At 67.5% G+C, this 57,671-nt stretch carries 50 protein-coding genes and 4 pseudogenes (1 of these 54 running past the window's edge); 33 read left to right on the top strand and 21 right to left on the bottom strand.

What is annotated here, in order from left to right:
* Together polA and QGN32_RS00445 are read left to right on the top strand one after the other, a co-directional pair.
* On the top strand, positions 1–287 hold the 3' portion of the coding sequence (polA, locus tag QGN32_RS00450) for a DNA polymerase I (RefSeq protein ID WP_326548861.1). It extends 2,374 nt beyond the left edge of the window; only the last 287 of its 2,661 coding nucleotides appear in the window; its start codon lies off the left edge, out of view; it ends in the stop codon at positions 285–287.
* 40 nt (positions 288–327) lie between these two features.
* Complete coding sequence (locus QGN32_RS00445) at positions 328–1,548, top strand: threonine/serine exporter family protein (RefSeq protein ID WP_326546742.1); 1,221 nt, start codon at positions 328–330, stop codon at positions 1,546–1,548.
* Positions 1,549–1,568: 20 nt separating this feature from the next.
* On the opposite strand, the gene QGN32_RS00440 is transcribed toward QGN32_RS00445, so the two are convergent.
* The gene (locus QGN32_RS00440; protein WP_326546741.1) at positions 1,569–2,732 is read right to left on the bottom strand and encodes a PrsW family intramembrane metalloprotease; all 1,164 of its coding nucleotides are present in this window, start codon (positions 2,730–2,732) and stop codon (positions 1,569–1,571) included.
* A 195-nt stretch (positions 2,733–2,927) separates the two neighbouring features.
* Between QGN32_RS00440 and rpsA the strand changes: the two genes are divergently transcribed.
* Together rpsA and coaE are read left to right on the top strand one after the other, a co-directional pair.
* Complete coding sequence (gene rpsA, locus QGN32_RS00435) at positions 2,928–4,373, top strand: 30S ribosomal protein S1 (protein WP_326546740.1); 1,446 nt, start codon at positions 2,928–2,930, stop codon at positions 4,371–4,373.
* Positions 4,374–4,427: 54 nt separating this feature from the next.
* Positions 4,428–5,648, top strand: coding sequence for a dephospho-CoA kinase (gene coaE / locus QGN32_RS00430; protein WP_326546739.1), 1,221 nt, complete (start codon positions 4,428–4,430; stop codon positions 5,646–5,648).
* 4 nt (positions 5,649–5,652) lie between these two features.
* Here the strand turns inward: coaE and QGN32_RS00425 are convergent, their stop codons facing one another.
* From QGN32_RS00425 to QGN32_RS00415, 3 genes and pseudogenes are all read right to left on the bottom strand, one after another.
* Positions 5,653–6,135: a hypothetical protein gene (locus QGN32_RS00425; RefSeq protein WP_326546738.1), complete on the bottom strand. Its 483-nt coding sequence runs from the start codon at positions 6,133–6,135 to the stop codon at positions 5,653–5,655.
* 59 nt (positions 6,136–6,194) lie between these two features.
* Positions 6,195–6,461: pseudogene (locus tag QGN32_RS00420) on the bottom strand (zinc finger domain-containing protein); the annotation flags it as partial.
* A 76-nt stretch (positions 6,462–6,537) separates the two neighbouring features.
* Positions 6,538–7,044, bottom strand: a complete 507-nt coding sequence (locus tag QGN32_RS00415; protein ID WP_326548860.1) for a ribonuclease FAU-1 family protein — start codon at positions 7,042–7,044, stop codon at positions 6,538–6,540.
* Between the two features lie 64 nt (positions 7,045–7,108).
* Between QGN32_RS00415 and uvrB the strand changes: the two genes are divergently transcribed.
* The 4 genes from uvrB to QGN32_RS00395 all read left to right on the top strand — a co-directional run bounded on the left by uvrB (position 7,109) and on the right by QGN32_RS00395 (position 12,270).
* Positions 7,109–9,259 (top strand): excinuclease ABC subunit UvrB, encoded by a 2,151-nt coding sequence (gene uvrB, locus QGN32_RS00410; protein WP_326546737.1) that lies wholly within the window; start codon positions 7,109–7,111, stop codon positions 9,257–9,259.
* A 91-nt stretch (positions 9,260–9,350) separates the two neighbouring features.
* Positions 9,351–9,827, top strand: coding sequence for a hypothetical protein (locus QGN32_RS00405; RefSeq protein WP_326546736.1), 477 nt, complete (start codon positions 9,351–9,353; stop codon positions 9,825–9,827).
* A gap of 96 nt (positions 9,828–9,923) precedes the next feature.
* Positions 9,924–10,703 (top strand): sigma 54 modulation/S30EA ribosomal C-terminal domain-containing protein, encoded by a 780-nt coding sequence (locus QGN32_RS00400; protein ID WP_326548859.1) that lies wholly within the window; start codon positions 9,924–9,926, stop codon positions 10,701–10,703.
* A 52-nt stretch (positions 10,704–10,755) separates the two neighbouring features.
* The gene (locus QGN32_RS00395; RefSeq protein WP_326546735.1) at positions 10,756–12,270 is read left to right on the top strand and encodes an MFS transporter; all 1,515 of its coding nucleotides are present in this window, start codon (positions 10,756–10,758) and stop codon (positions 12,268–12,270) included.
* On the opposite strand, the gene QGN32_RS00390 is transcribed toward QGN32_RS00395, so the two are convergent.
* A complete protein-coding gene (locus QGN32_RS00390; RefSeq protein ID WP_326546734.1) occupies positions 12,155–12,817 on the bottom strand; it encodes a UdgX family uracil-DNA binding protein in 663 nt (220 codons plus the stop codon). The two genes, QGN32_RS00395 and QGN32_RS00390, sit on opposite strands and share 116 nt — an antisense overlap.
* Positions 12,818–12,853: 36 nt before the next feature.
* Entirely contained in the window at positions 12,854–14,398 is a 1,545-nt protein-coding gene (locus QGN32_RS00385; protein WP_326546733.1) for a glycosyltransferase family 39 protein, read from the bottom strand.
* Between the two features lie 224 nt (positions 14,399–14,622).
* Here QGN32_RS00385 and QGN32_RS00380 point away from each other — a divergent pair, with 224 nt between their 5' ends.
* Positions 14,623–15,066 carry a universal stress protein gene (locus QGN32_RS00380; RefSeq protein WP_326546732.1) on the top strand — a complete coding sequence of 148 codons (444 nt, stop codon included), beginning with the start codon at positions 14,623–14,625 and terminating at the stop codon, positions 15,064–15,066.
* Here the strand turns inward: QGN32_RS00380 and lnt are convergent.
* Both lnt and QGN32_RS00370 read right to left on the bottom strand, forming a co-directional pair.
* Positions 15,032–16,474, bottom strand: a pseudogene (gene lnt / locus QGN32_RS00375) (apolipoprotein N-acyltransferase); the annotation flags it as partial. The gene QGN32_RS00380 and the pseudogene lnt overlap by 35 nt on opposite strands.
* 5 nt (positions 16,475–16,479) lie before the next feature.
* The gene (locus QGN32_RS00370) at positions 16,480–17,361 is read right to left on the bottom strand and encodes a fructose bisphosphate aldolase (protein WP_326546731.1); all 882 of its coding nucleotides are present in this window, start codon (positions 17,359–17,361) and stop codon (positions 16,480–16,482) included.
* A gap of 18 nt (positions 17,362–17,379) precedes the next feature.
* Here QGN32_RS00370 and QGN32_RS00365 point away from each other — a divergent pair.
* From QGN32_RS00365 to QGN32_RS00355, 3 genes and pseudogenes are all read left to right on the top strand, one after another.
* Positions 17,380–18,205 (top strand): annotated as a pseudogene (locus QGN32_RS00365) (cytochrome P450).
* A gap of 163 nt (positions 18,206–18,368) precedes the next feature.
* Positions 18,369–18,500 (top strand): annotated as a pseudogene (locus QGN32_RS24225) (AbrB/MazE/SpoVT family DNA-binding domain-containing protein); the annotation flags it as partial.
* Positions 18,501–18,571: 71 nt separating this feature from the next.
* Positions 18,572–18,979, top strand: coding sequence for a PIN domain-containing protein (locus QGN32_RS00355; RefSeq protein ID WP_326546729.1), 408 nt, complete (start codon positions 18,572–18,574; stop codon positions 18,977–18,979).
* Between the two features lie 10 nt (positions 18,980–18,989).
* Here QGN32_RS00355 and QGN32_RS00350 read toward each other — a convergent pair whose 3' ends face one another.
* A complete protein-coding gene (locus tag QGN32_RS00350; protein WP_326546728.1) occupies positions 18,990–19,661 on the bottom strand; it encodes an MBL fold metallo-hydrolase in 672 nt (223 codons plus the stop codon).
* Positions 19,662–19,745: 84 nt separating this feature from the next.
* Here QGN32_RS00350 and uvrA point away from each other — a divergent pair, with 84 nt between their 5' ends.
* Entirely contained in the window at positions 19,746–22,655 is a 2,910-nt protein-coding gene (uvrA, locus tag QGN32_RS00345; RefSeq protein ID WP_326546727.1) for an excinuclease ABC subunit UvrA, read from the top strand.
* 38 nt (positions 22,656–22,693) lie between these two features.
* Here uvrA and QGN32_RS00340 read toward each other — a convergent pair whose 3' ends face one another.
* From QGN32_RS00340 to QGN32_RS00320, 5 genes are all read right to left on the bottom strand, one after another.
* Positions 22,694–23,011: a hypothetical protein gene (locus tag QGN32_RS00340; protein ID WP_326546726.1), complete on the bottom strand. Its 318-nt coding sequence runs from the start codon at positions 23,009–23,011 to the stop codon at positions 22,694–22,696.
* 17 nt (positions 23,012–23,028) lie between these two features.
* Entirely contained in the window at positions 23,029–24,399 is a 1,371-nt protein-coding gene (locus tag QGN32_RS00335; protein ID WP_442791808.1) for an alpha/beta hydrolase, read from the bottom strand.
* Between the two features lie 53 nt (positions 24,400–24,452).
* On the bottom strand, positions 24,453–24,797 hold the full coding sequence (locus tag QGN32_RS00330; RefSeq protein ID WP_326548858.1) for a hypothetical protein: 345 nt from the start codon (positions 24,795–24,797) through the stop codon (positions 24,453–24,455).
* Between the two features lie 79 nt (positions 24,798–24,876).
* On the bottom strand, positions 24,877–28,203 hold the full coding sequence (gene lysX / locus QGN32_RS00325; protein ID WP_326546724.1) for a bifunctional lysylphosphatidylglycerol synthetase/lysine--tRNA ligase LysX: 3,327 nt from the start codon (positions 28,201–28,203) through the stop codon (positions 24,877–24,879).
* Between the two features lie 43 nt (positions 28,204–28,246).
* Complete coding sequence (locus QGN32_RS00320; RefSeq protein ID WP_326546723.1) at positions 28,247–28,609, bottom strand: DUF1844 domain-containing protein; 363 nt, start codon at positions 28,607–28,609, stop codon at positions 28,247–28,249.
* 216 nt (positions 28,610–28,825) lie between these two features.
* Here QGN32_RS00320 and infC point away from each other — a divergent pair, with 216 nt between their 5' ends.
* The 4 genes from infC to QGN32_RS00300 are packed head-to-tail and all read left to right on the top strand — an operon-like array spanning position 28,826 to position 30,838.
* Positions 28,826–29,425: a translation initiation factor IF-3 gene (gene infC, locus QGN32_RS00315; RefSeq protein ID WP_326548857.1), complete on the top strand. Its 600-nt coding sequence runs from the start codon at positions 28,826–28,828 to the stop codon at positions 29,423–29,425.
* A gap of 20 nt (positions 29,426–29,445) precedes the next feature.
* Entirely contained in the window at positions 29,446–29,640 is a 195-nt protein-coding gene (gene rpmI / locus QGN32_RS00310) for a 50S ribosomal protein L35 (RefSeq protein WP_326546722.1), read from the top strand.
* A 38-nt stretch (positions 29,641–29,678) separates the two neighbouring features.
* Positions 29,679–30,068 (top strand): 50S ribosomal protein L20, encoded by a 390-nt coding sequence (gene rplT, locus QGN32_RS00305; RefSeq protein ID WP_064395676.1) that lies wholly within the window; start codon positions 29,679–29,681, stop codon positions 30,066–30,068.
* A gap of 23 nt (positions 30,069–30,091) precedes the next feature.
* Entirely contained in the window at positions 30,092–30,838 is a 747-nt protein-coding gene (locus QGN32_RS00300; protein WP_326546721.1) for a TrmH family RNA methyltransferase, read from the top strand.
* A gap of 433 nt (positions 30,839–31,271) precedes the next feature.
* Here QGN32_RS00300 and QGN32_RS00290 read toward each other — a convergent pair whose 3' ends face one another.
* Together QGN32_RS00290 and QGN32_RS00285 are read right to left on the bottom strand one after the other, a co-directional pair.
* The gene (locus tag QGN32_RS00290; protein WP_326546720.1) at positions 31,272–32,516 is read right to left on the bottom strand and encodes an acyl-CoA dehydrogenase family protein; all 1,245 of its coding nucleotides are present in this window, start codon (positions 32,514–32,516) and stop codon (positions 31,272–31,274) included.
* Between the two features lie 4 nt (positions 32,517–32,520).
* A complete protein-coding gene (locus QGN32_RS00285) occupies positions 32,521–33,570 on the bottom strand; it encodes an oxygenase MpaB family protein (protein WP_326546719.1) in 1,050 nt (349 codons plus the stop codon).
* Positions 33,571–33,788: 218 nt separating this feature from the next.
* Here QGN32_RS00285 and QGN32_RS00280 point away from each other — a divergent pair, with 218 nt between their 5' ends.
* The 11 genes from QGN32_RS00280 (at position 33,789) to argH (ending at position 46,791) form a co-directional block, all read left to right on the top strand.
* A complete protein-coding gene (locus QGN32_RS00280) occupies positions 33,789–34,625 on the top strand; it encodes an adenylate/guanylate cyclase domain-containing protein (RefSeq protein ID WP_326546718.1) in 837 nt (278 codons plus the stop codon).
* A gap of 109 nt (positions 34,626–34,734) precedes the next feature.
* Entirely contained in the window at positions 34,735–35,790 is a 1,056-nt protein-coding gene (gene pheS, locus QGN32_RS00275) for a phenylalanine--tRNA ligase subunit alpha (RefSeq protein WP_326546717.1), read from the top strand.
* The gene (gene pheT, locus QGN32_RS00270) at positions 35,790–38,288 is read left to right on the top strand and encodes a phenylalanine--tRNA ligase subunit beta (protein ID WP_326546716.1); all 2,499 of its coding nucleotides are present in this window, start codon (positions 35,790–35,792) and stop codon (positions 38,286–38,288) included. The genes pheS and pheT overlap by 1 nt, the downstream gene beginning before the upstream one ends.
* Before the next feature lie 102 nt (positions 38,289–38,390).
* Positions 38,391–39,425 (top strand): N-acetyl-gamma-glutamyl-phosphate reductase, encoded by a 1,035-nt coding sequence (gene argC / locus QGN32_RS00265; RefSeq protein WP_326546715.1) that lies wholly within the window; start codon positions 38,391–38,393, stop codon positions 39,423–39,425.
* The gene (gene argJ / locus QGN32_RS00260) at positions 39,422–40,630 is read left to right on the top strand and encodes a bifunctional glutamate N-acetyltransferase/amino-acid acetyltransferase ArgJ (RefSeq protein WP_326546714.1); all 1,209 of its coding nucleotides are present in this window, start codon (positions 39,422–39,424) and stop codon (positions 40,628–40,630) included. The genes argC and argJ overlap by 4 nt, the downstream gene beginning before the upstream one ends.
* Positions 40,627–41,499 (top strand): acetylglutamate kinase, encoded by an 873-nt coding sequence (argB, locus tag QGN32_RS00255; protein WP_326546713.1) that lies wholly within the window; start codon positions 40,627–40,629, stop codon positions 41,497–41,499. Before argJ ends, argB begins: the two co-directional genes overlap by 4 nt.
* A complete protein-coding gene (locus QGN32_RS00250; protein WP_442791762.1) occupies positions 41,496–42,668 on the top strand; it encodes an acetylornithine transaminase in 1,173 nt (390 codons plus the stop codon). The genes argB and QGN32_RS00250 overlap by 4 nt, the downstream gene beginning before the upstream one ends.
* A complete protein-coding gene (gene argF / locus QGN32_RS00245) occupies positions 42,665–43,594 on the top strand; it encodes an ornithine carbamoyltransferase (protein WP_326546712.1) in 930 nt (309 codons plus the stop codon). Before QGN32_RS00250 ends, argF begins: the two co-directional genes overlap by 4 nt.
* Positions 43,591–44,085 (top strand): arginine repressor, encoded by a 495-nt coding sequence (locus tag QGN32_RS00240; RefSeq protein ID WP_326546711.1) that lies wholly within the window; start codon positions 43,591–43,593, stop codon positions 44,083–44,085. Before argF ends, QGN32_RS00240 begins: the two co-directional genes overlap by 4 nt.
* Entirely contained in the window at positions 44,085–45,284 is a 1,200-nt protein-coding gene (locus QGN32_RS00235; RefSeq protein ID WP_326546710.1) for an argininosuccinate synthase, read from the top strand. The genes QGN32_RS00240 and QGN32_RS00235 overlap by 1 nt, the downstream gene beginning before the upstream one ends.
* 94 nt (positions 45,285–45,378) lie before the next feature.
* Positions 45,379–46,791 (top strand): argininosuccinate lyase, encoded by a 1,413-nt coding sequence (gene argH / locus QGN32_RS00230; RefSeq protein WP_326546709.1) that lies wholly within the window; start codon positions 45,379–45,381, stop codon positions 46,789–46,791.
* Positions 46,792–46,809: 18 nt separating this feature from the next.
* Here the strand turns inward: argH and QGN32_RS00225 are convergent, their stop codons facing one another.
* Entirely contained in the window at positions 46,810–47,283 is a 474-nt protein-coding gene (locus QGN32_RS00225; protein WP_326546708.1) for a hypothetical protein, read from the bottom strand.
* Positions 47,284–47,304: 21 nt separating this feature from the next.
* The gene (locus tag QGN32_RS00220) at positions 47,305–49,062 is read right to left on the bottom strand and encodes an ABC-F family ATP-binding cassette domain-containing protein (protein WP_326546707.1); all 1,758 of its coding nucleotides are present in this window, start codon (positions 49,060–49,062) and stop codon (positions 47,305–47,307) included.
* Between the two features lie 100 nt (positions 49,063–49,162).
* Here QGN32_RS00220 and QGN32_RS00215 point away from each other — a divergent pair, with 100 nt between their 5' ends.
* From QGN32_RS00215 to QGN32_RS00205, 3 genes are all read left to right on the top strand, one after another.
* Positions 49,163–52,132: an acyl-CoA synthetase gene (locus QGN32_RS00215; protein ID WP_326546706.1), complete on the top strand. Its 2,970-nt coding sequence runs from the start codon at positions 49,163–49,165 to the stop codon at positions 52,130–52,132.
* An 89-nt stretch (positions 52,133–52,221) separates the two neighbouring features.
* The gene (locus QGN32_RS00210; RefSeq protein WP_326546705.1) at positions 52,222–52,782 is read left to right on the top strand and encodes a hypothetical protein; all 561 of its coding nucleotides are present in this window, start codon (positions 52,222–52,224) and stop codon (positions 52,780–52,782) included.
* A 6-nt stretch (positions 52,783–52,788) separates the two neighbouring features.
* Positions 52,789–53,007, top strand: a complete 219-nt coding sequence (locus QGN32_RS00205) for a Trm112 family protein (RefSeq protein ID WP_326546704.1) — start codon at positions 52,789–52,791, stop codon at positions 53,005–53,007.
* Here QGN32_RS00205 and QGN32_RS00200 read toward each other — a convergent pair.
* The 3 genes from QGN32_RS00200 to QGN32_RS00190 are packed head-to-tail and all read right to left on the bottom strand — an operon-like array spanning position 52,990 to position 55,135.
* On the bottom strand, positions 52,990–53,604 hold the full coding sequence (locus tag QGN32_RS00200) for a TetR/AcrR family transcriptional regulator (protein WP_326546703.1): 615 nt from the start codon (positions 53,602–53,604) through the stop codon (positions 52,990–52,992). The genes QGN32_RS00205 and QGN32_RS00200 overlap by 18 nt on opposite strands.
* Before the next feature lie 5 nt (positions 53,605–53,609).
* Positions 53,610–54,437, bottom strand: a complete 828-nt coding sequence (locus QGN32_RS00195; RefSeq protein ID WP_326546702.1) for an ABC transporter permease — start codon at positions 54,435–54,437, stop codon at positions 53,610–53,612.
* Complete coding sequence (locus QGN32_RS00190) at positions 54,362–55,135, bottom strand: ABC transporter ATP-binding protein (RefSeq protein ID WP_326546701.1); 774 nt, start codon at positions 55,133–55,135, stop codon at positions 54,362–54,364. The genes QGN32_RS00195 and QGN32_RS00190 overlap by 76 nt, the downstream gene beginning before the upstream one ends.
* A 49-nt stretch (positions 55,136–55,184) precedes the next feature.
* On the opposite strand from QGN32_RS00190, the gene QGN32_RS00185 reads away from it, so the two are divergent.
* Together QGN32_RS00185 and tyrS are read left to right on the top strand one after the other, a co-directional pair.
* Positions 55,185–55,832: a DNA-3-methyladenine glycosylase gene (locus QGN32_RS00185; protein WP_326546700.1), complete on the top strand. Its 648-nt coding sequence runs from the start codon at positions 55,185–55,187 to the stop codon at positions 55,830–55,832.
* Positions 55,833–56,015: 183 nt separating this feature from the next.
* On the top strand, positions 56,016–57,299 hold the full coding sequence (gene tyrS / locus QGN32_RS00180; protein WP_326548855.1) for a tyrosine--tRNA ligase: 1,284 nt from the start codon (positions 56,016–56,018) through the stop codon (positions 57,297–57,299).
* The last annotated feature ends 372 nt before the right edge of the window (positions 57,300–57,671 follow it).

Genomic DNA, 57,671 nt, shown 5'->3' with positions numbered 1-57,671 from the left:
TGCGCGAGGCCGCCGAGCGCGCCGCGCTCAACGCGCCGATCCAGGGCAGCGCCGCCGACATCATCAAGGTCGCGATGATCAACGTCGACAAGGCGCTGAAGGAGGCGGGGCTGAAGTCACGGATGCTGCTGCAGGTGCACGACGAGTTGCTGTTCGAAATCGCCGACGACGAGCGTGACACGGTCGAGAAACTAGTCCGCGACGAGATGGGCAGCGCCTACCCGCTCGACGTGCCGCTGGAGGTCAGCGTCGGTTACGGCCGTAGTTGGGACGCCGCCGCGCATTAGCGAGCCGGCACTCGGGTACGGTCCGACACGGGTGCTTGTGATGGACGACTTGACCACCGACCACGAGATCCGGTTCCTGGCCCGACTGGGTGCGGCCATGGCCGCGGCCAACTACCCCGTGACCTTGATCCGGCAGATGCTGGGCCGTGCCTCCGCGGCGTACGGCGTTCCCAACGAAGTCATCGCGTTACCCAACACCGTGCAGGTGGTGGGCCCGGCGGCCGGCTCGGGCACGACCGTGAAGTCGGCGCACCTGGACCGCGACGTGCGCTTCGACCAGGCGTTTCCGTTGGCGCGATTGGTTTCCAAAGCGATGCGCGGGGCGGTCGACCCCAAAGACGGCGACGCCGAACTGGACCGCATCCTGGCCTCGCCGCCGCGGTTCGCGCCGTGGTTGACCGTGCTCGGATACGGAGTGTGGAGCGCCGGTCTGGGTCTGGTGCTCGAACCCACACCGCTCAATCTGCTCGGCGCCACTGTGCTCGGGCTGATGGTCGGGGTTTTCGCCATGGTGGGGCGGCGGTTCGGCGTGCTGGCCCAACTGCTGCCCGTTGTCAGCGCTTTCGCCGTGGCTGCGGTGAGTATCGCGGTCGCCGAGTACCTCGGGCTCGACCACATCGGGTTGCGGGCGCTGATCCCGCCGCTGGCGATGTTCTTGCCCGGCGCCGCGATCACCCTCGCGGTCATCGAAGTCACCTCCCGCGACACCATCTCGGGTTCCAGTCGGCTGGTGGCCGGTTTCGCGCAGTTGGCGCAGTTGGCGTTCGGCATTCTCATCGCCGCCCAGCTGCTCGGCGAGGACGTGTCGCGTCTCAGCGCCGAGCCGCTGAACAAGCTGGGGCCATGGGCGCCCTGGCTCGGTGTCGCGGTCTACGCCGTCGGCGTCATGCTGTTTCTCGGGCCACCGACTTCATTTCTGCCGTGGCTGCTCCTTGTCGCCTACGCCGCCTTCACCGCCCAGTACCTCGGCGACCTGGTGCTGGGCAGCTACGCCAGCGGCTTCTGCGGCGGCGTCGTGCTCACCGTGGGTGCGCTGCTGATGTCCCGTCGCCGCGCCGCGCCGCCGGCGATCACCATGATCCTGCCCGGCTTCTGGCTCTTGGTCCCGGGCTCGATGGGGTTGATCGGAATCGCCGAGCTGTTCGGCGCCGACGGCGACTCCGCGCTCGGCGTCACCTTCATCTCGATGATTTCGGTCGCGCTTGGGCTGCAGGCCGGCCTGGTGCTGTGGCAGTTGTTCCGGCGCCCCGGCGGCGGGTAGCAACCTAGGCATTGAGCTGGTCACGGCCCGCCGCGATGACCGGCCAGGGCCCGAAGTACCGGAGCGGCGGCGCGGGCGGCGTGCACGGCGTAGGCCTCCTCGATCAGCAGTGCCTGCACCCGCGGGTCGCCGAAACCGCGGTCGATGCGGTCTCGGACGAACGCCAACTCGACGACCTGGGCGGCGAACCGCTTGACCGCCTTGCCCGCGGGTCGTCCCCCGTAGCGGGTGGCCTGCGAGATCGCCTGCTTGCGATGCCGCAGAGAGCCCAGCCAGGTGGCCTCGTTCGGCGTCACCAAACCCGCGTGCACCATTCCGGGCAGCTTGGCGGCGACGGTGCTCTGCTCGCGGCGTCGGCTCTGCACGCCGAGCACGATCGCCAATCCGAAAAGCGGCATCATCCAGTACAGGTAGATCCCGAAGTACCACCCGGTGCCCAGCAGCGACGAGTCGTTCCACAGCGCGTGCGTGACAACCGCCGCGAGGTAGCCCAAGAGGAGGGGCCCCGCTTTGGCCGACGCGCCGCGGCGATGCAGCGCGAAATACACGCCGATACCGAAGAACGTAGTGAACAGCGAATGCGCGAACGGTGCCATGACGAGGCGCAACGCAGCAGTCAACAGCGAACCGCCGAGGGATTCGCCGCTGGCGATGTAGAGGATGTCCTCCAGCCAGGCGAAGCCGGCACCGACCAGGCCGGCGTAGACCAGGCAGTCGGTCAGCGAGTTCACCTCGTTGCGTCGCCGGCCGGTCATCATGAACAGCAGGAACGTGCCCTTGGCCGCTTCCTCGACGACCGGCGCAATGACGACGACCGACACCCAGCTGACCCCGTCGGATTCGCCCGTCACGATCAATGACTCCAGGTAGAGAGCCAAGAGCACGGAGAGCACCACCGCGATCGACGCGCCCCACAGGAACGCGAAGATCAACAACCGCGGCGGCTCGGGCTCGAAACGGTCCAGCCAGATGTAGGCGAGCACCACGACCACCATGGCCAGGCTCGACAGGACCAGCCCGATCCCGGCGCCCACCGGGTTGAGCGCGGTCAGCCCCACGATGATCAGGCCCGCGACGGTGGCGAGCAGGATGAGCACCACCAGCGGTGCCCCGACTCTGCGGATTTTTCGCTGAAGCGGCGGTACAGGCAGCCAGGCCTGTTGCGGGGCGCCGGGATGTGCCACGGGGGCAGCCTATCCGCCCCGGGGGCACCGGTTTGTCCAGCATGTGCCCGGTCGAGTAACCTCTACGGGTACCTGTCTGTGGTTTTCGCGATCTTCTGCGGCGGGTACAGAACACGATGTCGGCGCTCGCGCCGAAGCCGATAACTCGAATGTCCTCAGTCCCTACGATCAAACCTGTCCGGAGCAACCCACCACATGCCAAGTCCCTCCGTCACCTCGCCCCAAGTAGCCGTCAACGACATCGGCTCGAGCGAGGACTTTCTCGCCGCCATCGACAAGACCATCAAATACTTCAACGATGGCGACATCGTCGAAGGGACCATCGTCAAGGTTGACCGGGACGAGGTCCTGCTCGACATCGGTTACAAGACCGAAGGCGTCATCCCCTCCCGCGAGCTCTCCATCAAGCACGACGTCGACCCCAACGAGGTGGTGTCCGTCGGTGATGAGGTCGAAGCTCTGGTCCTCACCAAGGAGGACAAGGAAGGCCGGCTGATCCTGTCCAAGAAGCGCGCTCAGTACGAGCGTGCCTGGGGCACCATCGAAGGGCTCAAGGAGAAGGACGAGGCCGTCAAGGGCACCGTCATCGAGGTCGTCAAGGGCGGCCTGATCCTCGACATCGGCCTGCGCGGCTTCCTGCCCGCGTCGCTGGTCGAGATGCGCCGCGTCCGTGATCTGCAGCCGTACATCGGCAAGGAGATCGAGGCCAAGATCATCGAGCTCGACAAGAACCGCAACAACGTGGTGCTGAGCCGTCGCGCCTGGCTGGAGCAGACCCAGTCCGAGGTGCGCAGCGAGTTCCTCAACCAGCTCACCAAGGGCGCCATCCGCAAGGGTGTGGTGTCCTCGATCGTCAACTTCGGCGCGTTCGTCGATCTCGGCGGCGTCGACGGCCTGGTGCACGTCTCCGAGTTGTCCTGGAAGCACATCGACCACCCGTCCGAGGTGGTTGCGGTGGGCGACGAGGTCACCGTCGAGGTGCTCGACGTCGACATGGACCGCGAGCGGGTGTCCCTGTCGCTCAAGGCAACTCAAGAAGATCCGTGGCGCCACTTCGCCCGCACCCATGCGATCGGCCAGATCGTGCCCGGCAAGGTCACCAAGCTGGTGCCGTTCGGTGCGTTCGTCCGCGTCGAGGAGGGTATCGAGGGTCTGGTGCACATCTCCGAGCTGTCCGAGCGTCACGTAGAGGTTCCGGATCAGGTGGTGCAGGTCGGCGACGACGCGATGGTCAAGGTCATCGATATCGACCTGGAGCGTCGCCGCATCTCGCTCAGCCTCAAGCAGGCCAACGAGGACTACACCGAAGAGTTCGATCCGAGCAAGTACGGCATGGCCGACAGCTACGACGAGCAGGGCAACTACATCTTTCCGGAGGGCTTCGACTCCGAGACCAACGAGTGGCTCGAGGGTTACGAGAAGCAGCGTGAGGAGTGGGAGTCCCGCTACGCCGAGGCCGAGCGCCGGCACAAGATGCACACCGCGCAGATGGAGAAGTTCGCCGCTGCCGAAGCAGACGCCGCCGAAGCGTCCGCATCGGCCAACGGCGCTTCCCGCGGTGAGGAGCAGTCCACCGGCGGCTCGCTGGCCAGCGACGCCCAGTTGGCGGCGCTGCGCGAGAAGCTCGCAGGCAACGCCTAACTCGTCAGCTTTCCCGTTTCACAGTCCGCTGCGCCCTCCTGACACACTGGTGCGGTGTTGCGCATTGGCCTGTCCGGCGGTATCGGCGCCGGGAAATCAACCGTGTCCGCGACGTTCGGTGAACTCGGCGGGATCGTCGTCGACGGCGACGTGATCGCCCGGGAGGTCGTCGAGCCGGGAACGGAAGGGCTGGCCAAGCTCGTCGATGCGTTCGGGGAACAGATCCTGCGCGATGACGGCGCGCTGAACCGCCCGGCGCTCGCCGCGATCGCGTTCAGTGACGAGGAGAAGCGTCAGACCCTCAACGGGATCGTGCACCCTCTGGTGGCGCACCGTCGGTCGGAGTTGATCGCGAAGGCCCTCGAGTCCGCGAAAACCCCAGTGATCATCGAGGACATCCCGTTGCTCGTCGAATCCGGTATGGCGCCGATGTTCCCATTGGTGGTGATCGTCCACGCCGACGAGGATCTGCGGGTGAAACGCCTCATCGAGTACCGCGGCTTCACCGAACACGACGCTCGGGCCCGAATCGCCGCGCAGGCCACCGAGGAGCAGCGCCGAGCCGTCGCCGACGTCTGGCTGGACAACTCCGGTACCGCGGGTCAACTGGTCTCCAAAGCCCGCGCCTTGTGGCACGAGCGCATCCTGCCGTTCGCGCAGAACTTGCGCGAGAACCAGCCCGCTCCCGCAGCACCCCTGCTGGTCCCTTACGACCCCACATGGCCCGACCAGGCGCGGCGCGTCGTGGCGCGGCTCGACACCGCCTGTGGGCACCGCGCCACCCGTATCGACCACATCGGTTCCACGGCGGTGCCCGGGATGGAGGCCAAGGACGTGATCGACGTCCAGGTGACGGTCGCGTCGCTCGACGTCGCCGACGAGCTGAGCGACGCCCTCACGGCCGTCGGCTTTGTGCGCACGTCGATCACGGCCGACGTGGACAAGCCCGACGCCCGAAGCACGGTCGCCGAGTTCGACCATGCCACCGAAGAGACGCTGTGGCACAAGCGAATTCACTGCTCCGCGGACCCCGGTCGACCGACCAACGTCCATCTCCGCGTGGACGGCTGGCCGGGCCAGCAATTCGCACTGCTGTTCGTGGACTGGGTGCGTGCCAACCCGGCTGTCCAGGCCGACTACCTCACGCTGAAGCGACGGGTCGCCCGCGAGCGGCATACCGCGACAGGTGCCTACGCCGACGCGAAGGAGCCCTGGTTCCTCGACGCCTACCGGCGCGCATGGGAGTGGGCCGACACCACCGGGTGGCGGCCCTGAGCCGTTAGACCGGCGGTGTGCTGGGGTCGACGGTCGAAGCGGTAACCCCGTCGAGCGGCAGGTTCAGCGGAGCGCCGCATTGCAGCACCCCGTACATCGGATCATCCTTCGGCCGGAACAGTCGCGGCGCGATGAACTGATCGGCCTTGACCACGACCTGGTCGTCGACGAGGATCTCGCAGTGCAGGTTGGATCCGTAGGGGTACTCGATGGAAATCTCCATGCCCGCCAGCTCCGGGTGGGCCAACACCGCGTTGACCTCGAATGTCTGGCCGGGCAGCAGTGTGGGCTGCGCGCTGTTGATGTTCTGGTCGTCCATCCGGTAGGCGACCACCGCGCCCCGGGAGGTGCCGTCCGCCCGCGCCCGGTAGATGACGTTGTGCAGGACTTCGGGCTGCGCCGACGCGACCCCGGGTACCAGCACCGAGCCCACCAGCACGGCTGCTGCAGCCGCGCCGGCGGTCCGATTGCGCTTGGCGGGGATCATGGGACGAGACAGTACCGGCCGTCCCTGCACGGACCAATTCATGGTCATCGCCATCACAATCAAGATCGGCGTGCGGCGGCCGATCGTGGCCCGCGGTCCTGCTGGCAGTGCGGGCACCGCACCGATGTCCTTCCGGCGATGCGGCCGCGGGCGAGTCGGGTGCCGCAGCGAGGACATACCGGGTCGGGCCCGTCGCGGCTGCCGGTCAACCAGCGAGGCAGGTCGGGCACCCGCCCATGCCGGACCGCGGTGCGCAGCACGCGCCGCATTGCGTCGTGGAGACGCTTGACCTCGTCGTCGTCCAAGGCGGCCACTGGCAGCGACGGCGGCAGGGGTGGCTCGCGGGCCAAATCCCGGCGAAACCCCTCGACATCGGGCAGCTAGGCATGCCGACCCTGCCGCCTACTCGTCACGCCAGGTCAGCGGCATACCGTGGGAAGCCGACCACCGGTTCAGGTCGTAGCCGTGCCGGGACAGGCCGTCGATCGCGGCCACCGCGGTCTGCACCGCCTGTTCGCCGGCCTCCGGGGTCAGCAAGTTGTGCCGCACCGCGGTGAGTAGCTCGTCCACATCGTGAAGTTGGGCCCCGTCGCCGGTGCGGACCACCAGGTCGAGGTAGTGGTCCTCGGAGTACCACACCGCCGGCCCCGGCGTGTACTGGCCGACGTCGAGGTAGTAGTCCTGGTCGCGCTCGTAACCGGGGCTGAAGTGGAACACCGTCGCTCGCAGCCGAAGCGACGGCAGCAACCAGGACTCCAGGTAGTGGAACTGCGCCCGGCCCGGGGCCGGGCGGGCCATGTAGAGACCCCAGGGTTCGACGGTGTAGGTGTCGACCGCCCGCACGATGCCCTTCGGATCGGTGTTGGTGCGGGCGACGAGGTCGAACGTCTCGTGTTTGGGAGCGTGGATGAGACCAGGATAGGCGCCGCGGCGGGAATGAACTTGTCGGAGCAGGCGCTTAACCTGGTTGATTATGGCCTTCGCAACCGAACATCCCGTGCTGGCGCACTCGGAGTACCGCCCCGTCGATGCGATCGTGCGCAGCGGGAACCGCTTCGAGGTGGTCAGCCCGTACGCGCCGGCGGGGGACCAGCCGACCGCAATCGACGAGCTGGAGCGCCGGATCAAGGCGGGGGAGCACGATGTGGTCCTTCTGGGCGCCACCGGCACCGGTAAGTCGGCGACGACGGCGTGGCTCATCGAGCGGGTGCAGCGGCCGACGCTCGTGATGGAACCGAACAAGACACTCGCCGCCCAGATGGCGAATGAACTGCGAGAGATGTTGCCGCACAACGCAGTCGAATACTTCGTTTCGTACTACGACTACTACCAGCCAGAGGCGTACATCGCTCAGACCGACACCTACATCGAGAAGGACAGCTCGATCAACGACGACGTCGAGCGACTGCGGCACTCGGCTACCTCGAGCCTGCTGTCCCGCCGGGACGTGGTGGTGGTCGCCTCGGTGTCCTGCATTTACGGTCTGGGCACCCCGCAGTCGTACCTGGACCGCAGCGTCGAGCTCAAGATCGGTGACGAGGTTCCGCGCGACTCGCTGCTGCGGCTGCTCGTCGACGTTCAGTACACCCGAAATGACACGGCGTTCACCCGGGGCTCCTTCCGGGTGCGCGGTGACACGGTGGAGATCATCCCGTCGTACGAGGAGTTGGCCGTCCGCATCGAATTCTTCGGCGACGAGATCGAGGAGCTGTACTACCTGCACCCGTTGACCGGGGATGTCGTGCGCAAGGTCGATTCGCTGCGGATCTTTCCGGCCACCCACTACGTGGCGGGTCCGGAGCGGATGGCACACGCGATCTCGACCATCGAGCGCGAACTCGAAGAGCGGCTGGCCGAACTTGAGGGACAGGGCAAACTTCTGGAGGCACAGCGGCTGCGGATGCGCACGAACTACGACATCGAGATGATGCGTCAGGTCGGCTTCTGCTCGGGCATCGAGAACTACTCGCGGCACATCGACGCCAGACCCGCCGGTTCGGCACCCGCGACGCTGCTGGACTACTTCCCCGACGACTTCATGCTGGTCATCGACGAGTCCCACGTGACGGTGCCGCAGATCGGCGGCATGTACGAGGGCGACATGTCGCGCAAACGCAACCTCGTCGACTTCGGGTTCCGGCTGCCCTCGGCCGTCGACAACCGCCCACTGACCTGGGAGGAGTTCGCCGAGCGGATCGGGCAGACGGTCTACCTGTCGGCGACGCCCGGGCCGTACGAGTTGAGCCAGTCCGGCGGTGAGTTCGTCGAGCAGGTCATCCGCCCGACTGGTCTGGTGGACCCGCAGGTGGTGGTGAAGCCGACGAAGGGGCAGATCGACGACCTGATCGGCGAGATCCGCAAGCGGACCGAACGCGACGAGCGCGTGCTGGTCACCACCCTGACCAAGAAGATGGCCGAGGATCTCACCGACTACCTGCTCGAGATGGGCATCCGGGTACGTTACCTGCACTCCGAGGTGGACACGTTGCGCCGCGTCGAGCTGCTGCGGCAGCTGCGTCTCGGCGACTACGACGTGCTGGTCGGCATCAACCTGCTCCGCGAGGGCCTCGACCTGCCGGAGGTGTCGCTGGTCGCGATCCTCGACGCCGACAAGGAGGGGTTCTTGCGGTCCACCCGCAGCCTGATCCAGACGATCGGCCGTGCGGCCCGCAACGTGTCGGGTGAGGTGCACATGTACGCCGACAACATCACCGAGTCGATGCGTGAGGCCATCGACGAGACCGAGCGGCGACGCGCCAAGCAGATCGCCTACAACGAGGCCAACGGCATCGACCCGAAACCGTTGCGCAAGAAGATCGCCGACATTCTCGATCAGGTGTACCGCGAGGCCGACGACATCGAGGTGGGGGGTTCGGGCCGGAACGCGTCGCGCGGACGGCGTGCCCAGGGCGAACCCGGTCGCGCGGTCAGCGCCGGCATCATCGAGGGCCGTGATACGTCGAACATGCCGCGCGCCGAGTTGGCCGACCTCATCAGGGATCTGACCGAACAGATGATGGCCGCGGCACGCGATCTGCAGTTCGAGTTGGCCGCCCGCATCCGCGATGAGGTCGCCGACCTGAAGAAGGAATTGCGCGGAATGGACGCCGCGGGCCTGAAATGAGGCACCCGTTCGGAAGCAGAAGGACCTAGTCCGGGTCCGATGTGACCTTCGGCTCTGGGGGCTGGGAGCGATGGTGTGATCGCATGACTACATGGGGTCGACAGAGAATCCGAAGCAGTCTCAACATCGCACCCGGATGTTCGCCCGCGTCCTCGGACCGTTCCTGGTGATCCTCTCGGTGGTGGTGGTCGTCCGGGCTGACGACATGCCCGCGATAATGTCAGAGTTCACGGCGAGCGGGGTGTGGCCCTTGGTGATCGGAGCTTTCGGGCTGATGGGTGGCATCGCCATCGTCGCGTTCCATCAGTTCTGGCGGGGAGCCGCAGCGATCATCGTCTCGGCGCTTGGCTGGGTCCTCGTGGCACGTGGTCTCTACCTGCTTGCTTTCCCCGATAGCTTCGCTTCGGTAGCCGACAAGATGATCGGGGCGGTCGGGATTTGGCGGGCCGCCTATGTCGTGTTGGGCTTGATCGGGCTCCACCTGGCTTATGTGGGCTGGGTGCCCGAACGAAAAGCCCTGTCGGGTAGCGAATCACAAGACCGCGCCGAACCTTCGCCGGCAGCCTGAGGGCGTCGTCGGGGTGCACTCATACCCTCGGGACCTTCGGCCCTAGCGCCGGACAATCAAGTCGCGTACAACGAAAGTGTGAGTGACAGAACCGATATGGCGTCTCCAGTCAATGTCGACGTGACGACACGCGGTAACCTTCCGGGCGCCGACGAGTACGCGCGGACCAAGATCGAGGACCTGCGTCGACTCCTGCATCGACCGTTGTTGCATGCCCACGTCAAGCTGACCAGACACGGCGATCCAGCCCTGGAACGTCCGGTGATCGCACAAGCCAATCTCGACATGGACGGCCGGCTGGTGCGGGCCGAGGCCGAGGGCGAGACGGCGCGTGACGCGATCGACCGGCTGGTGGAACGATTGCGGCGTAGGCTGCGGCGCGCCGCCGACCATTGGGAGGCACGACGCGACGGGCGATCGATACGTGTTACGCAGGACGCCGACACCGAGTCGACTGACCGGCCGGCCCGCCTGACCGTGGCGCCCGAAGATCGCCGAATCGTGCGGCACAAGTCGTTCACTCTCGCGCCGTGCACCGTGGACGAGGCCGCGGTCGAGATGGAGTTGCTCGACTACGAATTCCACCTCTTCACCGAGGAACGCACCGGCATGGCGAGCGTCCTCTACAAGGGCGGTCCGACCGATTACCGGCTGGCACAAGTTCAACCGACCTCGGACGAAGAGTTGGCGCCCTTCGAGTTGCCGCTGACCATCAGCCCCCACCCGCCACCGTGCATCACCGTCGAGGAGGCCGCAGACCGGATGGGTCTGCTCGGGCTGCCGTTCATGTTCTTCATCGAAGCTGCGGAAGGTCGTGCTGCTGTGCTCTATCACCGCTACGACGGCAATTACGGGATGATCACGCCCGCCGGCTAGCCAGACCGGTTCGCTTGACCTCAACAGTGGTTGAGCTCGTAACGTGTCCGACGTGACCGACGCCGCGACGACCACCACCGTCGGCCGCTGGCGCGAACTGCTGGGACCGAAATATCTGGGCGTGAGCACTGTTCTCGCTGGCGGAGTCGCGCTGTACGCCACCAACGAGTTCCTCACCATCAGCCTGATGCCCAGCGCGGTGGCCGACATCGGCGGTCACCGGTGGTACGCCTGGGTGACCACGGTGTACCTGGTGGCTTCGGTGATGGCGGCGACCACGGTGCACTCGACATTGATGCGCTTCGGCCCGCGGCTGTCGTATCTGTTGGCGCTCAGTGTGTTCGGCGTGGGAAGCGTGGCCTGCGCGGTGTCGCCTACCATGGAGGCCCTGCTTGTCGGGCGCACGGTGCAGGGGCTCGCCGGTGGACTGTTGGCCGGGCTCGGCTACGCGGTGATCAATGCGGCGTTGCCCGAGTGGTTGTGGACCAAGGCCTCGGCGCTGGTGTCGGCGATGTGGGGTGTCGGAACGCTGCTCGGTCCGGCTGCCGGCGGCCTGTTCTCCCAATATGCTTCATGGCGCTGGGCATTCGGCGCACTGGCAATCCTGACGGCGGCGATCGGCATGCTGGTGCCCGTGGCCATGCCCGCGCGGCGCAGCGCCGGCATCGATGTCCCACGGACGCCGGTCCCCCTGTGGTCGTTGATGCTGTTGGGTGTCGCGGCGCTGGCGGTCAGCGCGGCGGGCGTGCCGCGTGATGCGCGAGCCACCGTCGCGCTGCTCGGCCTCGGCGCCCTACTGGTGGCGACGTTTCTGGTCGTCGACAGGCGCCAACCCGCGGCAGTATTGCCGCCCAGCATCTTTGGGCGCGGCCCGGTGAAGTGGATCTACCTGACGCTCGGCGTGCTGATGGCGGCGACAATGGCGGATATGTACGTACCGCTGTTCGGCCAGCGGTTGGCGCAGCTCACGCCTGTGGCGGCAGGCTTTCTGGGTGCGGGTCTGGCGCTCGGCTGGACGGTCGGTGAGATCGGCAGCGCCTCGATGGGCAACCCGCGGGCGATCAGTCGGACGGTCGCGATCGCTCCGGCGGTGATGGCCACGGGTCTCGCGCTGGCGGCGGCCACCATGCGTGACGATGCGCCGCCTGTCCTGATCGCCGTCTGGGCGGTGGCGCTGATCACGACCGGCGCCGGGGTCGGGATTGCCTGGCCGCACCTGTCGGCGTGGGCGATGAGCCGCGTGGACGACCCGGCCGAAGGGCCCACCGCGGCCGCCGCGATCAACACCGTGCAACTGATCTCCGGTGCGTTCGGCGCCGGCCTGGCCGGCGTTGTGGTGAACATGACCGACACCGGCGGTGCCACGCCTGCGCGGTGGCTGCTGGCGTCGTTCGCCGTGCTGGCCGCGTTCGGTCTTCTGGCGTCGACCCGAAGCGGTCGGCGCCGGGCGATCATCTCGGATACGCACGCAGGCCGGCGGCGAACCGCAGATCCGATACCAGTGCGTCAAAGGCCTGCTGGCGATCCTCCGGCGGGCCGCGCAGCACCGACGACGGATGGACCGTGACCGCCACGCCCGGCGCGATGTCGATTCCTTCCAGCGGCGGCAGTCGCAGCGCCTCGCCGCGGTGCGCCGTCAGCCGAAATGTGCTGCCCAGCAACGACTGTGCTGCGGTTGCGCCCATCAGGACCAGCACATCGGGTCTGACCGCGTCCAATTCCGCGAGCAGCCAGGGCCGGCATGCCACCACCTCGGTGCGACCGGGCGTCTTGTGGATGCGGCGCTTACCGCGCTCGGGCAATGTGAACTTGAAATGCTTGACCGCGTTGGTCACATAGACCTGCTCGCGTTCGATGCCGGCCTGCACCAATGCCTTGTCCAGCAGCTTGCCCGCGGGCCCGACGAACGGCGCGCCCGCCTTGTCCTCCTGGTCGCCGGGCTGTTCGCCGACCAGCATCATCTCCGCACCCGCCGAGCCGCTGCCGAACACCGTCTGTGTCGCGTCGAGGTAGAGATCGCAACCCTTGCAACCGGAGGCGGCGTCGGCAAGGCCGTCGAGGTCGCGGGTGTCGGGAAGAAACTCCGCGGCGGTCCGAGCCGACCGTGAGGGCATACACCGCGGTTACCCCGATCCTGGCACGATCACGCGCTACCGCGTCGACTTGACCACTTGGGCGAAGCTGAACTGCCAACGCTCGACGATACGGAAGCCCATCGCCTGCGGCACCCGATAGGCAGGCGCGCGGCGAAGACGCGGCCCCGGATCCAGCGCTGATCCGCTCTCTCGGTCCGCGACAGTGGTGTCGCGTTGCGAAACCGTCCACAGCACCGTGCAGCGCCGCAGCCCGTCGGCCACACCCCAGATGCCAAGATGCGCGTCCCACAAGCGATTTCGGTCCGCAGCGCGTTGGCCGCGACCGGGATCTACGAGCTTGGCGTACGCGTCCGGACGCGCGGCGGTCAGCGGACGGATCGGCCCGGGCGCCCAGTTGGTGGTGTTGTCGAGCACCAGGCAGTCGCCGGGTGAAGCATGCGCGGTGAGAACGTCGGCTACCTGACTGAAGTCCATGCCCTCCTTGGCGTACGGACCCCGCTGTTCAAGTAGGTAGTTCGGGGTCGCAGCCACCGCCAACACGGTGAGCACCGCCGCGGCGGCTCCCCGCGTCCTGGCGACAGCCGTGACAGCGACCGCCAGCAGCAGCGCCATCGCAGGGCAGGTGAAGCTGAGGTAGCGCGGGTAGTACACGGGCTCGAGCCATGCCGAGTAGAGCAGCAGCGCCGCCGTCGGGAGCACGATCCACGCACCGCTGATCAGCACCAGGGACCGCACGCCGGCATCCGCCGGCCGGAAGCGTCGCACCGCAAGGGGCACAGCCAGCAGCAACCCCGCCGCGACGGCGAATGCCACGCTGTGGTCGAAATACTGCTCCAGCACCACCTCCGCGACGGTGTGCCAGCCCAACGGCGAGATCCACCGGACCTGGGCGATCTGCGTCCTGCTGAACGCCAGGAACGGCGTCACGGCGGCGATCGACACCGCGACCGTGACGATCCACCGGTGCACCGCCGCACGGCGGGCCGCAACTGCCGTCAGTGCCACGGCGTGCCCGAGCACCAGCAGCACGACGAAGACATTCAGCAGCGACGACCCCACCAGGGCCAGGCCGTAGCACACCCACAGCCACCTCGAGTTGCGCCGGACGGTGACGATCAGCAGCAGCGTCACCCAGACGGCGGCAGCGGCGGTCAGCGCATAGGACCGGGTCTCGATACCGGCCCATGTGATGCGAGGCAGGATCGCGAACACGATGCCGGCGGATATGGCGGTCGTTCGGCCCGTGAAGCGACGTGCCAGGACGACGACACCGGTCGCGGCCGCGCCGACCGCCAGGCAACTCGACAGCCGAGAGTAGAACTCGCTGACTCCGAACACCATGTACCACCCGTGCATGAGCAGGTAGTACAGGCCGTGTACCGCGTCGATGTTGTGCAGCAGGCCCCACAGTTGGGGGACCGACCGTGTCGAGGCGGAGATGGTAGCGGCTTCGTCGAACCACAGCGACGGCCGTGCGGCGCCGGCCGCGGACACCGCGATCGCGAATACGGCGACCGCTGCGGCGTCGAACCGGCCCGCCCGAACCGATCCCGAGCGGTCGAGTCGCGTGAGCTGTTGCGGTTCCAGCGAGAGATCCACGCCTGCCACCCCGTCTTTCCCCGAACGGCAAAACGTTAGCGTGTGCGGACCCGATGCGCTCACCGGTCGTCGCCGAACACCGCTCCAGAGAGGTCGGTGTAGGCGGCGTCACTTGGGATGGTCAAGGGTGACGTTGCAGGCGAAGTAGGACGAAATCGCAGGCGAATGCCACTCGAGCGGCTACTGTTCCGGGTGGCAACGGAATTGACACTGGGAGGACATGGATGAGCGCCTATCAGACCGTCTTGGTTGGCACGGACGGATCGGACTCGTCGCTGCGCGCGGTGGAGAAGGCCGGCCATATCGCCGGAGGCGATGCCAAGCTGATCGTCGCTACGGCGTACTTCCCCCAGTCCGAAGATTCGCGGGCCGCCGACGTGCTCAAGGACGAGGGCTACAAGATGGCCGGCAATGCGCCCATCTACGCGATCCTGCGTGAGGCGAAGGAGCGTGCGCAGCAGGCGGGTGCCACGAACGTGGAGGAGAAGGCCATCGTCGGCGCACCCGTCGACGCGCTGGTCGAACTGGCCGAGGAGGTCAAGGCCGACCTTCTGGTCGTCGGTAACGTCGGGCTGTCCACCATCGCCGGCAGGCTGCTCGGGTCCGTGCCGGCCAACGTCGCGCGCCGGGCCAAGACCGACGTGCTGATCGTGCACACCACGCCGTAACCACCACCAGCGCCGCCACGATCGTCCAATCGCCCCAGCGCTGATAGGCGGTCGTTCGCCCGTGCAGCGGGACATCCACCACGGCGACTCCGCGCTCAGCGGCGGGCAACCACGCCAGCCGGCGTCCGCTCGCGTCGAACGCCGAGGTGACGCCGGACAGCGCGGCGTGCACGGCCGGGCGGCCCACCTCGACCGCGTGCACCGCCGGCATGGCCGCCAGCTGCGGTTGCGCCCAACTGCCCTGGTATGACGACGTCGAACTCTGGTACGCCAGCAGCTGGGCCCCGAGGCGTGCCTGCTCTCGCGCCAGGTCGGAGAACAGCGCTTCGAAGCTGATCAGTGGGCCGACTGCGACCGTGTCGGTGTGCAGGACGACGGGCCCGTCGCCGCGATGACGATCCTCGTCCGCGGCCTCCGTCGTCGCGGTCGCCCAACCGAGCAGGGAACGCAGCGGCACATACTCCCCGAACGGCACCAGACGCGTCTTGGCGTACGAACCCCGAATCCCGTCCGCGTCGATGAGCACCGACGATTTGTAGATGCCGCCCGTCCCGGTGCGGGCGTCGGCGTTGACCAGCAGGTCCGCGCCCACGCGGTGGGACAGCGCGGCCAACCGGGCCGTGACCTCGGGATGGGTCGCCAGGTCGACGCCGACGCTGCTCTCGCCCCATACAACCAAATCGAGCCGCCGGCCGGCCAATTGCCCGGTCAGGACCTCGCTCTCGGCCTGTCGCGCGGTCGCCTCGGCGATGTCGCCCGGTTGGACGAGCGCGACCCGGACGGTCGGGCCGGTGTCGCTGCCGTGACTGGGCGCCGGGCCGAACCAGAACCACCCCGGGCCTGCCGCGAGCAGGAACACAGCCGATGCGGCCAGCGGCGTCGAGTGCAGGAGCAGAACTCCGACGAGCGCGGTGTTGACGGCCACGATCAGGAAGCCGACCAGCCAGACCCCACCCAGCGATGCGGGCGCCAGCGTGGCCGGCTGGTTCCACTGCGATGCGCCCAGAGCGGCCCATGGTCCACCGAGCCGGTCCCACGATCGAACCGCCTCAGCGAGCAGCCACAAGCTGGGCAGCACTGCCATGGCGGTGAGCACCCCGCCGGAGCCGACGTCACCGGCGAGCAGGCGGTGCGCCGCCCAACCGAAGGGCAGCCACAGCGCGCCGAGTCCGGCCGCGAGAACCAGGAGCAGTGGTCCGGTGATCGGCCAAAGCCAGTACTGGGTGACGCCGACGAACGCCGCCATCCCGAGCCAGGCGCGCACAGCGCCCTGGCGGGCCGACGGGGCGACACGCAGCAGCAGCAGCAGCGGGACGAGCCCGATCCACGCCAGCCACCACAGGGCGGGCGCAGGAAACGCGAGCGCGGGGAACGCGCCGGCGACGAGCGCCGACGCGTAACCCCGCAATGAGATCAGGTGCTCGACGCTTTGGCGATGCTCGCGATCGCCTGATCGAGGGTCGAGTTGAACTCCTCATCGCTCTGCTGGGCGGTGAGGCCCTCGGTCAGCGCGCGCGAGAAGCTCGCGATGACACCGGTGTTGCGCGACAGCTTCTCGTTGGCGACGTCCCGGCTGTAGCCGCCCGACAGCGCCACCACCCGAAGCACATTCGGATGGTCGACCAGGTCCTTGTACAGGTTGTCGGTGTCGGGCAGCGTCAGCTTCAGCATGACCTTGTGATCACCCAGGTTGTTGACGCCGTCGAGAAGGGCGGCCTTGAGCTGGTCCTCGGCCTCGGCCTTCTTCGGGCTGTTGATGTCGACCTCGGGTTCGATGATCGGCACCAGGCCCTTCGCCAGCACCTGTCGCGCCACTTCGAACTGCTGCGCCACGACGGCGTCCAGGCCGGCGCCCGGCAGCTTGATGACCGAACGCTCCTTGGTGCCGAAGATGCCCTTGGCGACGGCGCGGTCGAGCAGGTCGTCGAGACCCGGCATCGGCTTCATCGTCTGGGCGCCGTCCTTCTCCTCGGCGAGACCCTTGTCGATCTTGAGAAACGGCACGATGTTCTTGACGTTCCACAGGTAGTCGGCGGTCGGACGCCCCTCGATGTCGCGGTCCATCGTCATCTCGAACAAAATCGCGCCCACGATGCGGTCGCCGTCGAACGCGGGGCTGGTGATGATGCGGGTGCGCATCTCGTGCACCAGGTCGAACATCTGCTCGTCACCGGAGTAGCTGTCCTCGGAAATGCCGTACAGCTTCAGCGCCTTGGGCGTGCTGCCGCCGCTCTGATCGAGTGCCGCGATGAACCCGGCGCCGCTCTGCGCCTTCTTCAACTGATCGGTGTTCATGAGTGCCCTTTCTTCCTCATCAGGCAATCTATCGAAGTTCGCATCGCCGATGGTCAGCTGGCTGCCGAAGTTCCCGTCGTGCCGCTTGCCGACGTCGACCTCGGCTCACTCGAGTTCTGGAAACTGGACGACGACCTGCGCGACGGAACGTTCGCGACGCTGCGCCGCGAGTCGCCGATCACCTTCTTCGACGTGCCCGAGATCGCCGGGTTGGCGCCGGGGCGGGCCATTGGGCACTGACAACTCATGACGACGTCCATTTCGCGAGCCGTCATCGCGAGATCTTCTCCTCGGTTCCAACCAGCACGGCGCTGAACGATGTGCCGGGACGAACGTGATCCTGGGCGTCGGTGATGACGAGGTGTCCGGACAGTTCGACGAGGTCGTCAAGACCGTCACCGAGATCGCCGAGTACGGTGTCGCGCTGGCCGAGGAATGACGCGTCCGGCCCCCGCACCGCGGTCGAGGAGATCGTCAGGTGGGCATCACCGGTTATCTTTAATGCGGCGCAATCTGACTCGTGACATCGAGATGCGGGGAATTCCGATGAAGGCCGGAGCGAAGATCTCGATGTGGTACAACTCCCAACCGCGACGAATCAACATTCGCCAATCCGTGGTTGTTCGACCTCACCCGCGATCCCAATCCACATTTCGGCTATGGCGGCGGTGGCGCGCACTTCTGCCTCGGCGCCAACCTGGCCCGTCGAGAGATCCGGGTGCTGTTCGAGGAGTTGTACCGGCAGGTGCCCGACGTGGTCGCGGTCGAAGAGCCGGCAATTCTGCACTCCGCGTTCATCTACGGCATCAAACGGCTACCGGTCGCCTGGACGGCTCCGGCGTAGTCACGGATCCCTTCCCGCCCACTTCTGGTGGCCGTCGAAGCCGCGCTCTGCCGCCATTTTGCGGTAGTGGTCTCTGAGCTGGCGATACGCACGGCGAAACCAGCGGCGATGGTATCGTCAAACCATGTTCGCAACCATTGACGCCGGCGGTCGAATCGTCGTCCCGAAGGAAGTCCGTGAGCGTCTCGGATTGCGGCCTGGCAGCCGGATCGTGTTGAGGGAGGTTGAGGGACGGCTCGAAATTTCGCCGGCGACCACGCCTGTGCGGCTGGTGGATCGCGAAGGCGCTCTAGTGGCGGTTGCCGACGCCGATCTTCCCGCCCTCACCGCCGAGCAGGTCCGGGATGCGGTGGAAGCCGCCCGTCGGTGACCGCGCTCGATACGAGCGTCGTCATCGCAGCGTTCGCGCCCTGGCATGAGGCGCATGCGGCGGCTCGCCGTGCTGTCACTCCCGATGCGCTCGTTCCGGCACATGTGGTGTCGGAAACCTACGCAGTGCTCACGCGCATGCCCGAGCCGTTCCGGCTGGACGCCGCGATAGTGGCTGAGTACCTCGCCCGGCAGTGGGGCGGACGCGTTATCGCCCCGGCGGCCGAACTGTATGAATCACTCACGGCGACTGCCGCGACGGCCGGCGTGATGGGGGGCGCCACCTATGACGCCCTCGTCGGCCTCACGGCCCACAGCTACGGCCAGGAGTTGTTGTCGCTCGACCTGCGGGCCGAACGCACTTATAGATCCTTGGGAATCGCTTACCGGCTGCTCGCCCAGTAGCCCGGTGGCTCTACCAGCCGCGCTCGCGCCACTCCCCGAGGTGCGGGCGCTCGGTCCCGAGGGTGGTGTCGTCGCCGTGGCCCGGATAGACCACCGTGGAATCGCCGTAGACGTCGAACACCCGCCGGGTCACGTCGCCGAGCAACTGGTCGAAGGCGCCGTCCTCCCAAGTCTTTCCGACGCCGCCGGGAAACAGACAGTCCCCGGTGAACAGGTGGGTCGCGTCGTCGGCGCCGACGAGCGCCAGCGCCACCGAGCCAGGGGTGTGGCCCTGCAGATGGATGACGTCGAACTTCAAGTCGCCGATCTCGACGGTGTCGCCGTGAGCCAGGATCCGGGCCGGCTTGACGGGCAACGCTTCGGCATCGAGCCGGTGGGCGGCCGTCGGCGCCCCGGTGGCCTTGGCCACCTGCTCGAGCGCCTGCACGTGATCCCAGTGTTGGTGACTGGTGACGATCAGCGACAGCTTCGGCGCATACCGCTCGATCAGCTCAAGCAGGATCTCCGCATCGTTGGCGGCGTCGATGAGCAGCGTCTCGCCCGTCCGGGAACATGTGATCAGGTAGGCGTTGTTGTCCATCTGGCCCACAGAGACCTTGACGATCGAGGCGCCCGGAAGCGTGCGCCGAGCCGCTGTCTGGGGCTCCACATGGCCGGTGTAGTTGTCGTCGACGACGGTCATAGCCTCACGGTATCCGGCTCGTCTGGGGCTTGTCGGTGGGTCCACATAGAGTGGCTTTGAACTATCTCTTCGGGAGGGAACCGGGTGGCTGACCGCCTTGTCGTCAAGGGTGCGCGCGAGCACAACCTGCGCAGCGTCGATCTTGATCTACCGCGCGACGCGCTGATCGTGTTCACCGGGCTGTCGGGTTCGGGGAAGTCGTCGCTGGCCTTCGACACGATCTTCGCCGAAGGTCAGCGCCGCTACGTCGAGTCGCTGTCGGCCTATGCGCGCCAGTTCCTCGGCCAGATGGACAAACCCGACGTCGACTTCATCGAGGGCCTGTCGCCGGCGGTGTCCATCGACCAGAAGTCGACCAACCGCAACCCCCGGTCGACGGTCGGCACCATCACCGAGGTCTACGACTACCTGCGCCTGCTGTACGCCCGGGCCGGCACGCCGCACTGCCCGGTGTGCGGTGAGCGCATCGCCCGCCAGACCCCACAGCAGATCGTCGACCAGGTGCTCGCCATGGACGAGGGCCTGCGCTTCCAGGTGCTCGCTCCGGTGGTCCGCACGCGTAAGGGCGAGTTCGTCGACCTGTTCGACAAGCTGAACACGCAGGGTTACAGCCGCGTGCGAGTCGACGGCGTGGTGTATCCGCTCACCGATCCGCCGAAGCTCAAGAAACAGGAGAAGCACGACATCGAGGTGGTCGTCGACCGGCTCACCGTGAAGGCCACCGCCAAGCAGCGGCTGACCGACTCGGTGGAGACCGCGCTCAACCTCGCCGACGGCATCGTCGTGCTGGAGTTCGTCGACCGCGAAGACGACCATCCCCACCGCGAACAACGGTTCTCCGAGAAGTTGGCCTGCCCCAACGGCCATCCGCTGGCCGTCGACGACCTCGAGCCGCGGTCGTTCTCGTTCAACTCGCCCTACGGCGCGTGTCCGGAATGTCTCGGCTTGGGCATTCGCAAAGAGGTCGATCCCGAACTGGTCGTGCCCGACCCCGATCTGACCCTGGCCGAGGGCGCGATCGCCCCCTGGTCGATGGGGCAGACGGCGGAGTACTTCACGAGGATGCTGGCGGGCCTCGGCGACGCGCTTGGGTTCGACGTCGACACGCCGTGGAAGAAGCTGCCGGCCAAAGCCCGTAAGGCGATCCTCGAGGGTTGCGACGAGCAGGTGCATGTGCGGTACAAGAACCGGTACGGCCGAACCCGTTCGTACTACGCCGATTTCGAAGGTGTGATGGCGTTTCTGCACCGCCGCATGGAGCAGACCGACTCCGAGCAGATGAAGGAGCGCTACGAGGGTTTCATGCGCGACGTACCCTGTCCGGAGTGCGAGGGCACGCGCCTGAAGCCGGAGATCCTGGCGGTGACGTTGACAGCGGGGGAGTTCGGCGCAAAATCCATCGCCGAGGTCGCCGAACTGTCGATCGCGGGGTGCTCGGAGTTTCTCAACGCGCTGACGCTGGGTACACGCGAGCAGGCCATCGCGGGCCAGGTGCTCAAGGAGATCCAGTCGCGGTTGGGCTTTTTGCTCGACGTGGGCCTGGACTACCTGTCGCTCTCGCGGGCCGCGGCCACGCTGTCCGGCGGTGAGGCACAACGTATTCGGTTGGCCACCCAGATCGGTTCGGGTCTCGTGGGCGTGCTCTACGTGCTCGACGAGCCGTCGATCGGCCTGCACCAGCGGGACAACCGCCGACTTATCGACACGCTGGTCCGGCTGCGGGATCTGGGCAACACGCTGATCGTCGTCGAGCACGACCTGGACACCATCGCCCATGCCGACTGGGTCGTCGACATCGGTCCGGCAGCGGGCGAGCACGGCGGTCAGATCGTGCACAGCGGGCCCTACGAAGAACTCCTGAAGAACCCCGAATCGCTTACCGGAGCCTATCTTTCGGGCAAGGAAGAGATCGAGGTGCCGGCGATCCGGCGGCCGGTCGACAAGAAGCGGCAGCTGACGGTCGTCGGCGCGCGCGAGCACAACCTGCGCGAGATCGACGTGGCCTTCCCGCTGGGGGTGCTGACATCGGTCACCGGGGTGTCGGGATCGGGTAAGTCGACGCTGGTGAACGACATCCTGGCGTCGGTGCTGGCCAACAAGCTCAACGGCGCCCGGCAGGTGCCCGGTCGGCACACGCGGGTGACGGGACTCGACAAGCTCGACAAGCTGGTCCGCGTGGACCAGTCACCGATCGGGCGGACGCCCCGCTCGAACCCGGCCACCTACACCGGCGTGTTCGACAAGATCCGCACCCTGTTCGCGGCCACCACCGAGGCCAAGGTGCGTGGCTATCAACCGGGTCGGTTCTCGTTCAACGTCAAGGGCGGTCGCTGCGAGGCCTGCTCCGGTGACGGCACCATCAAGATCGAGATGAACTTCCTGCCCGACGTGTACGTGCCGTGCGAGGTGTGCCAGGGCGCCCGGTACAACCGCGAGACGCTCGAGGTGCACTACAAGGGCAAGACCATCGCCGAGGTCCTCGACATGTCGATCGAAGAGGCGACGGAGTTCTTCGAACCCATCACCTCGATCCACCGGTACCTCAAGACGCTCGTCGACGTCGGCCTGGGATACGTCCGGCTCGGCCAGCCTGCGCCCACCCTGTCCGGCGGGGAGGCGCAGCGCGTCAAGCTGGCCTCCGAGCTGCAGAAGCGGTCGACGGGCCGCACGGTGTACATCCTCGACGAGCCGACCACCGGCCTGCACTTCGAGGACATCCGTAAACTGCTCAAAGTGATCAACGGCCTTGTGGACAAAGGCAATACGGTGATCGTCATCGAGCACAACCTCGACGTGATCAAGACGTCGGACTGGATCGTGGACATGGGTCCCGAAGGCGGCGCCGGCGGCGGCACCCTGGTCGCGTCTGGAACACCGGAGGACGTCGCCACCAATCCCGACAGCTACACCGGCCACTTCCTCGCGGAGTGTCTGGGCATCCCACGGCCGAAACCGCAGACCCGCAACCGCCGCAAGGCCAAGGTCAGCGCCTGACCGCATCGCCGAGCCGGATAGTCGAAGATCTCGTCGGACTACTGAGATTCGCCGGACTGTTTGCGCATCTGCTCGCGGATCTGCGCCAATCGCTCGGCGGCCGCACGCTCACGCTCCTCGTACTGCTCGGCGACACTGCGCCCTTCGGGCGTCTCGGCTGCGAGTTCGGAGGCACCGACCGCGGCGCCATAACGGGTTTCGATCTTCTCCCGCACCCCGTCGAAAGTAGGGACACCGCCGGGGGTGTACCCCGTGTCCACCGGCTCCACGGGCGTGGTCGCGCCGCGTTTGGGCTCGACGACCTCGGCGTCGAGCGCGGGTTCCTGCTCCTGTTCCGGAGTCGGCTCGTCCGACATATCGCTCACGCTACCCGCTAGTGCGCGGCGGTCTGCCGAACCGGCGGCACCTGTGACGTGACAGCGGACGCCGGGTCGGGTGCGACACCCGGGGTGCCGAGTTGGCCCGCCAGCCACGGCAGCGCGGCCGCGAAAGCGCGCGCTGCGTATGGCCAGTCGTGTTTGCCCGGCTCGACCACGACGGCGCAGCTGATGCCGTTGACCTTCCCCAGGCTGCACAAGGAATTGGCCGCGTCGGTCTGCGGGGCCGCGTCCACGGTGTTGACGTCGAACCGTCCGGTGACGCCGGAGTAGCGGCCATGGCGGTTGATGACGGTCGTCGGATCGAAGGACGCGTAGGCCGCGGGGTTACCGTCGAACAGACGGTCGATGGTCTGTTCCCGGGTGCCGGAGTTCGGGCTGAGGTCTCCGGCGATGTCGTCGAAAGCGCTGAAGGTTTCGGGATGCATCACGGCCAGGTCGACGGCGCAGGTGCCGCCCATGGACCAGCCGACGATGCCCCAGTTGCGCCGGTTGGCGCTCACCTTGAACCTCGAGACCATGTACGGCACAACATCTCTGGTGAGGTGATCGGCGGCGTTGCCGCGCCGGCCGTTCACGCATTCTGTGTCGTTGTTGAAGGTTCCGCCGGCGTCGACGAAGACCAACACGGGAGCGTTGCCGCGGTGCGCGGCGGCGAACTCGTCTGCCGTGGTGACCGCATTGCCGGCACGCACCCAGTCGGCCGGCGTGTTGAACTCGCCGCCGATCATCATCACGGCCGGGAGCGTTGGCGGCGGATTGGTCCCGTACCACGCCGGTGGCAGGTAGACGAGTTCACCGCGGTGCCGAAAGCCCGATGCCGTGTTGCCGATGTCGACCGGCACGACGGTGCCCCTGGCTGGGATGTGATGCCGCTGCTGCATCGCGAGCATGGTCACCGCGTCGGTCTGATCGGGCAGCGGGCCTGCGGTCAGTTGGTTCCACGCGGCCTGCACGGTCGGGACGTAACCCACCCACACGTTCACGGCCAGCGCCACGGACAGCAGGCACAGCGGCAGCGCCATCACCGAGACGCCACGGCGCCACCAGCGTGCTCCTCGCCAGCCCGCGACCAGGACGGCGCCGGCCACACCCGACAGCCCTATCCACGCCCAGAGCGAGCGTGGTGCCGGGTTACCCGCGAGCCCTTCCGACCCGACGTACCAGTACGTCGCCGCCGCCAGCGCAACGCCGCACAGCGCCGCCCAAGGCACCCAGACCAGCCGCCAGTGGCGGGTACGCCATCCAATCGCCGCGACCAGTGCGATCGCCGCGACCACTTGCACGGTCGTAGGAATCCAGCCGTGCGTCAACGAGAGATGCGCACGTAGCGAATGGGCCAGTGTCGCCAACGTCACGATCCTCAGGGTGACGGCTGATACTTGCGGTGGGCTGTGAAATACCTGTCAACGAGGTCCGCTCAGCGGAAGCGGCCCCCGGAAGCGGCGGCCAGATACCCGGCCATCTGCCGCCAGTACACCAAGGTCAGACCCATCTGTACCGCGGTCGCGACGGCTGCGACGCGCCCGTGGTGCCGCCAGGCGGCGACGATGGCGGTGGCCTGGGCGGCGCCGGCCGCCACACTGACGACCATCGCCCCATCGCGGGGGAGGCGGCGAATCCACAACTCCTCACCCAGCATGGCGCGGGTGGCCCAGGCCCGATCGTCGGCGGGCCGGCCGAACAGCACCGGGTTGACCGCGAACCACGCCGCGACCAGCGCCGCCTGGTCCCAGCGCCGGGTCCACGCCGGCACCAGCACCAATGGTGTTGTCGCCCAACGGCTCCACGCACTCCAGGGATTGGAGTGCCGGGCGAACATCGCATGGAACCAGGCCATCGCGCTACCGCGGTTTGGCCAGCGGGAACGGCAGCGTCTCGCGGATGCTGCGGCCTGTGATCAGCATGACGACGCGATCCACGCCCATTCCGAGCCCGCCCGTCGGCGGCATCGCGTACTCCATCGCCCGCAGGAAGTCCTCGTCGAGTTCCATCGCCTCCGGGTCGCCTCCGGCCGCGAGTAGCGACTGCTCCTGCAGCCGGCGGCGCTGCTCGACCGGATCGGTGAGTTCGCTGTAGGCGGTGCCGAGCTCGACGCCCCACGCCACCAGGTCCCAGCGTTCGGCGACGCCGGGAATGCTGCGGTGCGGACGTGTCAGCGGCGATACCGACGTCGGGAAGTCCTTGTAGAACGTCGGCTCTTCGGTGCGATCCTCGACCAGCCGCTCGTAGAGTTCGAGCACCACCGCGCCAGCGTCCCAATGCGTCAGGTACGGGATGCCGGCGGCGTCGCACAGCTTGCGCAGCATCGGCAGGTCGGTCTCCGGACCGATCTCCTCGCCGAGCGCCTCCGACACCGCGCCGTGCACGGTCTTGACGGTCCACCGGCCGGAAATGTCGACGGGCTCCAACCCGCCGCCTTCGCGCGCCCGGTAGAACACGTGCGCGCCGTTGGCGGCTTCGGCCGCGTTCTGGATCAGCTCACGGCAGCCGTCGATCCACACGTGGTAGTCCGCGTGTGCCTGATACGCCTCCAACATCGTGAACTCGGGGTTGTGGCTGAAGTCCACGCCCTCGTTGCGAAACGCTCGGCCCAGTTCGAAGACCCGCTCGACCCCGCCGACGCATAACCGTTTGAGGTACAGCTCGGGAGCGATGCGCAGGTAGAGGTCCAGGTCGTAGGCGTTGATGTGGGTGAGAAACGGCCGTGCGTTGGCACCGCCGTGGATCTGCTGCAGGATCGGCGTCTCGACCTCGAGGAAACCCTTGCCGACCAACGTCTCCCGAATCGCCTGCAGCACCGCGCTTCGGGTGCGGATCAGGTCGCGAGCCTCGGTGTTGATCGCCAGGTCGACGTAGCGGGCACGTACCCGGGCTTCCTGGTCGGTCAATCCCTTCCACTTGTCCGGTAGCGGACGCAGACACTTGCCGATCAGCCGCCAGTCATGCGCGAGCAGCGAGCGGGTGCCCTTCTTGCTGTACCCCATCGTCCCGGACACCTCGATGAGATCACCGAGATCGATGGCGCGGGTGAAGTCGGCCGTCGTTGTCGATTCCAGCAGGGAATTGTCCAGCAGGAGTTGAACTTCACCGGACCAGTCACGCAACTGGGCGAACAGCACACCCCCGTAGTCCCGGCTGCGCAGCACCCGGCCCGCCACCGTCACCGAAACATCGTCGTCTGCTTTGATCGCCGCGGCGATGGAGTGCGACGGCTCCCTGCCGACGGGGTAGGCCTCGATTCCGCTGTCCTGCAACGCCTTGAGCTTGGCCATGCGCACTCGAACCTGTTCCGGCAGCCGTGGCTCGTCGCCGTCGGGCAAATCTGCGGCCAGGCCACTGATGTCGGGGGCGGTGCCATCGTGATGCAGCAGTCCGGTCGCCATCAGGTTCTGTGGCACCGCGGTGTGATGGCCAGTGTGCGGCTGCTCGTGACGTCGCGAAAACGGCAGCACCAGAAAGCCTTCGGCGATCACCGAGGCCACACCGACCCGGGGCACCAGGCGGGCGTCCTCATAGCAGGCGTAGCGCGGCACCCATTGCGGTTGGTACTTCATGTTCGAGCGATACAGCGTCTCGAGCTGCCACCATCGCGAGAAGAACACGAGCAAGCTGCGCCACAGCCGCGCGATCGGGCCCGCACCGAGCTGTGCGCCCTGCTCGAACGCCGAGCGAAACATGGCGAAGTTCAACGAAACCCTGGTAATGCCAATGGCTTCGGCCTGCATGCACAGTTCGCTGACCATGAGCTCGATGGTGCCGTTCGGGGATTGGGGGGAGCGGCGCATCAGGTCCAGTGAGGCGCCGTTGGCACCCCACGGCACCAATGACAGCATCGCGACCACATGATCATTCCCGCCCGACCCCCCGACATCATCTTGGACCGCCTCCACCAGAAGGCAGTCGCCGTCCGCCGGATCGCCGAGCCTGCCCAACGCCATTGAGAACCCGCGCTCGTCGTCGGTGTCGCGCCAGGCGTCGGCCCGGGCGATGACCTCGGCCATCTCCTCGGCACTGAGGTCGCGGTGCCTGCGGATCCGGACGACGGCCCCCGCCCGCCGGGCCCGCGTCACCGCCTGGCGGACCGCGCGCATTTCCGGCCCGGAGAGCCGGAAGTTGTCCGGGTACAGGATCGCTTCGTCGCCGAGCTGCAGGGCGTTGAGTCCCGCTTCACGGAACGCCTCCGCCCCCGCGGAGCTGGCCCCCATCACGCCCGGGGCCCACCCATAGGTCTCACACAACTCGAGCCACGCCTCGATAGCCGCCGGCCATGCCTTCGGGTCACCCACCGGATCCCCGCTGGCCAAGCAGACACCGACCTCCACGCGGTAGGTGATGGCGGCCCGTCCGTTGGGTGCGAATACCACCGCCTTGTCGCGCCGCGTCGCGAAATAGCCCAGCGAGTCGTTCTTGCCGAACAACTCCAACAGCCCGCGCAGCGCGGACTCGTCCTCGCCGGTGAGCGCGTTCTCTGCCCGCTGGGATTGGAAGAGCACGATCGCCGCGACCATCAGGGCCAGCGCCCCGAACAGCCCGAGCAGCGTGTTGACCAGTACGTGCGGATGCCCGGAGAAGTTCGACGAATCCGCGCCGGCGAACGCGCTCACCCGGTTCAGCGCGTACCAGAACCGGTCCTCGCGGGCCAGCGAGCCGGGGAACAGTTCGAGCAGTCCCCACCCGATCGCGGTGCCGATCGCCATGCCGGCGACCAGCGCGCCCGCCGCCTTGACCAGCGCCCCGCGGCGCACCTTCGCCCAGAACTCACCCCGCGCCAGGAGCAAGAACAGGATCGCGGCGAGATGGAACCCGATGCCGACGATCTCGCCGATGTCCTGCATCACCGACTCATCGCCGGTGACCAAGCCGCCGACGTTCCAGCCGATCGCGGCCACCATGTAGCCGACGAGAATCCACCAGGCGATGCGCTTGCGCGCCGCCAGGGCCGCCGCCAACAGCGCCAGCACGAACGCCCACGCGAAGCTGGTGTCGGGGAAGTTGAAGATGTAGTCGTTGACGAACTCGCGCGGGACCCTGATGACCGACCGCACGAACGGCGAGACGCTCGCCATCAACGAGAGCGTGGCGATGATGCCGACGGTCCAGCCCGCCGCCGCGGGTACCCATCGGTGCCTCGACCTGCGGCGGGTGGCCGGCGCCACTACGACGGTCATAGGCCGCGACATTATTCGGTTGAGCTGTGAAATGGGTGGTGACTCACGACCAGACGGGGCCGGTGTATTTCTCGCCGGGGCCCTGGCCGGGTTCGTCGGGCGATGCGCTGGCTTCGCGGAACGCCAACTGCAGCGTCTTGAGCCCGTCGCGCACCGGTCCGGCGTGCGGTCCGAGATACTCGGCGGCCGCGGTGATCAAGCCGGCCAGCGCCGTGATCAACCTGCGCGCCTCGTCGAGGTCCCGGTACGGGCTGTCGTCCGGATTCTCGGCCGACAGCCCTAGCTTCTCCGCGGCGGCACTCATCAACATGACGGCCGACCGGGTGATCACCTCGACGGCCGGGATGTCGGCGAGCTCGCGCACGGCCGAGCCGTGCAGATCACCAGTGTTAGGCGCATCGGTCATGCCTGATAGACTGGCATGCGCGACCGTCCCGGCAAACGCCAGGGACAGCAAGTGGAGTCCCCCTCCCACCGCTGGCCACAGGAATTCCCCGAAGGCTCAGCGGTCCGGTCACAGGCATCCGATGCCTGTCCTGGTCGGCTGTGGGCCCTGCTTTGAGCAGGGCTTTTCTGTTCGATTGAGCAGCACGCTGATGGAGTGGGCTCCTAGAGGACAACAATAGGAGGCCCCATCAGCACTGAGACCCGCGTCAACGAGCGTATCCGCGTACCTGAAGTCCGCCTGATCGGACCGGGCGGTGAACAGGTAGGCATCGTTCGCATCGAAGATGCCCTCCGCGTCGCCGCGGATGCCGATCTCGATCTCGTCGAAGTAGCGCCGGATGCCAAACCACCGGTCTGCAAGATCATGGACTACGGAAAGTTCAAATACGAGACGGCTCAGAAGGCGCGCGAGTCTCGCAAGAACCAGCAGCAGACCGTCGTCAAGGAACAGAAACTTCGTCCCAAGATCGACCCTCACGACTACGAGACCAAGAAGGGTCACGTGATCCGCTTCCTGGAGGCGGGGTCGAAGGTCAAGGTGACGATCATGTTCCGCGGCCGCGAGCAGTCGCGCCCGGAGTTGGGCTACCGCCTCTTGCAGCGGCTGGGTGCCGACGTCGCCGACTACGGCTTCGTCGAGACCTCCGCCAAGCAGGATGGTCGCAACATGACGATGGTGCTGGCCCCGCATCGTGGCGCGAAGACTCGCGCCAAGGCGGCCCAGCAAGCCGAAGGCTCGGCAGCACCGGCCCCCGCACCCGACACAACCAGTTAGAACAACAGAGCAGAGGACATATGCCCAAGGCGAAGACCCACAGCGGCGCTTCGAAGCGGTTCCGCCGCACCGGAACCGGCAAGATCGTGCGCCAGAAGGCCAACCGTCGGCACTTGCTCGAGCACAAGCCGAGCAAGCGGACCAGGCGTCTTGACGGCCGCACCACGGTGTCGGCCAACGACGTCGCCCGCGTCAAGAAGATGCTGAACGGCTGATCGACTCGTCTCGTACGACCTGAACGAAGGACAATCTCATGGCACGCGTCAAGCGCGCAGTCAACGCTCAGAAGAAGCGGCGCACAATTCTCAAGGCCTCCAAGGGTTACCGCGGCCAGCGGTCGCGCCTCTACCGCAAGGCCAAAGAACAGCAGCTGCATTCGCTCAACTACGCCTACCGCGACCGCCGGGCCCGCAAGGGTGAATTCCGCAAGCTGTGGATCTCGCGGATCAACGCCGCGGCCCGAGCCAACGACATCACCTACAACCGGTTGATCCAGGGCCTGAAGGCCGCCGGGGTCGAGGTGGACCGCAAGAACCTCGCCGAGATCGCCGTCAGCGATCCAGCCGCGTTCACCGCGTTGGTCGAGGTCGCCAAGGGTGCGCTGCCCGCTGATGTGAATGCGCCGTCGGGCGAGGCTGCCTGACGCTCACCGAACGCTCCGCCCGGGTGGCTGCAGCGGTCAAGCTGCACCGTCACGTTGGACGACGCCGCGCCGCGCGCTTCCTTGCCGAGGGGCCCAACCTCGTCGAGGCAGCCTTGCGGCGCGGACTCGTATCCGAAGTGTTCGTCACCGAAGCCGCACTGGACCGATTCGGCTCGATGCTGGGCGACGCGCCGGTGCATCTGGTAACCGAGCGTGCCGCTAAAGCGCTGTCGGAGACGGTCACTCCGGTCGGGTTGGTCGCGGTCTGCTCGGCTCCGCAGACCACGCTGCGCGACGTGCTGGCCGCCTCCCCGCGGTTGGTGGCGGTCGCGGTCGAGATCTCCGAACCGGGGAACGCTGGAACGTTGATCCGCGTCGCCGACGCGATGGGCGCTGACGCGGTGGTGTTGGCCGGGCACAGCGTCGATCCCTACAACGGGAAATGTCTGAGGGCGTCGGCGGGGAGCATCTTCTCCCTCCCGGTGCTGGTCGAACCCGACGCCGTAGCCGTGATCGACGCGTTGCGCGCGGTCGGCCTGCAAGTGCTCGCCGCCACGGTCGATGGTGAGTTGTCGCTGGATGAGGCCGGCCTGGCCGCACCCACGGCGTGGCTGTTCGGGCCCGAAGCGCACGGTCTGCCCGCGGATCTGGCGGGCCGCGCCGGTCACCGGGTGCACATCCCGATGCCTGGCCGCGCGGAAAGCCTCAATGTGGCATCGGCCGCGGCGATCTGTCTGTACCAGAGCGCGCGGGCGCACCGCCGGGCTTGACCGCGTAGAGCAGCCGCCCGCCTCTGAGCGACAATCCAGCGACAGGCGCGGCGGTGTCGTACCGGCATGCCATCGTTCGGGCATGAACCCATCGCTGGAGGTGAGCGGAACCGAGTTGCGGTACCTGCTCACCGCCTACCTGCTCGAGTACGGTCCGGCCACTGTCGACGAACTGGTCGATGCGCTGGCCTACCACGGCTTCCGCACCGTCGGACGCGCGTCGAAACGCGTGTCGGACGCTCTGCGGTGGGAACGGGCGCGCGGACGCGTCATCCGGTTCCGGCGCGGTAGGTACCGCCCGGGAGCATGCCCAGAGCCACCGAGTACCGGATCTTCAAGCGGGTCCGCGCATTGCACGACGAAGTCGCTGAATTGTCGCGCAGAGGTGGGCATGCCAGCACCCACCCGGATTTCCCGGCGGCCTAACTGTGGCTCAACTGCCGTTGAGCAGGCCCCGTGCGACGTGGGTGATCTGCACCTCGTTGCTGCCGGCGTAGATCATCAGTGACTTGGCATCGCGCGCCAACTGTTCGACGCGGTACTCGGTCATGTAGCCGTTGCCGCCGAACAACTGCACCGCGTCCATCGCGACGTCGGTCGCGGCCTGCGAGCAGTACCACTTGATCGCCGACGCCTCGGGTAGCGAGATCGGCGTTCCGGTCTGCGCCGCCTCGATCACCCGAAACAAAATGTTGCGCACATTCATCCGCGCGACTTCCATGTTCGCCAACTTGAGCTGAATGAGCTGGAACTGCCCGATCTCCTGCCCCCACAGCCTGCGGTTCTTGGCGTAGTCGACGCTGAGTCGCAGGCACTCCTCGATCACGCCCAGCGCCATCGCGGCGACGCCGATGCGTTCGGTGGAGAAGCTGGACCGCGCGCTGGCACGGCCATCACCGCCGGCGCTGTCCTCGGTTTCGCCCAGTAGTCGGTCGCGGCCCAGCCGGACGTTGTTGAAGAACAACTCGCCGGTGCGCGAACTGTGAATCCCCATCTTGCGGAACGGCTTCGACTGCACGAAGCCCTCCATCCCGCGGTCGAGCACGAAGGTCAGCACCTTGCGGTCGCGCTTGTCGACGCTGGGGTCGCCTTCGTCCAGCTTCGCGTACACCACCACCACGTCGGCGTCGGGTCCGTTGGTGATGAACGTCTTCTGGCCGCTGAGGGTGTAGTCGTCACCATCGCGCACGACGTAGGACTTCATGCCGCCGAACGCGTCGGAACCCGAATCGGGCTCGGTGATCGCCCACGCGCCCACCTTGTCGTAGGTCACCAGGTCCGGCAGCCAGCGTTCCTGCTGGGCCAGCGTGCCGCGGCTCATGATCGTCGGGACCGTCAGGCCGAGGCTGACCCCCATCCCGGTGACGATACCCATCGACACCCGGCACAGCTCGCTGACGACGACGAAGCCCATGCCGCCGGAGCCCTCACCGAACATGCCGCCACCACCCGAGGATTTCTCCGGCGAGCCGCCGCCGTCACGCAGCCGCGCGAGCCGCTTGTTCAGCGACTCCCGGGCCATGTCGGTGATTCCGAACGTCGCGAACAGTTTGCGGATGATGGGGTAGGGCTCCATCTCGCCGCTTTCCAGCGCGTCGACGTGCGGGCGGATTTCCTTATCGACGAACTCGCGCACTGCATCGCGCACGGCGAGATCGACATCAGACCATTCGATCATGCACTCAGGCTGCCTTATGGCGGCCGCGGGCCGGACGCAGCCCCGCCAAAGAGAACGTGGTGTGCACCAGCGAGCCCGCCCGGTCGAGCAGCGACCTGCGGGGCGGCACGTAGTGCATCGGCAGGCCGCGCCGGTCGCTCGGCGGTGCCATGAACCCCGGCGCCTCGGCCAACGGGGCGTCCGCGGGAAGTCTGCCCTGGGCACGTCGATACGCGGTCAAAGCCCTTGGATGTAAGCGGATTTCGTCGGGCACCGCAACGAACGACAACTCGACCAGCTTCCCGAACAGGCGCAGAAGAACCTCGTCGCCGGGCGTCCACCGCATGTTGGCCTTCTCGCGCAGCGCCTCGTCGAACAAGCCGGCCGCGATCCAGCGCTGAGCGCCGACCATCGGCTTGAAGATCTGATCCCAGATACCGGTGGGCATCAACACGAACCACGGCTTGGGGATACGGATCGAGAAGATGTCCAGCGTGGCGCGGTTGATCTCCAACTCCTCGCGGCACTTGCGGTCCCAGTACTCGCAGAACGCCTCCCAGCTCTCCGGCACCGGGCGCATGCTCATGCCGTACATCCGATACCACTGCACGTGCTCGTCGAACAACTGGCGCTTCTCGGCTTCGGTCAGCCCACCGCAGAAGTACTCGGCGGTCTTGATGATCAGCATGAAGAAGGTGGCGTGCGCCCAGTAGAACGTCTCCGGGTTGAGCGCGTGGTAGCGACGGCCGGCGGCGTCGACACCCTTGATCGTGGTGTGGTAGCTCTTGATCTGCTCGCCGGTCTGCGCGGCGCGCTCGCCGTCGTAGACCACGCCCATGATCGGGTACACCGAGCGGGCGACGCGCTGCAACGGCTCGCGCAGCAGGATCGAATGGTCCTCGACGCCTGCGCCCAATTCCGGATACATGTTCTGGATCGCGCCGATCCACACGCCCAGCAGGCCGGTGCGCAGGTCGCCGAAGTACTTCCATGTCAGCGAGTCGGGCCCCAGGGGATGCGCCGTCGTGCCCGCGGCGTCGGCCTGCGGTCGCAGCTTCGTCGTTCTCACGGTCATCTGATTCCTCGCTGAATCGGCGTCAAGGCCCACGATAATGTTGACAACGGGCGTTGTCTACGATTTGCCGGGCGCGTCGCGGGTCAACGTTATCCGGCGGCTATCCGGCCGCCACACCGTTGTGACCAGCCGGTTCGCCACCCACCCTTTCGTCATTCGGACGACGACTTCGTACCGTGAGATTGCTCGGTGTCACGCGGCCCGCCTAGGGTTGAGGAGTGGATGTCGGGCCGTTCGAGAGGTCGACCGGGCCGCTGGGCTGGCTGAAGGACACCAATCGCAACGAGAGCGTCATCGCGTTTCTCCGACGGACGCGGCGCGCGTTGCCCGGTGATCCCGAGTTCGGGGACCCGCTGTCGGCCGACGGGGTGGGCGGACCGCGCGCGGCCGCCCGCGCCGCCGATCGGCTGCTGCAACGAAACGCCGCCACCCGTGAGGTGAGCCTTGGTGCGCTGCAGGTGTGGCAGGCGCTCACCGAGCGCGTGTCGGGGAAGCCGGCCAATCGCGAGGCAACGCTGGTCTTCACCGATCTGGTCGGCTTCTCGGCGTGGTCGCTGAACGCCGGCGACGAGGCCACACTGCGGCTGTTGCGCTGGGTGTCACAGGTTGTCGAGCCGCCCTTGCTGGAAGCCGGCGGGCACATCGTCAAGCGTATGGGCGACGGCCTCATGGCGGTGTTCTACGATCCAGCGACGGCGGTGCGGGCCGCGATCGCCGCGCGCGAGGCGGTGAAAGCCGTCGACGTCGACGGCTACACACCGCGGATGCGAGTCGGGGTGCACACCGGCCATCCGCAGCGGATCGGCTCGGACTGGCTGGGCGTCGACGTCAACATCGCCGCGCGGGTGATGGAACGTGCGACCCGGGGCGAGCTCATGGTCTCGCAGGCCACCTTGGAACGACTATCCGAGGAGGACTTTGAGTCGCTCGACGTGACGGCGAAACGGGTTCGGCGCCAATTGTTCACACCGCGCGTAGCGGGCATGCCAGAGGATCTCGCGCTGTATCGCCTCAGCCCCCGCAGGCAGTCGGACGCCGAGCACTCCGACGACTAGGACACGGCGCAGTAGCGCTTACGGTCGAAGTTGTCCGGCTGTTGTGTCGGCATTTCTACCCATCGGTCCGCCGCGAGGGCACCGTCGCGCCATCACCTATGATCGCCGGGTGGCTGATCAGCCCCGGGAAAAGGTCGAAACCTCATCGGATGACACGCTGACCAAGGCGGTCAGTGCGGCTCGGCATGCGTTCGACGTGGCGAGCGATCTCGATGCGCTCGCGCGCGCGAAGACCGAGCATCTCGGTGACCGGTCGCCGATCGCGTCGGCACGCCAGTCGCTCGGCTCGCTGGCCAAGGCCGAGAGGGCCGATGCGGGTAAGCGGGTGAATGTCGCCCGCGCAGCGGCGCAGCGCGCGTATGACGAGCGGTTGGCGACGCTTCGGGAGGAGCGCGATGCCGCGGTGCTGGTGTCCGAGCGCATCGACGTGACCCTGCCGTCGACCCGCCAGGCGATCGGCGCCCGGCACCCGATCACGATCCTGGGCGAGCGCATCGCCGACACGTTCGTCGCGATGGGCTGGGAGTTGGCCGAGGGCCCCGAGGTCGAGGCCGAGCAGTTCAATTTCGACGCCCTGAACTTCCCGCCCGATCACCCCGCGCGCAGCGAGCAGGACACGTTCCACATCGCGCCGGAGGGTTCGCGGCAGGTGCTGCGTACCCACACCTCGCCGGTGCAGATCCGAACGCTGCTCGAGCGCGAGTTGCCGGTCTACATCGTCTCGATCGGCCGCACGTTTCGCACCGACGAACTCGACGCCACCCACACCCCGGTGTTCCACCAGGTCGAGGGCCTCGCCGTGGACAAGGGCCTCACGATGGCGCATCTGCGCGGCACGCTGGACGCGTTCGCCCGCTCTGAGTTCGGCCCGCACGGCCGCACCCGTTTCCGGCCGCACTTCTTCCCGTTCACCGAGCCGTCGGCCGAGGTCGACATCTGGTTCGAGAACAAGAAGGGCGGGCCGGGCTGGGTCGAGTGGGGCGGCTGCGGCATGGTCAATCCGAATGTGTTGCGCGCCTGCGGGATCGACCCCGACATCTACTCCGGGTTCGCCTTCGGTATGGGTCTGGAGCGAACGCTGCAATTCCGCAACGGGATTCCGGACATGCGCGACATGGTCGAGGGCGACGTGCGGTTCTCGCTGCCGTTCGGGGTAGGAGCCTGATGCGGCTGCCGTACAGCTGGCTGCGCGACGTCGTGCAGGCGGGCGCTCCGGGCTGGGACGTGGATCCCTACGAACTCGAGCAGACGCTGATCCGCATCGGTCACGAGGTCGAGGAGGTCATCCCGGTCGGACCGGTCACGGGCCCGCTGACCGTCGGGCGGGTGGCCGAGATCGAGGAGCTCACCGAGTTCAAGAAGCCGATCCGCGCCGTCAAGGTGGATGTGGGTGAGCCCGAGTTGCGTGACATCGTCTGCGGAGCAACCAATTTCGTTGTCGGCGATCTGGTCGTGGCGGCGCTGCCCGGTACCGTGCTGCCGGGTGACTTCACAATCGCCAGCCGCAAGACCTATGGCCGCATCTCCGACGGGATGATCTGCTCGACGGCCGAACTCAACCTCGGCACCGACCATTCCGGCATCCTGGTGCTCCCGCCAGGCACCGCCGAACCGGGCACACCGGCAGCCGAGGTGCTCGGTCTCGACGACGTCGTCTTTCACTTGGCGATCACACCCGACCGCGGCTACTGCCTGTCGGTGCGCGGCATGGCCCGCGAGATCGCGATCGCCTACGACCTCGACTACGTCGACCCCGCCGCCGTCACGCCCCTGCCCGCACAGGGTGAGGCGCTGCCGGTGACCATCGACGGGGGCACCGGCGTGCTGCGCTTCGGGTTGCGACCGGTGAGCGGCATCGACCCGGCCGCGGTGTCGCCGTGGTGGTTACAGCGACGACTGTTGCTGTCCGGCATTCGGGCGATCTCGCCCGCGGTGGACGTCACCAACTACGTGATGCTCGAACTCGGCCACCCGATGCACGCCCACGACCGGTCGCTGATCAAGGGCGGATTCCGCGTGCGGTTCGCCGGACCGGGGGAGACCGTCGTCACCCTCGACGACGTCGAGCGCCGCCTCGACCCGACCGACGTGCTGATCGTCGACGACGCCGCGACCGCCGCGATCGGCGGCGTGATGGGTGCGGGCACCACCGAAGTACGCGAGAGCACCACCGACGTGCTGCTCGAAGCCGCGGTGTGGGATCCGGCCGCCGTATCGCGTACACAGCGTCGGCTTCGCCTCTACAGCGAGGCCGGCCGGCGATACGAGCGCAGCGTCGACCCCGCGATATCGGTCGCCGCGTTGGACCGATGCGCCACGCTGCTGGCCGAAATCGCCAACGGCACAGCCGAGCCCACGCTGACCGACTGGCGCGGTGAGCCACCCCGGGACGACTGGTCGTTGCCCCCGGTCACGATGGCGATCGACCTGCCTGGCCGCACCGCCGGCGTCGAGTACGCCGCGGGCACCGCCGAGCGGCGGCTCACCCAGATCGGTGCGCACGTCGTCGTCGCCGACGGGCACCTGACCGCCACCCCGCCGAGTTGGCGGCCCGACCTGGGCCAGCCCGCCGACCTCGTCGAAGAGGTGCTGCGCCTGGAGGACCTGGAAAGGATCCCGTCGGTGTTGCCGCTGGCTCCGGCCGGCCGCGGCCTGAGCCCGGTGCAGAAGCGCCGCCGCGCAATCGGGAAGTCGTTGGGGCTCAACGGTTACGTGGAGGTCCTGCCCACCCCGTTCCTGCCCGCGGGCGTATTCGACCAGTGGGGTCTGCCGGCGGACGACATCCGGCGGACGACGACCAACGTGCTCAACCCGTTGGAGTCCGATCGCCCGCAGCTGGCCACCACACTACTGCCGGGTCTGCTGGAGGCATTGAGCCGCAACGTGTCCCGCGGCACCGTCGATGTCGCCCTGTTCGCGATCCAACAGGTTGTCGAGCCGGCGTCGGAGATCGGCGTCCCCGAGCGGATCCCGACCGACCGACCGCCCACCCGCGACGAGATCGCGGCGCTGGACGCATCGCTACCCAGGCAGCCGCAGCACGTCGGCGTCGTACTGGCGGGCCTGCGCGAGCCGACGGGCCCGTGGGGTCCTGGCCGCCAGGCGCAAGCCGCCGACGCGTTCGAGGCGGTACGGGTGATCGCACGCGCGGCCGGTGTCGAGTTGAACTTGCGACCCGCGCAGTACCTACCGTGGCATCCGGGCCGCTGCGCCGAGGTGGTCCTGGGTGACCGGGAGAGCGGCATCGTCGTCGGGCATGCCGGGGAACTGCACCCCGCGGTCGTCGAGAGGTCGGGTCTGCCCAACCGGACTTGCGCGCTCGAACTGGATCTGGACGCCGTGCCCATCGTCGAGAGGCTCCCGGCACCGTTGGTGTCGCCGTTCCCCGCGGTGTTCCAGGACATCAGCCTCGTCGTCGATGAGAACGTCGCCGCGGCCGACGTGGTCGACGCCGTTCGGGCCGGCGCCGGGCCGCTACTCGAGGATGTCCGGTTGTTCGATGTCTATACCGGCCCGCAGATCGGCGCGGGCCGCAAGTCGTTGGCTTTCTCGCTGCGCTTCCGCGCCGCCGATCGCACACTGACCGAGGACGAGGCCAGCGCCGCGCGCGAGGCGGCGGTCACCCTCGCGGGCGCCCGCGTCGGCGCCGAACAGCGCCGCTAGACGTGAGTTCGGCGCGGTAACGGTCGCTGGGCGACTGGTTGCGCACCGAAGTCACCGGTAATGGATTTGCAACTGCTTGCATAACCATGCAGAATTGCGCGCATGGTTTCTGTGGCGGTGGCCGGTGCCAGCGGATATGCCGGCGGTGAGATCCTACGACTCCTGCTCGGTCACCCCGCATACGCCGACGGACGGCTGACGATCGGGGCGCTGACCGCCGCCGCGAGCGCGGGGGCTCCGCTGGCCGAGCACCATCCGCATCTGCTGCCGCTGTCCAGCCGAGTGCTCGAACCCACCGACACAGACGCCCTGAGCGGCCACGACGTGGTCTTCCTGGGGCTGCCGCACGGACATTCGGCCGCGTTGGCCGAGCAACTCGGGGACGAGACGCTGATCGTCGACTGCGGTGCCGACTTCCGGCTCACCGATGCCGTGGCGTGGCAGCGGTTCTACGGGTCGACGCACGCGGGGAGCTGGCCGTACGGCCTGCCGGAGCTGCCGGGCGCCCGCGAGCGGCTGCGCGGTGCGAAGCGGATCGCGGTGCCCGGCTGCTATCCGACCGCGGCGCTGCTGGCGCTGTGGCCCGCGGTCGCCGACGACCTCATCGAGCCCGCCGTCACCGTGGTGTCCGTCAGCGGCGCCTCGGGTGCGGGCCGGGCGGCCAAGACCGACCTGCTCGGCGCCGAGGTGATCGGCTCCGCGCGGGCTTACAACATCGGCGGCAAGCATCGGCACACCCCGGAGATCGCGCAGGGCCTCGGAGCGGTCACCGACAAGAACGTCACCGTGTCGTTCACACCGGTGCTGATCCCCACCTCTCGCGGCATCTTGGCCACCTGCACCGCGCGCACGACGGCACCGCTGTCGGAGCTTCGCGCCGCCTATGAAAAGGCTTATGACGCCGAACCTTTCGTGCACCTGCTGCCCGAGGGCCAGCTGCCGAAGACCGGCGCCGTGCTCGGCAGCAACGCCGCGCAACTGGCCGTCGCCGTGGACGAGGAGGCGCAGACCTTCATCGGCATCGCCGCGATCGACAACTTGGTCAAAGGTACCGGCGGCGCCGCCGTGCAGTCGATGAACCTGGCGCTGGGCTGGCCCGAGACCGAGGGGCTTTCGATTGTGGGAGTGGCACCGTGACCTCGGCGGAGACCCGGCTCGTGCACACCCAGGGCGTCACCGCGCCCGAGGGTTTCCGAGCGACGGGAATCGCCGCGGGCATCAAGGCGTCGGGAGCGTTGGATCTGGCGCTGGTGTTCAACGAGGGTCCGGACTACGCCGCAGCGGGCCTGTTCACCCGCAACCAGGTCAAGGCCGCTCCGGTGCTGTGGAGTCGGCAGGTGCTCACCACGGGCCGGCTGCGCGCGGTGATCCTGAACTCCGGTGGCGCCAACGCCTGCACCGGGCCCCAGGGTTTTCAGGACACCCATGCCACCGCAGAGGCCGTGGCAAAGGCGTTGAGTGGTTGGGGTACCGAGACGGGAGCGATCGAGGTCGCGGTCTGTTCGACCGGGCTGATCGGCAACCGGCTACCGATGGACAAGGTGCTCCCCGGCGTGACCGAGATCGTGCACGAGCTGGCGGGCGGGCTCACCGGCGGTGAGGAGGCCGCACGAGCCATCATGACCACCGACACCGTTCCCAAACAGGTTGCGCTGCACCACGCGGACAACTGGACCGTCGGCGGGATGGCGAAAGGCGCGGGCATGATCGCGCCGTCACTGGCCACCATGCTGTGTGTGCTCACCACCGACGCCGTCGCCGATGCCGCCGCGCTGGACGATGCGCTGCGCAAGGCCGCGGCGCTCACGTTCGACCGCCTCGACGTCGACGGCAGCTGCTCCACCAACGATTCGCTGCTGCTGCTGTCCTCCGGCGCAAGCGCGATCAGGCCCAGCCAGAGTGAACTCGACGACGCGATACTGCGCGTGTGCGACGACCTGTGCCGGCAACTGCAGGCCGACGCCGAGGGGGTGACCAAGCGCATCGTCGTCACGGTGACGGGCGCGGCCTCCGAGGACGACGCGCTGCACGGTGCCCGCCTCGTCGCGCGTGACAGCCTGGTCAAGACCGCGTTGTTCGGATCCGACCCGAACTGGGGCCGCGTGCTGGCGGCCATCGGCATGGCCCCGTTCAAGGTGGACCCCGAGCGGATCACGGTGGCGTTCAACGGAGTTCCGGTCTGGCATGATGGTGCACCCCAGCCGGGCGCGCGGGAACTAGATCTCTGCGGCGCTGACATCAGCGTCACGATCGACCTTGCCGATGGGTCGGCGCAGGCCTCGATCCGGACCACCGACCTGTCGCACGGCTACGTCGAAGAGAACTCGGCGTACAGTTCATGAGCGTCGAAACCCCGGTCAAGGCAAAGGTTCTGGCCGCTGCGCTGCCGTGGCTCAAACAGCTGCACGGCAAGATCGTGGTGATCAAGTACGGCGGCAACGCGATGACCGACGACGTGCTCAAGGAAGCCTTCGCCGCCGACATGGTCTTTCTGCGCAACTGCGGAGTGCATCCGGTCGTCGTACACGGTGGGGGTCCGCAGATCAGCGCGATGCTCAAACGCCTGGGCATCCAGGGCGATTTCAAGGGCGGGTTCCGGGTCACCACGCCGGAGGTGCTGGACGTCGCACGGATGGTGCTGTTCGGTCAGGTCGGCCGGGAACTGGTCGGGTTGATCAACGCCCACGGCCCGTACGCGGTCGGGGTCACCGGCGAGGACGCCCAGTTGTTCACCGCGGTGCGGCGCAGTGTCACGGTCGACGGGGTGGCCACCGACATCGGCCTGGTCGGCGACGTCGAGCAGGTCAACGCCGGGTCACTGCTGGACCTGATTGCCGCCGGCCGGATCCCGGTGGTGTCCACCATCGCTCCCGACACCGAGGGGGTGGTGCACAACATCAACGCCGACACCGCTGCGGCCGCGCTGGCGGAGGCGCTGGGCGCCGAGAAGCTGCTGATACTGACCGACGTCGAGGGCCTGTACACGAACTGGCCGGACCGCGGCTCACTGGTCAGCGAAATCGATTCCGGCGCACTGACTCAGCTGCTGCCGACACTGGAGGCCGGGATGGTGCCGAAGATCGAGGCATGCTTGCGTGCGGTCGCGGGCGGCGTGCCGAGCGCACATGTCATCGACGGCCGGGTCGAACACTGCGTGCTGGTCGAACTGCTCACCGACGAGGGCACGGGCACGAAGGTGGTGAGCGAGTGACTCTGCTGGAGCGGTGGCAGGCCGTGATGATGGACAACTACGGTACCCCGGCACTGGCGTTAGCCAGCGGCGACGGCGCCGTGGTGACCGACGTCGACGGCAAGACCTACGTGGATCTGCTCGGCGGTATCGCTGTCAACATCCTCGGCCACCGGCACCCGGCGGTGATCGAAGCGGTCACCGCACAACTCAACACGCTGGGCCACACGTCGAACCTGTATGCGACCGAACCCGGTATCGCGCTGGCCGAAGCGCTGGTCGCCCTACTCGGCGCCGACCCGGCGAAGGTGTTCTTCTGCAACTCGGGCGCCGAGGCCAACGAGGTCGCCTTCAAGATCACCCGGCTCACCGGGCGCACGAAACTCGTCGCCGCACACGGCGCGTTCCACGGCCGCACGATGGGGTCACTGGCGCTGACCGGTCAGCCCGCCAAGCGGGCGCCGTTCGAGCCGCTGCCCGGTTACGTCACCCACGTGCCGTACGGCGACGTCGATGCGCTGAGAGCGGCCGTCGATGACGAGACCGCGGCGGTGTTCCTCGAGCCGATCATGGGCGAAGGCGGCGTCGTGGTCCCGCCCGCCGGCTACCTCGTCGCCGCCCGCGAGATCACCGCAACACACAACGCGCTGCTGGTACTCGACGAGGTGCAGACCGGAATGGGCCGCACCGGAGCGTTTTTCGCCCACCAGCACGACGGCATCACCCCCGACATCGTCACCCTGGCCAAGGGGCTCGGTGGCGGCTTGCCGATCGGGGCCTGCATCGCGACCGGCACCACGGCCGGCTTGCTGACACCGGGGCTGCACGGCAGCACGTTCGGCGGCAACCCCGTCTGCACCGCGGCCGCGCTCGCGGTGCTGCGGGTACTCGCCGACGACGATCTGATCGGCCGGGCCGACGTGCTCGGCAAGACGCTGTCGACCGGCATCGAAGCACTGGGGCATCCGCTCGTGGACCACGTGCGGGGCCGCGGGTTGCTGCGCGGTGTCGTGTTGACCGCCGAGGCCGCCAAACCCGTCGAGGCCGCCGCGCGCGACGCCGGGTTCCTGGTCAACGCCGCCGCGCCCGACGTGATCCGGCTGGCGCCGCCGCTGATCATCACCGACTCCCAGATCGACGACTTCCTCGCCGTGCTGCCCGCGGTCCTCGACAAGGGCGCCGCGTCATGAGCCTGAGGCATTTCCTGCGCGACGACGACCTGAGTCCCGATGAGCAGGCCGAGGTTCTCGAGCTGGCGGCCCGGCTCAAAGCGCAGCCGTTCACCCGTCGCCCGCTCGAGGGTCCGAGCGGGGTCGCGGTCATCTTCGACAAGAACTCCACCCGCACCCGGTTCTCCTTCGAGATGGGCATCGCCCAACTCGGCGGCCACGCCGTCGTCGTCGACGGCCGCAGCACCCAACTCGGCCGCGACGAGACGTTGGAGGACACCGGGCGGGTGCTCTCGCGCTACGTCAAGGCCATCGTGTGGCGCACCTTCGCCCAGGACCGGCTGACCGCGATGGCCGCGGGCGCAACGGTGCCGATCGTCAACGCGCTCTCCGACGAGTTCCACCCGTGCCAGGTGCTCGCCGATCTGCAGACGCTCACCGAGCGCAAGAACCGACTGGTGGGCCTGCGGATGACCTACCTCGGCGACGGCGCCAACAACATGGCCCACTCGCTGATGCTGGGCGGCGTGACAGCGGGCGTGCACGTCACGATTGCGGCGCCCGGCGGCTTCCAACCGCATCCGGACTTCGTCGACGCGGCGCAGAAGCGCGCCTCGGATACCGGTGCGACGGTCACTGTCACCGAGGACGCGAATGCCGCGGCCGACGGCGCCGACGTACTCGTCACCGACACCTGGACGTCGATGGGGCAGGAGGACGACGGCTTGGACCGGGTCGGGCCGTTCCGGCCGTATCAGGTCAACTCCGATCTGTTGGCACTCGCTGATGCTGAAGCCGTTGTGCTGCATTGCCTTCCGGCCCACCGCGGTGAAGAGATCACCGACGACGTGATCGACGGGCCGCAGAGCGCGGTGTGGGACGAGGCCGAGAACCGGCTGCACGCACAGAAGGCGCTGCTGGTGTGGCTCCTGGAGCGTGCGAGATGACTTCCGCGGTCACCCGAGCGGGCAGGCAGGCCCGCATCGTGTCAATCCTGTCGTCGCGCTCGGTGCACAGCCAAACCGAACTGGCCACCCTGCTGGCCGAGGACGGGATCGAGGTCACGCAGGCCACGCTGTCGCGCGATCTGGAGGAACTCGGCGCGGTGAAACTGCGCGGCGCCGACGGCGGGGTCGGCGTGTACGTCGTCCCCGAGGACGGCAGCCCGGTGCGCGGCGTAGCCGGTGGCACCGAACGGATGTCGCGGCTGCTGGCCGAGTTGCTGGTGTCGACCGACGCCAGCGGCAACCTGGCGATCCTGCGGACCCCACCCGGGGCGGCGCACTATCTGGCCAGCGCGATGGACCGCGCGGCACTCCCGTTTGTCGTCGGCACCGTCGCCGGCGACGACACCATCCTGGTAGTCGCGCGTGAGCCGATGAGCGGCGCCGAACTGGCGACCAAACTCGAGAGAATTCGACAAAAGGAGACTTGCTGATGTCCGAACGCGTCATTTTGGCGTATTCCGGCGGTCTGGACACCTCGGTGGCGATCAGCTGGATCGGCAAGGAGACCGGGCGCGAGGTGGTCGCCGTCGCGATCGACCTCGGTCAGGGCGGCGAAGATATGGAGGTCGTCCGCAAGCGCGCGCTCGACTGCGGTGCCGTGGAGGCCGTGGTTGTCGACGCCAAAGACGAGTTCGCCGACGAGTACTGCCTGCCCGCGATCCAGTCCAACGCCCTGTACATGGACCGCTATCCGCTGGTCTCGGCGTTGAGCCGACCGCTGATCGTCAAGCATCTGGTGACCGCGGCGCGCGAGCACGGCGGCGGTATCGTCGCGCACGGCTGCACCGGCAAGGGCAACGACCAGGTCCGCTTCGAGGTTGGATTCGCCTCGCTGGCACCGGATTTGCAGGTGCTCGCGCCGGTCCGCGACTATGCGTGGACCCGCGAGAAGGCAATCGCGTTCGCCGAGGAGAACGCGATCCCGATCAACGTCACCAAGCGCTCGCCGTTCTCCATCGATCAGAACGTCTGGGGCCGCGCCGTGGAGACCGGCTTTCTCGAGCACCTGTGGAACGCGCCCACCAAGGACGTCTACGACTACACCGAGGATCCAACCGTCAACTGGAGCACACCCGACGAGGTGATCGTGGGATTCGAACGCGGCGTTCCGGTTTCGATCGACGGTCGGTCGGTGACGGTGCTGCAGGCGATCGAGGAGCTCAACCGCCGCGCCGGCGAGCAGGGCGTGGGCAGGCTCGACGTCGTCGAGGACCGGCTGGTCGGCATCAAGAGCCGCGAGATCTACGAGGCGCCCGGCGCGATGGCGTTGATCACCGCACACACCGAACTCGAACACGTCACGCTCGAACGCGAACTCGGCCGGTTCAAGCGCCACACCGACCAGAAGTGGGGTGAGCTGGTCTATGACGGGTTGTGGTACTCGCCGCTGAAGACCGCGCTGGAGTCGTTCGTCGCCAACACCCAGCAGCACGTGACCGGAGAGATCCGGATGGTGTTGCACGGCGGGCACATCGCGGTGAACGGACGCCGGAGCGCCGAGTCGCTCTACGACTTCAACCTCGCCACCTACGACGAGGGCGATACGTTCGACCAGACCGCGGCCAGGGGCTTCGTGCAGATCCACGGCCTGTCGTCGAGCATCTCGGCCCGCCGGGACCTGGGCGAGTGACGCACCCCCCACCGCGAGTGACCGTGTCTGCACACCGACACGCCGGGCATTGGCGTACAACAGCGGTCGCTCGCGCCGAACGAAGGACCCCGAAATGAGCACCAACGAGGGGTCGCTGTGGGGCGGACGGTTCTCTGATGGACCGTCGGATGCGCTCGCCGCGTTGTCGAAGTCGACCCACTTCGACTGGGTGCTCGCGCCGTACGACATCCGGGCGTCGAAAGCGCACGCGCGAGTGCTGTTCGACGCCGGACTGCTGACCGACGAGCAGCGTGACGGCCTGGTCGCAGGCCTGGAAAGCCTGGCCGCCGACGTCGCCAACGGTAGCTTCGGGCCGATGGCGACCGACGAGGACGTGCACGGCGCGCTCGAACGCGGCCTCATCGATCGCGTCGGCCCTGAACTCGGCGGCCGCCTGCGGGCCGGCCGATCCCGAAATGACCAGGTGGCCACGCTGTTTCGGATGTGGCTGCGCGACGCGATCAGACGCGTCGCGGACGGTGCCCTGCAGGTCGTCGACGCGTTGACGACCCAGGCCGCCGCCCACCCGACCGCGATCATGCCGGGCAAGACGCACCTGCAGTCCGCGCAGCCCATCCTCCTCGCGCACCATCTGCTGGCCCACGCGCATCCGCTGCTGCGCGACGTCGACCGACTGGCGGACTTCGACAAGCGGGCGGCGGTGTCACCCTACGGGTCCGGCGCCCTGGCCGGTTCGTCGCTGGGCCTTAACCCCGATGCGATCGCCGAGGACCTCGGCTTCGATGCGGCGGCCGACAACTCCGTCGACGCCACCGCATCGCGCGACTTCGCCGCCGAGGCGGCGTTCGTGCTCTCGATGATCGGCGTCGACCTGTCCCGGCTGGCCGAGGACATCATCCTCTGGAGCACAACCGAATTCGGTTACGTCATCTTGCACGACTCCTGGTCGACCGGAAGCTCGATCATGCCCCAGAAGAAGAACCCCGACATCGCGGAGTTGGCCCGCGGCAAGTCGGGTCGGCTGATCGGCAACCTCACCGGGTTGCTGGCCACACTCAAGGCCCAGCCGCTGGCATACAACCGGGACCTGCAGGAGGACAAGGAACCGGTGTTCGACTCCGTCGCGCAGCTGGAACTGCTGCTGCCGGCCATGGCGGGATTGGTGGCGACGCTGCGCTTCGATGTCGACCGGATGGCCGAGCTCGCGCCGCTGGGCTACACCTTGGCCACCGATGTCGCCGAGTGGCTGGTGCGCAGGGGAGTGCCGTTCCGGGTCGCGCACGAAGCGGCCGGTGCCGCGGTGCGCGCAGCGGAGGCGCGCGGTGTCGGGCTGGAGGAACTCACCGACGCCGAACTCGCCGGCATACACCCGGAGCTCACGGCGCAGGTGCGCGAAGTGCTGACCGTCGAGGGCTCGGTGAACTCCCGCGACGCCCGCGGAGGCACCGCACCCATCCAGGTCGCCAAGCAGCTCGGCGTCGTGCGAAATTCCGCGGACCGGCTGCGGCGTCGGTTGAGGGGATGACCGAAGCTTAGGTGCCTGTCAGTCGTCGTCGTTGCAGATCTTCACTTCGAGGCGGCCGTTGTCGATCTCGAGTTCGAGATCGAGTTCGTCGGCACCTCGGCGGAACTCGATCTCCACCTCGTCGGCCTCCTCATCGTCGACCTGATGCGTCCAGCCCTCGGCCGGGGTGACCGACTCCAGGGTGAGGCGGCCATCGGCGAAGGTGACCACCGCCGAACCCGCGTCGAACACCTGGTAGCGCCCGTCCGGAACGGGCTCCAGGCGGACGCACTGGTGGCGTTCGGGTCTGGCCGGCACCGCCGTCCCGGTCTGCGGAGCGGTGACCGTCGGCGCGGTTTGTCCGGCGGGTGGTGGTGTCGCGGGCGCGAGGCTGGCCGTGGTCGCGGCCGGCTCCGTGACGGTCACCGTGGACTGAGTTTCGTCGCCCGACCCACATGCGGACAGGACAAGAGCGCCGGCTGCGATGGCTGCGCCCGTCAATAAATTCGTCATGCTTTCACCGTACGGACTATGTCAGGCCTCGGCCGCGGCCAGCCAGGCTTCCTCGAGAGATTCCTTGCGGCCCAACAACTCCTGAAGCTCGACATTTAACTCGCCCAGCCGCACATGGTCCGCGGCGGCCTCGGCCATCGCCTCGTGCAGTTCGGCGATCCGCGCCTCGAGCTTTTCCAGCTGTCCCTCGATGCGGGCCATCTCCTTGCCGGCGCGCCGCTCCCGCGCCGATGCGGTCTCGACCTGTGGGGCCGATTCCGACGATGCCGGGGCGGCCCGCGAAGCCGCGACCGCGCGGCCCGCCAGATACTGCTCGATCCCGCCGGGCAACAGCTCGCAGCGGCCGCCGCCGGTCAACGCGTAGGTGACGTCGCAGACCCGTTCGAGGAAGTAGCGGTCATGGGTCACGACGATCAGCGTGCCGGGCCAGCCGTCCAGGTAGTCCTCGATGACGGTCAGCGTGTCGATGTCGAGGTCGTTGGTCGGCTCGTCGAGCAGCAGCACGTTCGGCTCGTCGAGCAACAGCCGCAGGAACTGCAGCCTGCGCCGCTCCCCGCCGGACAAGTCGGCCACCCGCGCGGTGAGCTTGTCGCCGCTGAACCCGAAATCGCGCAGCAGCGTGTCGGCACTGATCTCGCCGCCGCCCGCCAGTTCCGTGATGCGCCGCCGGTTCTCGACGGCGTCGAGCACCCGGTCGGCCCCGTCGAGTTCGGCCAGCGACTGGCTCAGATAGCCGATCTTCAGCGTGGCGCCCCGCTTGATCGTGCCTGCCGTCGGCGCGAGTTCGCCGGCCAGCAGTCGCAGCACCGTCGTCTTTCCCGTTCCGTTGACGCCGACCAGCCCGATGCGCGCACCGGGCCCGATCGACCAGTCGACCTTGTCCAGCACGACGGTGTCGCCCGCCTCGAGCCGGACCCGGTGCAGGTCGAATACATCCTTACCGAGCCGGGTGGTGGCGAACCGCTGCAGAACGAGTGAATTCCGCGGCGGCGGTTCGTTGGCGATCAGCTCGTTGGCGGCCTGGATGCGGAACTTCGGTTTCGACGTCCGCGCCGGCGGACCGCGCCGCAACCACGCCAACTCCTTGCGCATCAGGTTCTGCCTGCGCGTCTCCGCACCGGCCGCGAGCCGCATCCGCTCTGCCCGTGCGAGGACGTAGGCCGCATAACCGCCCTCGTATCCGTCGACGGTCCTGGCGTGCACCTCCCACGTCCTGGTGCACACCGCGTCGAGGAACCACCGATCGTGGCTCACCACCACGATCGCCTTGGCCCCGCGCCGATTCAGGTGGGTGGCCAACCACCCGATGACCTCGACGTCGAGGTGGTTGGTCGGCTCATCGAGCACAAGCACGTCATGGCCGGCGATCAACACCGCGGACAGCGCCACCCGGCGCCGCTCACCGCCGGACAGCCGGCCGACCGCGCTGTCGAGGGCGACGTCGGCCAACAGGTGTGAGACCACGTCGCGCGTCTCGGGTTCGGCCGCCCAGACGTGGTCGGCTCGGCCGCCGACGATCACGTCGCGCACGGTTTCGTCGACGGCGAAGTCATCGCTTTGCCGCAGGTATCCCACCGACAGCCCGGACGTGTGGGTGACCCGACCCGAGTCCGGCGCGCAGGTGAGCGTCAGGATCTCCAGCAGCGTGGTCTTTCCGTCGCCGTTGCGGCCCACGACGCCGATCGCATCGCCCTCCTCGATGCCCAGACTGACCGCGTCGAGGAGCGTGCGGGTGCCGGAGCCGATCGTCGCGCGCTCGACATTGATCAGGTTCGCCATCAGCCGCCGATGATAGGTCGGCCCTGTCATGGGGGTCGCTGTGCCATGATGACGTCGGCAATTCGGGGATTTCACGTCGGTGTGAAGGGGAGCGTGCGGTGTGGATCTGTCGGCGATAACCAAGCCGGTCGGACGACTGGTCGCCACCGCCCAAAACGGGCTGGAGGTGCTTCGTTACGGCGGCCTGGAAACCGGCGCGGTGCCCTCGCCATTCCAGATCATCCAGAGCGTGCCCATGTACCGGCTACGGCGCTACTTTCCGCCCGACACGAGGCCGGGGACAAAGCCACCCGGTCCGCCCGTGCTGATGGTTCATCCGATGATGATGTCCGCCGACATGTGGGATGTCACCCGTGACGACGGTGCCGTGGGCATCCTGCACAAAGCGGGCATCGACCCGTGGGTCATCGACTTCGGCTCCCCCGACAAGATCGAGGGCGGCATGGAACGCACGCTCGCCGATCACGTCGTCGCCCTGAGCGAGGCGATCGACACCGTCAAAGAGGTCACCGGCCGCGACGTGCACCTGGCCGGTTACTCGCAGGGCGGCATGTTCGCCTACCAGACCGCCGCCTACCGCCGGTCGAAAGACCTCGCGAGCATCATCGCGTTCGGCGCGCCGGTCGACACCCTGGCCGCGCTGCCCATGAACCTGCCCCCGAGCGTGGCCCCCGCGGCCGCCGACTTCATGGCCGACCATGTGTTCAGCCGGATCGACATTCCCGGTTGGCTCGCCCGCACCGGTTTCCAGATGCTCGACCCGATCAAAACCGCGCAGTCGCGCATCGACTTCCTGCGGCAGCTGCACGACCGCGAGGCGCTGCTGCCCCGCGAACAGCAACGCCGCTTCCTGGCCTCCGAAGGGTGGATCGCCTGGTCGGGCCCTGCCATCGCCGAACTCCTCAAACAGTTCATCGCACACAACCGGATGATGAGCGGCGGCTTCTCCATCCACGGTGACCTTGTCACGCTGTCGGACATCGACTGCCCGGTGTTGGCTGTGATCGGCGAGGTCGACGACATCGGCCAACCCGCCGCGGTTCGCGGAATCAAGCGGGCCGCGCCGAAGGCTGATATTCACGAATTCCTCATCCGCGCAGGGCATTTCGGCCTTGTTGTCGGGTCGAAGGCGGCCAGCCAGACGTGGCCGACGGTCGCGCAGTGGGTCAAATGGCTGGATGGCTCCGGCGACCGCCCCGGGGGCGTCAACCCGATGACGGTGCAGCAGGCGGACCCCAACGAATCAGGCGTTTCGTTCAGCTCGCGGGTGGCGCACACCACCGCCGCCGCCACCGAGATGGCGTGGAGCCTCGCACGTTCGGCGGCCGACGCGGTCCTGACCGCGAACAGGTCCGCGCGGGCGTTGGCCGTCGAGACGGCGCGCACACTGCCGCGCCTGGCCCGCCTCGGCCAGATCAACGAGCACACTCGCATTTCGTTCGGCCGGATCCTGTCCGAGCAGGCCAGTGACTTCCCTCGCGGCGACTGTCTGCTGTTCGACGGTCGCGTCCACACCTACGACGCCGTGGACCGCCGCATCAACAACGTCGTCCGCGGACTCATCGAGGTCGGGGTACGCCAGGGCGCGCATGTCGGGGTGTTGATGGAGACCCGGCCCAGTGCGCTGGTGGCGATCGCGGCGCTGTCACGGCTCGGCGCGGTGGCCGTGCTGATGCCGCCGGACGTCGATCTGCCCACCGCCGCCCGGCTGGGCTCGGTGTCGGACATCATCGCCGATCCGAGCAGCCTCGAAGCCGCCCGGCAACTCGGCATGCGCGTGTTGATCCTCGGCGGCGGCGAGTCCCGCGACCTGGACGTTCCGGAGGACGCCGACGTCATCGACATGGAGAAGATCGACCCGGACGCCGTCGAGCTTCCCGGCTGGTACCGACCCAATCCAGGCCTCGCGCGCGACCTTGCGTTCATCGGATTCAGCTCGGTCAGCGGAGAACTGGTCGCACGACAAATCACCAACGCCCGCTGGGCTATCTCGGCATTCGGTACCGCGTCCGCGGCCAACCTCAGCCGCGCTGACACGGTCTACTGCCTGACCCCGCTGCACCACCAGTCCGGGCTGCTCGTCGCGCTGGGCGGTGCTGCCGTCGGTGGCTCGCGGATCGCGCTGTCCCGAGGCCTGCGGCCCGATCGGTTCCTCAACGAGATTCGCCAGTACGGGGTCACGGTGGTGACCTACACGTGGGCGATGCTGCGCGAGGTCATCGACGATCCGTCGTTCGCGCTGCACGGCAGTCACCCGGTGCGGTTGTTCATCGGATCCGGTATGCCGAGCGGACTGTGGAAGCGCGTCGTGGAGATTTTCGAACCGGCTCTCGTCGTCGAGTTCTTCGCCACCACGGACGGACAAGCTGTGCTGGCCAATGTGTCCGGCGCGAAGATCGGCAGTAAGGGCCGGCCGTTGCCGGGGGGCAGGGAACTCGAGTTGGCGGCCTACGACCCGGACGAGGACCTGATCCTGGAGGACGAGCGGGGGTTCGTGCGTCGGGCCGAACCCAACGAGGTCGGTGTGCTGATCGCCCGTCCGCGCGGCCCGGTTGACCCGACCTCCCCGGTCAAGCGCGGTGTCTTCGCCCCGGCCGACACCTGGGTGTCGACGGAATACCTGTTCCGCCGCGATGACGACGGCGACTACTGGCTCGTCGACAGCCGCGGTGCGGTCATCCACACCGATCGGGGCTGTGTCTACGCCTCTACCGTCAACGACGCGGCCGGCTGTCTCGGGGCGGTCGACCTCGCGGTCACCTATCCGGTGGAGGCCAATGGCCGTCAACTGGCCGTCACCGCTCTGGAGTTGTGTCCCGGCGGCAGCATCCCGTCCGCCGACCTCTCGGAGGCGCTGGCGGATCTCGCGGTGGGCAACCCGCCCGACATCGTCCACGTGGTGCCGCAGATGGCGCTCAGCGCGTCCTACCGGCCGCTCGTGAGCCCGCTGCGAGCGCAGGGTGTTCCGAAGCCGTCACGTAACGCCTGGTTCCTCGACCCCGATACGAACCGGTACAAGCGGTTGACCGTCGCCGTCCGTGCCGAGATGGCCGAGGGCCTGCCGGAATGACGCCGTGCCGGTCGGCGCGTGCGCTGTTAGGCTCCCGCTGGCGGCACGTCGCCGGTCGGGGCGGCCGCGCCACCTGAGCTGGAGGTTTGATGAAATCGCGAACCGGTTCGCATCGCGATACCTGGCGTCGGTTGTCGGCGGCCGGTATCGCCGGCGGCGCGTTGACCGCCGGCCTACTGGCCGGGGTGGGAGCGCCGACATCGTTGGCGCAGCCCGCGGAGCCGGCCGTCGAGACCGAGGCGCCCCAGCCGCAAGCCGAGGGCCCGAGGAAGCCGTGCACCGGCGACGATTGCAAGCGCGCTGACGAGGAGAAGGTCGCAGCGGCGGCCCGCGCGCGGCAGGCCGACCAGGTGCTCTCGCGCATTTACGAGGAGTACCGGCAGGGTGACGGCGGCGGTCAGATCTCGGTCCTGATCGACGACGCGGTGAAGCTCCGTAAGCAGGGTTTCCGCCCGTCGAACGCGAACGCCGCGGCACTGTTGGACGCGCTCGAGCACCGGCCGAACCAGACTCCGCTGGTCGAGGCGCTCAAGGAAACCATCGCCTATCAGCGCAAGCTCCAACTCCGCGCGCAACAGTCCGCTGCAGCCAGCGGTCCGGTCGCCGGCCCAGTGCCGGTCCTTCCGGGCATGAACGTCCCGCTGGGCTGATCGGCCGTGGCCCTCGACGAGAAGCTGCTCGACATCCTGGTCTGTCCTCAGGATCGCGGTCCCCTGCTATTGATTTCGGACGAATACCTCTACAACCCGCGGCTGCGCCGGGCCTATCGCATCGATGACGGCATCCCGGTGTTGCTGATCGACGAGGCCGTCGCCATCAACGACGAGGCCGAGCATCAGCGGATGCTGGACCGCGCGTCAGGCGAAGCCGGGTAGCTCGCCGGTGAGGTAGCGCTGCAGGTTCGGCGCGATGGTCTCGACGATCTGCTCGACGGGCAGCGACTTGAACGGTTCGAGTTCGAGGATGTAGCGGGCCATCACCACGCCCACCAGTTGCGAGGCCACGAATTGCACTCGGACCGGCCCGCTCCCCGGCGGATCGTCGACGCGGGAACCGACCTCCCGAGCGATCACCTCCTGCAGGAACGAGCGGACCAGGGCGGAATCGTTGCCCCCGAGGATGGACCGCAGCGTCGCGATGAAACCCATGCCCATCTCCGAATCCCACAGCGGCAGCAGAAGCGACGGCAGGGTATGGCCCATCTCGTCGATCGGGACCTGCTGCAACGGGCCGATGACCTGCATGGGATCGATCGGAATGTGGATCGCCGCGGCGAACAACTGGGTCTTGGTTCCGAAGTAGTGATGCACCAGCGCGGGATCGACGTCCGCGGCCGTGGCGATCGCGCGAATCGAGGTCGTGTCGAAACCGTTGCGCGCGAATAGCTCCCGTGCACTGGCCAGGATGCGGTCACGGGTGTCGGAGGTTCCGGGTGGTCGGCCCGGCCGCTTGCGTTCGGCATTGGTGGTCAAGGTGATTACGGTGTCCTTCGTCGTAGCGTGGCCGCCGCGAGGCCGAGGGCGGCGGTCGCGAAGCCGATGACCACCGCCATGTCACGCACCACGGTGAACGTCGGCTCTGCGAAAACCGCGACCTGTTGCAGCGCCTCCAGAGCGTAACTGGCGGGCAGCGCATTGCTGATCCACTGCAGCCACTCCGGCAGCGCGCCGCGCGGCACGATGATCCCGCAAAGCAGGAGTTGCGGCGCGATCACCAAGGGCATGAACTGCACGGCCTGAAACTCGGTGCGCGCGAACGCACTACACAGTAGACCCAGCCCGACCCCGAGGACGGCGTTGACGATGGCGATCGCGAACACCCAGACCGGGCTGCCTTCGGTGTGCAGGCCGAGAAACGCGTAGGAGATGAGGCACGCAAGCGTCGCCTGAGCGGCGGCAGCGATCGAGAATGCAGTGCCGTAAGCCGCGAGGAGATCCAGCCGGCGCAGGGGAGTGGTCAAGATCCGCTCCAGAGTGCCCGAAACCCGTTCGCGCTGCATCGTTATCGATGTGATCAAGAACATCACGATGAGCGGGAACACACCGAGCATGATCAAACAGGCGTTGTTGAACGGAGAGAGTGCCCCCGGCGCGCGCGGAGCATCCTGGAACATGAAGTAGAGCAACGCGATGACCAGGCTGGGCACGAGGAGGATCATTGCGACGCTGCGGTGGTCGGCCGCCAGTTGGCGCAGGATCCGCCCGGTGGTCGCGAGGTAGGCCTGGGGGCTCAGCCGACCCCGGCTCGTCCGACGTCGGTGCTGTGCCTGATGACGGACAGAAACGCTTCCTCCAGTGACTGACATCCGGTGTCCTCTCGTAGTTTGGCGGGCGTGGTGTGGGCGAGTAGCCGGCCGTCGCGCATGAGTAGCAGGTCGCCGCAGTGATCGGCTTCGTCCATGACATGGCTGGTGACCAGCAAAGTCGTGCCCTGCCTGGCCAATCGCTGGAACTGGTCCCACAGGTCCACGCGCAGTACGGGATCGAGTCCAACGGTGGGTTCGTCGAGCACCAGCAGATCTGGGTGCGATACCAAAGCGCATGCCAGCGACGCGCGTGTCCGCTGGCCGCCGGAGAGGTTTCTGCACAAGGCGCTTCGATGGTCGGCGAGCCCGACCGCGGCCACGGCGTCATCGGCCGAATCGACGCCGGTGCCGTACAGAGCGGCGAAATAGCGCGCGTTGTCGATGACGCGTAAATCGTCGTAGATGGTGGGATCCTGGGTGACATAACCGACGCGGTGCCGTAACTCCGCCGAGCCGGCCGGTTTTCCGAATACTCGGACCGCGCCGGCCGTGACGATCTGGGATCCGACGATGCTGCGCATCAGCGTCGTCTTGCCGCAGCCCGACGGGCCCAGCACACCGGTGATCGTTCCGGGGGCGAGCCGTACACTGACGTCGTCGAGGGCGAGGCGGTTGCCGCGTACCACCTGCAGGTTCTCGATGTCGACCGCGGGGATCGCGTCCTGCCTAACGAATTCACCATTCGATGAAGTCATCATGTGATGAATATCCTTTGGGTGCACGATCGACGTCAAGGCTCTCCGTAAGATGCTTCACCGATGCTCCGAGAATCGCTGGTCGACAGTGACCGCTGAAGTCTTGTCGGCCGATCCGTTGACCGCCGCTCAGCGGCTGCTCGGCGCCGTCCTCACCGCGCGCGGAGTGAGCGCGACGATCGTCGAGGTGGAGGCGTACGGCGGCCCGCCGGACGGCCCATGGCCGGACGCGGCCGCACACTCCTATCGCGGTCCCGGGACGCGGAATCGGGTGATGTTCGGCCCTGCCGGGCGGCTGTACACCTATCGCAGTCACGGTATTCACGTGTGCGCGAACGTCGTGTGCGCCACCGATGGCGTGGCGGGCGCCGTGCTCCTGAGGGCCGCGGCGATCGAGGCCGGTCTCAGCACCGCATACGCCCGCCGCGGTGAGTCGGTCCGCCCCGCCGCATTGGCCCGAGGGCCGGGCAACCTGTGTTCAGCGCTGGGAATCACGATGGAGGACAACGGAATCGATCTGTTCGATCCCCGCAGCCCGATCCAGGTGACCTTCGGTGAGCGGCACGTCACTGAACAGGGTCCGCGGGTCGGCGTGAGCAAGGCCGCCGACCGGCCATGGCGACTGTGGCTGGCGGGCCGACCGGAGGTGTCGGCGTATCGGCGTAGCCCACGGGCGCCGGCCCCCGGTGGGAGTGACTAACTAAGTCGCACTTTGGCAGCGGCGCGACGCTCGCGATTCGATGCTGGCAAATGCCGCGGTAAAGGTGGCCGTCTTCCGCTCGCCGGTAACGCGACGAAGGTGCTCGAGAGATCTGCTCAGCGCCCCGGTAGGTCGACGTGGCCGAGCATCACCATGCTCACGTCATACGGAAAGATCGCAGGCATGGATACGTCGATTCTCGACGAATTGGAATGGCGCGGGCTGATCGCGCAGTCCACCGACCGTGACGCGCTGGCCGACGTACTCGCGGCCGGACCCATTACCGTGTACTCGGGTTTCGACCCGACGGCTCCGAGCCTGCACGCAGGCCACCTCATCCCGCTGCTGACGCTGCGTCGTTTTCAGCAGGCGGGCCACCGGCCGATTGTGCTGGCGGGTGGCGCCACCGGCATGATCGGCGACCCGCGCGATACCGGGGAGCGCACGCTGAACACCGCCGACACGGTGGCCGATTGGGCCGAGCGGATCCGCGGGCAACTCGAGCGCTTCGTCGAGTTCAACGACTCCGCAACGGGAGCGGTCGTCGAGAACAACCTTTCATGGACCGGGCCGCTGTCCGCGATCGAGTTCCTGCGCGACGTCGGCAAGTACTTCTCGGTCAACGTGATGCTCGAGCGCGACACGGTTCGGCGCCGGCTCGAAGGTGAAGGCATCTCCTACACCGAGTTCAGCTACATGCTCTTGCAGGCCAACGATTACGTGGAGTTGCACCGGCGATACAACTGCTCCTTGCAGATCGGCGGTTCCGACCAATGGGGCAACATCATCGCCGGGGTCAGGTTGGTCCGTCAGAAGGACGCGGCGACGGTGCACGCGCTGACCACGCCGTTGGTGACCGACGCCGAAGGCAGGAAGTTCGGTAAGTCGACGGGGGGCGGCAGCCTGTGGCTGGACCGGCAGATGACCAGCCCTTACGCCTGGTATCAGTACTTCGTCAACACCGCGGATGCAGACGTCGTCCGATACTTGCGCTGGTTCACATTTCTTTCCCCCGACGAGTTGGCCGACTTGGAACAGGCGACTGCGGAGCGCGCCCACGAACGTGCGGGTCAACGGCGCCTGGCGCGCGAACTCACCACGTTGGTACACGGGGAAGCCGCGACGCGTTCCGTCGAGCACGCCAGCCAGGCTCTTTTCGGTCGGGGCGAACTGACGGAACTGGACGAGCCGACGCTGGCCGCAGCGCTGCGGGAGGCCAGTAACGATGGAGTCGCCGAACTGAAGGCCGGTGGCCCCGATGCGATCGTCGACCTGCTCGTCGCCAGTGGGCTCTCACCGAGCAAGGCGGCCGCCCGGCGCACCGTCGCCGAGGGCGGTGTCTACGTCAATAACGCCCGGGTGGAAAGCGAGGAGTGGGTTCCGCAACCCACCGACTTCCTGCACGGCCGTTGGCTGGTGCTGCGCCGGGGCAAGCGGAACGTCGCGGGTATCGAACGGGTCGCTTGAGTCGGCGGGAACAATGTGAGCGGTCCGGGCGTTGAACTCTTCGGCTGGGAGCCAACGCACTCCGGTGCGCGTGACGGGAGCGACCTGAAATACCCGCTCTATCAGGCCATTTGACTCCTAGTTTTCCCTGACGTAACTTGATGACTCGTCGCTGCGACACGGGCCCAGCCCGAAGAGCGCGGCGGTTCCCAGAGGGAAACCCCACCTCGGTGGGTTCCTGAGCGTCCGCACTACGAGTACGCGGCTTCAAAGCCGCGGGCTAATCGTGCGGCCGTGCGGGTGTGTTGTTTGAGAACTCAATAGTGTGTTTGGTGGTTTTTGTTTGTTGTTGTTTTTTGCCATGCCCTTTTTTCCCGTTTGTGGGTGTGGTGT

It is taken from the genome of Mycolicibacterium sp. ND9-15 (assembly GCF_035918395.1).
Classification (GTDB): Bacteria; Actinomycetota; Actinomycetes; order Mycobacteriales; family Mycobacteriaceae; genus Mycobacterium.
The sequence above is the reverse complement of the archived record's forward strand: the minus strand, read 5'-3'. Positions and strand labels throughout refer to the sequence as shown.

Coding starts and splice junctions, on each gene's coding strand:
- QGN32_RS00445 (WP_326546742.1), top strand. CDS start 328: ATGGACGACTTGACCACCGACCACGAGATCCGGTTCCTGGCCCGACTG.
- rpsA (WP_326546740.1), top strand. CDS start 2,928: ATGCCAAGTCCCTCCGTCACCTCGCCCCAAGTAGCCGTCAACGACATC.
- QGN32_RS00425 (WP_326546738.1), bottom strand. CDS start 6,135: ATGATCCCCGCCAAGCGCAATCGGACCGCCGGCGCGGCTGCAGCAGCC.
- uvrB (WP_326546737.1), top strand. CDS start 7,109: ATGGCCTTCGCAACCGAACATCCCGTGCTGGCGCACTCGGAGTACCGC.
- QGN32_RS00405 (WP_326546736.1), top strand. CDS start 9,351: ATGGGGTCGACAGAGAATCCGAAGCAGTCTCAACATCGCACCCGGATG.
- QGN32_RS00400 (WP_326548859.1), top strand. CDS start 9,924: ATGGCGTCTCCAGTCAATGTCGACGTGACGACACGCGGTAACCTTCCG.
- QGN32_RS00390 (WP_326546734.1), bottom strand. CDS start 12,817: ATGCCCTCACGGTCGGCTCGGACCGCCGCGGAGTTTCTTCCCGACACC.
- QGN32_RS00380 (WP_326546732.1), top strand. CDS start 14,623: ATGAGCGCCTATCAGACCGTCTTGGTTGGCACGGACGGATCGGACTCG.
- QGN32_RS00370 (WP_326546731.1), bottom strand. CDS start 17,361: ATGAACACCGATCAGTTGAAGAAGGCGCAGAGCGGCGCCGGGTTCATC.
- QGN32_RS00350 (WP_326546728.1), bottom strand. CDS start 19,661: ATGACCGTCGTCGACGACAACTACACCGGCCATGTGGAGCCCCAGACA.
- QGN32_RS00340 (WP_326546726.1), bottom strand. CDS start 23,011: ATGTCGGACGAGCCGACTCCGGAACAGGAGCAGGAACCCGCGCTCGAC.
- lysX (WP_326546724.1), bottom strand. CDS start 28,203: ATGACCGTCGTAGTGGCGCCGGCCACCCGCCGCAGGTCGAGGCACCGA.
- QGN32_RS00320 (WP_326546723.1), bottom strand. CDS start 28,609: ATGACCGATGCGCCTAACACTGGTGATCTGCACGGCTCGGCCGTGCGC.
- rpmI (WP_326546722.1), top strand. CDS start 29,446: ATGCCCAAGGCGAAGACCCACAGCGGCGCTTCGAAGCGGTTCCGCCGC.
- rplT (WP_064395676.1), top strand. CDS start 29,679: ATGGCACGCGTCAAGCGCGCAGTCAACGCTCAGAAGAAGCGGCGCACA.
- QGN32_RS00290 (WP_326546720.1), bottom strand. CDS start 32,516: ATGATCGAATGGTCTGATGTCGATCTCGCCGTGCGCGATGCAGTGCGC.
- QGN32_RS00285 (WP_326546719.1), bottom strand. CDS start 33,570: ATGACCGTGAGAACGACGAAGCTGCGACCGCAGGCCGACGCCGCGGGC.
- pheT (WP_326546716.1), top strand. CDS start 35,790: ATGCGGCTGCCGTACAGCTGGCTGCGCGACGTCGTGCAGGCGGGCGCT.
- argC (WP_326546715.1), top strand. CDS start 38,391: ATGGTTTCTGTGGCGGTGGCCGGTGCCAGCGGATATGCCGGCGGTGAG.
- argB (WP_326546713.1), top strand. CDS start 40,627: ATGAGCGTCGAAACCCCGGTCAAGGCAAAGGTTCTGGCCGCTGCGCTG.
- argF (WP_326546712.1), top strand. CDS start 42,665: ATGAGCCTGAGGCATTTCCTGCGCGACGACGACCTGAGTCCCGATGAG.
- QGN32_RS00240 (WP_326546711.1), top strand. CDS start 43,591: ATGACTTCCGCGGTCACCCGAGCGGGCAGGCAGGCCCGCATCGTGTCA.
- QGN32_RS00235 (WP_326546710.1), top strand. CDS start 44,085: ATGTCCGAACGCGTCATTTTGGCGTATTCCGGCGGTCTGGACACCTCG.
- argH (WP_326546709.1), top strand. CDS start 45,379: ATGAGCACCAACGAGGGGTCGCTGTGGGGCGGACGGTTCTCTGATGGA.
- QGN32_RS00225 (WP_326546708.1), bottom strand. CDS start 47,283: ATGACGAATTTATTGACGGGCGCAGCCATCGCAGCCGGCGCTCTTGTC.
- QGN32_RS00220 (WP_326546707.1), bottom strand. CDS start 49,062: ATGGCGAACCTGATCAATGTCGAGCGCGCGACGATCGGCTCCGGCACC.
- QGN32_RS00210 (WP_326546705.1), top strand. CDS start 52,222: ATGAAATCGCGAACCGGTTCGCATCGCGATACCTGGCGTCGGTTGTCG.
- QGN32_RS00195 (WP_326546702.1), bottom strand. CDS start 54,437: ATGTCAGTCACTGGAGGAAGCGTTTCTGTCCGTCATCAGGCACAGCAC.
- QGN32_RS00190 (WP_326546701.1), bottom strand. CDS start 55,135: ATGATGACTTCATCGAATGGTGAATTCGTTAGGCAGGACGCGATCCCC.
- QGN32_RS00185 (WP_326546700.1), top strand. CDS start 55,185: ATGCTTCACCGATGCTCCGAGAATCGCTGGTCGACAGTGACCGCTGAA.
- tyrS (WP_326548855.1), top strand. CDS start 56,016: ATGGATACGTCGATTCTCGACGAATTGGAATGGCGCGGGCTGATCGCG.